The organism is Heyndrickxia vini (assembly GCF_016772275.1).
Taxonomy (GTDB): domain Bacteria; phylum Bacillota; class Bacilli; order Bacillales; family Bacillaceae_C; genus Heyndrickxia; species Heyndrickxia vini.
On record NZ_CP065425.1, the window covers coordinates 3,286,516 to 3,344,186 of the forward strand.

A 57,671-nucleotide genomic window follows, 5' to 3' on the forward strand; every position below is an offset into this window, starting at 1 on the left:
AAATTGTAAAATTGCATATCAGATGATTCATGGACATAAGCGTTTTCATTGATAAAATCTATACAAATAATAAAATATAACCATTTTACTTAAGGAAATCGGCGACTTACACTAATGGGGTAGACAAAACCCTTTTGAGAAATTCGGCATTTAGAATTTCCAATTGAAAGGAAGTAATAACATGAACGCAAAAAAAATTAAAGAAAGCCGTATCGTTAATACTGCACAAGTATTATCATGCGATTTAAATAATTATAATACGCTATTCGGTGGAATTTTAATGAAAAAACTTGATGATGCAGCAACATTGTCTGCTCGTCGACATTCAAGAGTAAAAGAATGTGTCACTGCATCAACAGATTCAATCGATTTCTTATGTCCAATTCATCAAACAGACTCCGTGTGTGTCGAGTCATTTGTTACCTATACCGGCAGAACTTCCATGGAGATATTTTGTAAAGTGATTGCTGAAGACATTATGACTGGTGATCGTCGTATTGCAGCAACGGCCTTTTTAACATTTGTTGCTTTAGATGAAAATAAACGCCCAGTGGAAATACCTGGCGTTATTCCTGAAACAGAGGAAGAAAAATTTCTCTACAACACTGGGAAAGAAAGAGCAGAGATGCGTAAATTAAGAAGACAAAAAAGTAAAGAACTAGCTGGATACATTAACCTTGAGAAACCTTGGGACAAATAAGGGGAGAGACATTATGCTAACACTTTCAAGTTTGGAAGAGATTCAAGCAGCAAAAGAAAGTCTTGGAAAATTGCAAACAACATATCCAAGCCTTTTTGATAAATTAGTGCATGTTGTTAATTTAACAAGAGCATTTCAATTTAAATACCACTATATGGGATGCATAGTTATGGATGAAGATCCAAGCTATTATTCCCCCAATTTTGTACAAGGATCAGTTATCCGCTTGTACAAAAAAGAAGTACAACTATTAAAAGATGACGAGAATTTTCATATCGTCGAACAAATATTTGCCGATTATAAACGAATTGGCTATGCCAAAATCAGCCTACTCATTCAAGGCTCATCACCCGAATCATTAATGGGTGCCCCCGTAATACAATAATCATCCCCCAAAAAATAAAAACCAATCACCATTTACTTTAACTCTACACACTGGTGATTGGTTTTTGTTTTGATGTCTTTTTGGTGCCTGGCACCCCCTGTGGACATTTGTCCACGAACGGTGCCAGGCACCGTTAAAATTTTTTGATGGGGATTGGACTCGAGTTGAAGGATGCCGGGGAATCGATTTGGTCACGGTCATCGACAAAGCTTTGAGGGTTGATGAATGTAGAATCGTCCCCATTATTTACCCCATAGCCTTGCGTTTTTTTGTCCGAGTTATTCCAATCCGCTAGTAAATTTTGGCCAACATTCACGGCGGATGCATTTTCAAAAGAATTAATTTTTAACATAAAAATATTTATATTGATGGAAGCTCCCTTCATTTTATAACCTCCTTTTTACAGAATATATTATCCCTATCTGCCTTTTATGTAATAAAACATATACTTAGTCTGTGATTTCCCTCATTTATCGGTAATGAAAAAACTATTTTACTAATAGGATATATAGATGTCACATTTATCATTTACTATAGTGTACTTGCTTAGGATCATGCATGTTAGGGGGGAGAAAAGTGGATCTGGAAAAGCTAAAACAATGGATGGAAATCTCACAAAAATATCAAAACGGCAACTTTTGGGATATGATATTTGATCAGACTCCTTTTGAACCTCTAATGAAAGAATCGTCATATGGACCTCAAGAACAAAAATCACATACAAGGAATTCTTCTTTTCCCATCGTTGATATTTATCAAACAGATACACAAATAATTGTGTTACTCGAATTACCAGGATATCGAAAAGAAGATGTTTCACTTTCCCTCTCTGGTAATAAATTAGTTGTGAAAGGGTCATCCCATTTACCAATTGCAAACGCAATAACCATTCAGAATGAACGGAGATACGGAGATTTTGAAAGATTAATAGAACTTCCAGAACCAACTAAAAGTAAAGATATCCATGCTCGATTTGAAAATGGACTTCTAATCGTTACATATATGAGAAAATACACAAATGAAGAAGATATACCTATTACGTAAATTATTCAAAACACGAAGCCCGCTCCCTTCTCTTTTGTCTTACAACTATTTGTTTGTATCAACGTGATTTTTTTAACTATTTTTATTTATAGTTAAAATATTTTTTAACGTATTGGCTGTTCGTCATCATTCTTAAAAAAGTGTGGGGAAAATTATTATGTCTATTAAAGGATTTTTCAATCAAAAAGAAAATAATGATGACATTCAAAGTCTTAAATTAAACATCAATGAACTGAGGAAACAGGTAGAGAACATCAATACATATGAGCCTCAGTTGAAAAGATTGATTAAACTTGAGCCTGCTATTTTGAAATTAACTGATCAAAAGAAAAGAGCATCATCCAGCACTCAAACGAAGGACCATAATAAATTAAATGAGCAAACATTAAAACGACTGGAGATAGATATTTATTCAAAAGTTGCCAAGTTTATCTCCAATAAATTAAGTCCCCTTCAACAAAATTTAATCGATATGGAAACTCGATTAGGATTGATGGAAAAGGAAAACATTCTCCTGAAAGAAATAATAAAAAAACAATATGAACAAATGAATGAATTCGAAAATAGAATTGTCCGAATAGAAGAAAGCACAAAACCGATTGGGCCTGAACCGACTCAAACAACATCCGATCAACCAAACCCCGATCAACAGCCAATCATTATCCAAAAAGTAAACATTGAAAAGATCCTTTTGGACAAATATGAACAAACCAACAATTTTGGACAACTAGGAATTAAAGAAATTAGTGGACAATTGAACATCGGCGCTACCTATGGAAAAGGCATCATCCCTGCAGAACTGGTCGAAAATCTTAAAGAAGATTTAGATGGAATTAAGAAATCACAGGCATCCCCGCCAACTGAAGAAGAATCAAGCAGCGAAAACATCGATGAAACGCAAACCCAAACCCAAGAAAAACAACCCAACACCAACAAACATAAACCAACACACCACCAATACGACCAAAATCAAAACTTCGATGACATCCCCATCGAATAAAGTGTCAGGCACCATTTATACATAATTCGTAATTTTTATACCCTTTTTTGCATAAATGGTGCCTGACACTTTTGGGAAGATGGTTGTTTAAGGGGGGTGACAGGTGCCTTTGGTTTTCTATATAATATAGGTCAGATGTTTGTTGTAGTGGGAAAGGGGAAGATGTGTTATGGCTCGTCAACGTATTATTGATGAACGATTGCTAATGAAGGCGACGGAGGAACTTTTATTAGAAAAAGGGTATGATGGATTTCATTTTAAACTTCTTTCTGAGCGTTTAGGTGTCGGAAGAAGCACAATATATGAGTATTATGCTAATAAAGATGAATTAATTGCCTCATATATGGAAGATTTAATGACAATCATTATTGATAAATGCTCCAAGTTAGATATCGTTCACTCTCCTATCCAACAATTAAAAGGATTGCTTGAAATTTTCATCACTTATTCTCAAATTCATCAATTCATCCAATATATTCCTCAGCTTAGACGAATTGAAACGAATGAAATGAAAGTGCACATGGAAAAATTGGATCAAGACCATCGAAAACTTTTTTCACTTATTGTGGATATTATTAAAAATGCCCAAAAGGAAAAATATGTAAGAGCCGATTTACCTCCAGAATTAATTACAAGTATTTTCTTCAACTCTATTCAGATACCTAAATCACTTGAAACAGACCAAAAGGATTGGACTGAAAAGCTTTTTTCAATTATTTATGAAGGGATAGAAAAACGTTGAATTTTATTTGACACGTGTGTCGGAATGTGAAATAATAATTTCGCAATTGCAATTAATATTTTACAACAATCCGACACGTGTGTCATTTTATTTAGCTAAACATATTTTTTTGAACATTTCCGACACATGTGTCAAAAAAAGGAGAAGAAATTTTAATGAGTAAATTTTTGCAGTCCATCACTACCTTTTCCAGTGACAAAAAAGGTTCGAAAATTATCGTCCTATTGTGGATTGTCCTTGCTTTTCTTTTAGCAAGTGTGGCTCCAGGTGCAAAGGAATATTCCACCAATAAAAATGGCTCTGATTTACCGAATGATGCGAAATCAGTTATTGCAGATAAAAAACTTAAACAATATTTCAAAAATGATAGCGGCCTTCCAGCGTTATTAGTATTCAAACAAAAGAATGGGATCACTAATAAAAGTAAAAAAGAAATTGGCCATCTTATCGATTCCATATCAATTTCGAAAAACTATCCAAATGTAAAAGATGTTATTCCATACAGCACACTCCCATCAGCTGTTCAGGATTCTCTTCTTTCAAAGGATAAAGACACATTAGTCGCTCCCGTTATGTTAAAAGATAATATTGAAATGCATACAATAAACGATACAATAAGGCAATTTAAAAAAGAAGGAAAAAAAGAGTTATCTAAACAGCTTAAGCTGTATGTAACAGGTCCGGCGGGAATTGCATCTGACACACTGGAACTCTTCTCAAATGCGGATTTTGTTTTATTGTTTTCAACCGTAGGTATTATTTTAATTCTCTTAATTTTTATCTATCGCTCCCCTCTTCTTGCCCTTATCCCGCTTATTATTTCAGGGATAGTTTACGAAGTGGTTGATAAAGTGATAGGGCTAGCAGGAAAACAAGGAATGAGAATCGAATCTCAATCATTATCGATAATGATGATTCTTCTTTTTGCAGCAATTACCGATTATTCATTGTTTGTTTTTTCACGCTATCGTGAGGAGCTTAAAGTAAATTTAGATAAATATTCAAGTATGAAGAAAGCTATGAAAAGCGTTGGAGAACCAATTTTCTTTAGTGCAGGAACAGTCCTTGCTGCAATGCTTATTTTATTTACAGCTGTTTATAAACCATATCAAAACTTTGCGCCTGTATTCTCCATTGCAATGGCGATTATATTAATTGCTGGTATTACATTAGTTCCTGCTTTTTTCACTCTATTTGGAAGAAAAGCGTTTTGGCCTTCTATCCCTAAATATGGGGAAAAGAAAAATAATCAAAAAGGAATATGGTCAAAAGTAGCCAATTTCGTTACGAAGAAGCCACTAGTTTCGGGGGGAATTGTCCTCATACTATTAGTTGTCTCCGCACTTAATATGACAACTATCAAGTATTCTTTTAATCTCATTAAATCTTTCCCGGAGGATCTTGAATCAAGGGTTGGTTTTGAAATACTAGAGGATTCTTTTACAAAAGGGGATTTAGCCCCAACAGACATCCTTCTCACTATTGATAAAAAAGGGGATATAACGCAAGAAAAGGTAAATACTTTACTAAGTGAACTCGGAAAACAAAAGGAAGTAGATAAAGTCACCATTGGATCTGAAATGGATCAAAGAAAAAGTTCACCGGAAGATTATTTCTTAGAAAAAAATGCAATAAAATTAAAACTAACATTTAAAAATAATCCATATGAAATAGATTCATTAGATGCGTTAGACCATTTAAGAGATACGGAAAAAAACCTATTAAATAAAAGTAACCTATCTGCAAAGAGTTCCCATCTTTATTTTGCGGGTGAAACAGCGAAGCAGGCCGATGTTCGTAATCTAAATGATCGTGATACATCCTTAACAGTAGTATTAATTACGGCTTTAATACTCATATTGTTAATCGTACAAACACGTTCGGTCGTCGCACCCATTTATATGATTGCTACAATATTAATCTCGTATACTTCAGCAATGGGAATTAGTCAATTTATTTTTGACCATTTCCTTGACATGCATGCAATGAGCTATCGAATTCCTCTATACGCCTTCGTCTTTCTAGTAGCACTAGGGGTAGATTATAACATCATGCTAATGTCACGTATTAAAGAAGAGCTGAAAACTTACGATTTAAAAACAGCCGTCCAACGTGGGGTTACACTCACTGGAGGAGTAATTTCATCTGCCGGATTAATTCTAGCTGCTACTTTCGGCGTATTAATGACTCAACCAATTCTTGAGCTATTTATGTTTGGCTTTGTTGTCGCTATCGGCGTTTTAATTGATACGTTTATCGTCCGTGGCATACTTGTTCCAGCAATTGTTCTACTAATTGGGAAGTGGAACTTCTGGCCAAGAAAATTGAATACCAAAAAAATTGAAAAAGGATGATTTACTATGGATCGCACAAAATTATTGCTTAGAATGTCAGCGTTATATGGTGTTATTGGCGCAGTCCTTGGTTCACATATGGCGGCATCAAATGCCTATGCATTTCGCCCAGTGCATGCTCATATCTTGGTTGTCGGTTGGTTATCCTTATTTGCCTTTGCGATTTATTATCGTGTTTTCAGCATTCCAAAAAAGTCAGTTCTAGCTACCATTCATATTTGGACAGCAATTGTTGGATCTTTTGGCTTAACCGTCGGAATGTGGCTCTACAATATGAAGCCAATTAAAGGAATAGAAACATTTAATCTGCTATTCTTTATTATTGGAGGATCTCTCTTAATTATTTGTTTCATTGTTTTTTTATTAATGACTTTCATACAAGGACGACATCTCGGAGAAGAAAAATAAAAATGAGAGGAATTGCAGGCATCCTAAGTGCCTGATTCCTCTCATTTTTTGCCCTTTTACCAATGTTTTTGAAAAACTCGGATTTCACTTCCCAAAAGGAATTTATTAAAATTAAATTTATTTTAGCTTTCACTCCAACAATTTTGCAAAGTCCGAAATAGTCGTTGAATTTTTTACATAAATTCGCGGTAAAAGATAATTCTCATCGGCTAGCCCTTTTTCAATGAACGCTCCTGGTGTGGTTGTAAGTCCAAAGGAATAGTATTTTTTCGTATCCTCGACAACGCGTTTATTATAATTTCCATATGGATATGCCAGTGCAATCACCGGTTTCCTTGTAATTTGTTCAATTTTTTCCTTGGAATCTTTTAATTCATAGTCGATATTTTTAGCTTTCGTTAAATCTGGATGGGTTGCTGTATGCGATTGAACTGAGAACATGCCCGAGTTACTCATCATTACTAAATCCTTTTTTGATAACCGGTTCGAGCGGCCGATAAAATCTGAAATAACAAAAAGTGTCCCTGAAGGTTTAAACTGATTACTTTTTACTTTTTGAAAAATCTTGTACGCATTTAAATTATTTTTATATCCGTCATCAAATGTAATAAATACGGGCTTTTTAACATAGTTTATATCTTTCCATCTTTCAAAGGTTAATAATGTATAACCATTATTCTTTAAGTAGATCATTTGCCTTTCAAGGTTTTCAGGTGTTACATACAATTCCTTTGAACCAGTGCCTGCATATTCATCAATTGAATGATAAATCAAAATTGGTACTTTCTGTTTGCCTAGCACCCCTATTGGAAACCCAAAAACACAAAGGATGATGGCTAATAGCATCACCTTTCGCATAAACTTGCACCCCTTTTTTAAAAAAATATCGTTTATAGTATCCCTAACATCATTCTTTTTATGAGAAAGATATACCTTAATTTCCGTAAATTTACCTCTTAGTCTTTCTTCAGCAATATTTCCATTACATAGTAAATAGATTATACTTATGACAATACGAATTTAGGAGGTACACGATGGAAAACGATCGTTCTGAACAAATGGAAACACAAAAAAAGAAAATTAGCTTACAGGAAGCGATGAAACAACAGCTACAAAATAAAAAGGGTCATACAAATTCCGGAAATTCAAATAAAAATACCCTTCCCACAACAAAAAAAATGAAAAGCCAGCAAACGAAAAAAACAAATAACCAAAGAAGAAGAACGGGAGTATAATGAACGGACAAAATCGAAAAGACATTATACCAGGTACCCAGGTCCGCATTGTTCTAAAAAAAGATCAACGAACCGGAAATTTGACCGCCGGAACTGTCCAAGATATTCTTACAAATTCAAGTTTTCATCCACATGGAATCAAAGTAAGACTTACAGACGGGCATGTTGGCAGAGTAAAGGAAATTATGGTAGGTCCTCATTAATTAAATGATGATGGACTTGCCTTTTTTTTACCTTTTTCAAAATCAATGCTGCTAAGAAAAGCGCAAGCGACTTGCTCATCGACGTAAAAACTGGAAGGACTTTGACTGAGATAAAGGAAACAGATGAGCCTGTAAGGCGAATCGATGTTGACTTATCGTAGGGAGAAGTCCTGAAGTTTTCTAGTCGATAGGCGCTGGAGCTAGACAATGCAGTTATTTATTAGGAATATTAACTCTATAAAATTTATATTTTCTTACCTTTGTAAAAAAAAGATGTCCTTTCATTAAAATAGTCTTGTATAAATAAGGCGGCGGCGAAAATATCATTTTTTACACCTTTCCCCTATCAAATAACTATAATAAATTGAAGTTAATTTCTCTATTTCCCTAGAAAGGATGGGTGTATTTGAAAACAACCGAATTATTTGATCTAACGAATAAAACGGCTATTATTACAGGCGGCAGCAGTGGCCTCGGCTCACAAATGGCCCTTGCTCTTGCAGAAGCCGGTGCAAATATTGTCATATGTTCACGCAATATCCAAGCATGCCAAGAAATGAGTGACTTATTAAATCAACAAGGATACCATTCCATTGCCCTCAAATGTGACATTACAAATCAAGAGGACATCGATTACGTTGTTGATGAAACAATAAAAAACTTCGGTACAATCGATATTTTAATTAATAATAGCGGAACGTCTTGGATTGCCCCTGTACTTGATATACCAGCAGACAAATGGGACAAAGTCATGAATGTAAATCTAAAAGGCATGTTCTTCTTTTCACAGGCAGTTGCAAAAATCATGAAAGATCAAGGTGGCGGAAAAATTATTAACATATCTTCTGTTACTGGTCTTTTTGGAACAAATCCGGCTTTTCTTGATTCCGTCGCTTACAATACGAGTAAAGGTGCTGTCGTTTCTCTAACAAAGGACTTAGCCGTTAAACTCGCTCAATATAATATCCAAGTAAATGCAATCGCACCAGGTTTTTTCCCTACTAAAATAACAAAAGCATTAGACAAAGCAACCACTATCATATTAAGTAAAATTCCTGCAAAACGTTTTGGGACCGACCAAGATTTAAAAGGCTCCGCACTCTTCCTATCATCCAAAGCATCTGACTATATCACCGGACAACTATTGGTAGTTGATGGTGGATTGACTACAAATCTATAAAGTAGAAAGGAGTTACAACAATGTCCGATAAACAATCATTAGATATTTATCGTCTGATCAAAAGGAACGGATTTCTCCTCGAAACAAAAATTAATCAAGCAATCCAATCACAGCTTAATCATGAGGCAATCATCAGACAGTTCGGTACACATAGTAAAGTTTCGGCAGCAGTTATACGTAAACTTCAAAATTCAATCGAATCTATCTCAATTCCTTTCAATTTTCCTACTAAAAATGATGTAGCCAATGCGACAAAAATTACTATCCAAACCGAAGAAAAAGTAGACCTAATCGATGAAAAAGTAAATACAATCTTACAATCATTAGAGGAACTTAAACAATTAGCCTCAGAAGGTGTAGAGCAACATGAATAAATACATCCACAAGGCTAAAAAAGAAGTGCAAAGATGGTCCGGCTTCAGCAAAACGCTGACCACTCCTGTCAGCTACTCAGGCGTATCGCGTGAAGCCATTTGGAAGAAAAATAAAGCAACGTTATGGTATTACGAACCACCTGTCAAAAACTATACGATCCCTATTCTACTTGTCTATTCCATAGTTAACCAACCAGATATATTAGATTTAGATCCAGAAAACAGTTTAATTCAAGCATTTATCGATGATGGCTTTGAGGTTTATTTGCTTGATTTTGGTACCCCAGGATATGAAGATAAAGACTTAACCCTCAATGACTATGTAACAAAGTACATTGAAAAAGGGGTCGGAAGAGTTCTTACTCACTCCGGAGCGGATGAAATTTCAGTGATGGGCTTCTGTCTTGGCGGAACTTTGGCTGCTATGCATGCGAGTATCACCGATCAACCAATCAAAAACTTAATTCTTTCCTTAACGCCAATCGATTTTCACGTTTTTCCTTACTTTAATCAGTGGAAAAAACCGTTGACAGAAAAAAATACGAATTTTGACCCAATTTTCGATTCAATCGGTCTTATCCCCTCACCATTTATTGAAGGCGGCATAAGGCTAATCACCTCCCCAGTCTATTTCTCCCCATACTTATCACTATTAAATCGGGCATATGATGACCAATATACAATGAAATGGAGCAGAATGAATGATTGGACCAAAAGCCATATCCCACTTTCAGGTGCGGCGCTGAAACAATTGTTTAACGATTTTGTACGAGACAATAAATTAATCAACGGAAATCTAGTCATTGATGAAAAAGATGCTAATTTATCTAATATTAATGCCAACCTATTAGTTATTGGATCGCAGTTTGACAAACTAGTTCCTCCAGAACAAATACGTCCAGTTATGGATTTAGTATCAAGTAAAGACAAAACTTTTCACATGTTAAAGATGGGCCATGCAAGCTTACCAATCGACGGGAAACTCCCTCCCTACCTAAGCGAATGGCTATCTCTTCGTTCTCATTCAACCGAATAGACAAAATAAAGGAGGTATTCGCATGATTTACAATCTTGAAGAAATTCAGCCTCTCAAAAACCATTGTGAACTAATTGGCTACCTAGGCTTCGCCGGAATAATCTTCACTATATTTTGCTAAGTAAGAAAGGATGTTAGGTAAACCTAGCATCCTTTTTATTTTGGTTCCTTCTAAAAGATTGCTGCTTTACTTTGAACACAAAATAATATTGAAAACGCGGAGTGGATTGGAGCGGAAGGAGCTTGACTCCTGCAGGACATAGAGGAAAGGTCGAGACCCCACAGGCGCGAAAAGCGCTGAGGAGGCTCGACTTCCTCCCTGCGGAAAGCAAGCTCCTGTAGCGTAAAGGAACGGACCACTGTTTATTTACAAAACAGCCTTTATTTAAGAAAAAATTAAGAATGACAACTCATAATGTAATTATTCCAAAAGATGAATCTAAAACAAACCTATTCTATGGAAAATTAAATAAGGAAAATCGAAAGGAGAAAATAGAGTGAAAAAGTGGATCATCACAATCATTATTGCAGTTATTGTTATTGGAGGTGCAAGCTGGTATTTCCTCCAAAATAAAAAGAATCAACAACCGGTTATGGCAGCTACCTCGACAGCAACTGTTCAAAAAGGAAAACTAGATGTAAAAGTGAGTGGCTCAGGCTCCATCTCTTCATCAAGTAGCCAAGATGTTAAAGCAACAGAAATGGATGAAATTGACGAAGTTCTCGTTTCAAAAAATGATACCGTAACTAAAGGAGACGAGCTCATCACCTTTACAGATGGAAGTGATCCGATAGTTGCACCGATTACTGGTACCATTACATCACTTGATGTAGCAAGTGGGGATAAAACATCAGATGGACAAGTTATTGCACATATTACAAATTATAAAAAACTTGAAACAACGATAAAAATTGATGAATTAGATATTTCTGATATTAAAGTTGGTCAAAGCGCGGAAATTACTGCGAGTGCCTTTCCTGATGAAACATTTAAAGGAAAAGTAACGAATGTTGCCAAAGAAGGAGAAGCAACAAATGGTGTGTCGACTTTTGATGTCACAGTAAATATTAACGAACCAAAAAAACTAAAGGTTGGCATGTCAACAGAGGCCAATATTTTAACAGCAAGTAAAGGAAATGCTCTTTACATACCTGTTGAAGCTGTTCACTCAAATGGTGATAAAAAATATGTCGTGATTCCACAAACCGATAACCAGGATCAGGAACATTCCTCTTCCTCACGAGTGGAAATTAAAACAGGAATCCACAATGACACATATATAGAAGTAACAAATGGTCTCAGCAAAGGACAGCAAGTGGAACTACCTGCTATCGTGAAAAGTTCCTCCACAACGAACGAAAAAATGCGTGGCATGGGTGAAGGCGGCATGATGAATGGGAATTTCCCTGGGATGAATCAAAATGGTGGTACTGGACCTATGAACCGTAATAATGGAAACGGAGGCGGAAGACCATAATGACCAACACATTGATTTCCATCGAGAACATGGTGAAATCCTATACGATTGGTGGAGAGACGGTAACTGCTCTCCATCGGGTTTCCCTCCAAATTGAAACAGGAGAATTTTTAGCCATCATCGGTCCATCTGGATCCGGCAAATCAACATTAATGAATATGATCGGTTGTCTCGATAAACCCGATTCTGGAAACTACCTTTTAGAAGGCAATAAGGTAAACAACATGAATGATAATCAATTAGCGAAAATCCGCAATAAAAAAATTGGGTTCATCTTTCAAAATTTTAATCTACTGCCCAAGCTTTCCGCTATTCAAAATGTTGAGTTACCCCTTTTATACTCAGGAATGAATCAATCTGAAAGAAGAAAAATTGCAGAAAGCTGTTTAGAAAAAGTAGGTTTATTAGAAAGGGCAAACCATTTACCAACCCAGCTCTCAGGTGGACAACAGCAACGGGTAGCGATTGCCCGTGCTCTTGTGTGCAACCCTCCTATTCTTTTAGCTGACGAACCTACGGGTGCTTTGGATAGTAAGACGAGTAAAGAAATCATGGGAGTGATCAAACAATTAAATGAACAAGGACGCACAATCATTGTCATTACCCATGACCTATCGATTGCTAATCAAGCAAAGCGAGTTGTCCAAATTAATGATGGCAAACTAACCGAAAAGGGAGGAAAAGAACGTGAAGTTTCTTCCGTCTATTAAATTAGCACTAAAAAATATCCAGACAAGTAAATTGCGTTCCTTCCTAACCATGCTAGGAATCATTATCGGTGTTGCTTCCGTTATCACCCTTGTTTCCATCGGACAATCCTCAACACAATCCGTAACCAATGAGATTAATAATCTCGGAACAAATTTATTAACTGTCAATGTATTGGATACGGATAATGGAGAATTAAAAGACACAGATGTTGAGGCGTTCAAAAAATTAAATGGCGTGAAAGATGCCGCTCCCCTTGTCTCAGGGAGAGTAATGGCGAAAAACGGACAAACGACCACACAGGTAAGTGTAACTGGGACTACTTCCTCCTACTTAACAATTAAAGATTTATCTTTAACAAACGGAAGATTTTTAGCAGATATTGATAACGAATACCGCCAAAAGGTCGCTGTACTCGGGTCAGAAACGGCCCAAACATTATTTGGCGTGGATAATCCAATTGATAAAACGGTCCAACTGAATGGAACTTCGTATAAAATTATTGGTGTGTTAGCATCGAAAGGAACGTCCATTGGACAAAGTGGTGATAACATTATTATTACACCACTTAGTACTGCTGAACGACTTTTACAAACTCTCACCATTCAATCCGTTGTTGTCCAGGCAAAAAGTGAAGAGCAATTAAATTTTGTTGAGTTTGCATTAGAACGATCACTTAATTCAATTTTCCATAATAATACTGATAGCTTTAGCGTCACAAATCAACAAGATTTAATGGAAACAATGAGCTCCGTTTCAAAAACGATGACGATGCTGCTTGCTGGTATTGCCAGTATCTCATTATTAGTTGGTGGAATTGGGATCATGAATATTATGTTCGTATCGGTCTCCGAACGAACAAAGGAAATCGGTATTCGCAAAGCGATTGGAGCGAAACGAAAGGACATTTTAACTCAGTTTCTCATCGAATCTATTGTGCTAAGCGGTTTAGGTGGATTAATCGGAGTAGGTTTAGGGTTCTCCACTGTAAAAATATATTCAATGATTACTAGCTCTACACCAAGTTACTCATTATCCATTGCAGCGATTCCATTTCTATTTTCACTTGTTGTAGGCATCGTTTTCGGAGTATTCCCGGCTAACAAAGCGTCGAAGCTACATCCGATTCATGCGCTACGATATGAATAAAGCAATAAAGGGTCTGCTACTTACACGATTAAGGGTAGACCCTTCCTCTATTTTCAAAATGGACATTCCCTTGATATGATAGAAGCGAAGGAGAGATACGTGTGAGACTATTAATTGTTGAAGACAATGTCGATTTACTCGACTCAATGAAACAAATATTACAAAATGATTTTGAAATAGAAACGGCTACAGATGGTGAAGAAGGTTTGTTTTTAGCAATGCAAAATATCTATGATGTCATTTTGCTTGATGTGATGCTTCCAGAAATAGATGGATTTGAACTATTAAAGCGACTTCGTAATGAACGAATCATGACGCCGATCCTTTTTGTCACGGCAAAAGATGCATTAGAAGATCGAGTAACAGGGTTAGAAATGGGCGGCGATGATTATTTAGTCAAGCCATTTCAAGCACCCGAACTTATTGCCCGGATTCGTGCATTACTTAGACGAAGCGGAAATTTAACAATTGATCATACAATCCGCTATCGAGGAATCGAGCTTTTTGGCAAGGAACAAGAAATAAAAATCGATGAACACCCCGTGAAATTGACAATTACACAATATGAATTACTTGAGTATCTTATCCAAAATAGCGGAAAAATTGTAACGAAGGAGCAAATTTACGACCGAATTTGGGGATTTGATTCCGATACAACGGTCGCTATTGTGGAAGTATATATACATCATTTACGGAAAAAGCTTGAAAGTTTCGGGTACCATAAAGATATTCAAAATGTTCGTGGCATCGGGTATATATTAAAAAATCCAATGGAGTAACCTATGTTCAGAAAAACTCGTATTCAATTAACAATCGTAAACTCAATCGTTTTTATTATTTTAATTACCGGATTAGGCTTCATTATTTATAACTTTGTTAGCTCTTATATTTATAAAGATGTCGATCATTCATTACAAAATGCAATGAATGATTTGGAAAAAGGGAAATTACCACGTGTTACCGGTCCCCGATTAGGTATGGGTGGACCGCAATCCGTTACACTTCTTATTTGGGACAAACAGCAAAATTTAATCAACGGTAATGATCTATTAAATCCAGAATTTATTGAGGAACACAAGGCAACATTTATACAAAAGCAAGCAAATAAATTAGAAGATCTTGAAGTAAAAGGATCCTATTACCGCGCCATTTCTGTAAAGGTTCAGTTAAAAGATCAGCAAGTGTTCCTTGAATTTATTCGAAGTACAGAAATTGAGCATCATGTCATGGAACGATTATTAACGATCATGATTGTTGGCTGTCTTATTGGGAGCTTATTAGCTATTATTGCTGGCTTTTATCTTGCTGAAAGGGCGTTGCTTCCAATAAAAAACGCTTGGAATAAGCAACAGCAATTTGTTTCGGATGCATCCCATGAACTGCGAACACCACTTGCAGTCATTCAAGCCAAAAGTGAGATTTTATTACGAGAACCAGATGCGAAGATTGAAGAAAAAGCAGCGGATATTTCGATTGTTTTAAAAGAATGCCGTCGCTTAACGAAACTCGTAGCAAATTTATTGACACTTGCCCGTTCGGATTCCAATGAAATCGAAATGGAGAAAAAGGAATTCTTTTTAGATGAACTTTTACATGACATCGTCGAGCATTATTCCGAAGTAGCTTTATTTCAAGGAAAACAACTTACCCTCGACTCCTCCCCACCAATTTCTTTTTTCGGTGATAAGGATCGCATCCATCAGCTAATCGTCATTTTATTAGATAATGCGATGAAATATACAAATGAAAACGGGGTTATTAAATTATCCTCTTATGAAACAAAGAACATGATTGGAATTGTTGTGGAGGATAATGGAATCGGTATGAAGGAAGAAGATGTGTCGAAGGTTTTTGACCGTTTCTACCAAGTTGATAAAGCGCGTTCCAAATCAACTAGTTTAGGTTTAGGGCTTTCCATTGCCAAATGGATCGTTGATAAGCATGCGGGCAAAATAAAAGTCGAAAGTAATTTAGGTGAAGGCAGCCGCTTCGAGATTCAATTTTCCAAACGAGAAACGCTTAAAATACAAAAAGGAAAAACCTACTAGATTGGTTTTTCCTTTTTAATTTATCGTTCAACCGAAGGCACAGTCTTCTGTTTTCTTTTTTTATTCGCTCTTGCAATGATGATTGCCAAAACGATACCTGTAATAGACAAAATAAGCATACCTATTGCTGCAATGAGACCAACTATTCCATTGTGCAGGCTTCGAATATTCATACTTAATGAATTTATGCTTCGATTCTCTCCAAATTCACCATTTCCTTGCCTAAATGGTTTATTAGGAACTGTGGTCGATCCATTTTGTGCAGCAGTATTTCCTTCTGTGGTTGATTCTTGTTGCTCATTCATCATCCCTTGTTGTGGTGGAAATTGCCGCTCTCCTCTACCTTGCTCTTGGAAATACAAATAAATTCCAGTAACTGATTCTATTAATAGAAAGATTGACACAATAATTCCTACCCAAAAATGAAGTCTTCTCACCTTTTTCATCCCAAATCTCCTCTCCAAAATGAACTATTGTTTTTATTGGACAAGTTGATTATGCGGGATTTCGCTTAAATTTCGCTTAAAATTTACGACTATAATCTTACGTAAAACTAAGACTCTAGTCCGTTAAAAAACGACTATATTTCTATAAAATTAAGTACGATAATGAAAGGGGGATTGGAATGACGAAAGATACACCAACAAATACAAATCAAATTGGAAGAATGATTTTCCTCATACTCTCAATACTATTTATTATGTGTTTGCTCACCCAAGTATTTTTTGCGGGTCTAGCTATTTTTATCAATCCATCGAATTGGGCAAACCATACAAACTTTATCCATTTCTTTGAATGGCTTCCGCTATTAATGCTGATTACTAGTTTTGTAGGGAAATTGCCTGTCGGAATGCGTTGGCAAAGTGCCGGACTATTCGTTTTAATTTTTCTTATGTATTTCACCGCACACAGTAATACAATCGTACCAATCAAATATTCAGCTGCTGCACATCCTGTCATAGCAATGGTGCTGTTTATCCTTTCAGTAAATGTTACACAACGAGCGGCTCAAATGCTCAGACACAAATAACAATTAGTTTATCTTTAGGGCATTACCTTCATTAGATGATGCTCTATTTTTCATATTCTTCATCAAATGACCATTAAATTCTTGTAGATTGGAAGCGGAAAGTAAGATAAAATGGAAACGATTATATGTTTTATGTGAATAGAGAAATTAATAGTTTAATGATAGGAGAATAAACTTATGTCTTTTTCGGAAATTAACATTGATGTTTTTCGATCAATAAATAATGTGGGAAAAGAAATACCTGCCACCCAACCGGTTGCGGTTTTTGTGGCTGAATACATGCTGTATTTTTTAATTTTAGCACTTCTCGTTCATTGGTTTACTAGAAGACCAAAGAATCGAATGATGGTGATTCAAGCAGTGGTTGCTACTGCAATTGCAGAGGTTCTTGGCAAAATAGCCGGTAAACTGTACTCCCACCATCAACCTTTTGCTGAATTACCACATGTGAATAAATTAGTCGAACATGCCATTGATAATTCATTCCCGAGTGATCACTCAATTATCTTCTTTTCCATTTGTTTCTCCTTTTTTCTTGTTCGGAAAAAGGAATGGTGGCTATGGATTGTTCTTGCCATTCTTGTCGCCATTTCGCGTGTGATGGTCGGAGTTCACTATCCAGTTGACGTTGCTACTGGAGCACTTTTGGGTATTATTTCGGCACTTATCGTTTATTGGATTGTTCCAAAACTAGCTTTCATTAAGCAATTGCTTCGCATGTATGAAAAAGTAGAAAATCGAGTTCTTCCGTCGAAAAACAAAACGGAGAACTACTGATTATATTTATAAAGAAAAAAGATGACGAAACGTTTCGCCATCTTTTTCTTTATTTATTCAGAATCCCATGCTTTTGCAAATATTGCTTCGCAACCTGTTCAGCTGATTGTCCATCGACATTTACTAAATAATTCATTTCCTGCATCTCATCCTCGGTGATCTTCCCTGCTAGCTTATTTAATATTTCTCTCAACTCCGGATATTTTTTTAATGTTTCCTTTCTTAATAATGGAGCTCCTTGATAGGGTGGAAAAAGATGTTTATCGTCCTGTAAAATTTTCATATTATATTGCTTTAATTCGCTGTCTGTCGAATAAGCATCTAATAATTGAATATCCCCTTGTTTCAGCGCATTATAGCGCAATTTAGGCTCCATCGTTTGCATATGTGGGAATTCAATTCCATACTTCTTGATGATTCCTTTGTAGCCATCTTCCCGATCAGAGAATTCTAAGGTGAAGCCAACTTTTACACGATTTTGTACCTTTGTTAAGTCTGAGATCGTTTGTAAGTTATTGTTTTTTGCATAATCAGTTGGAACTGCAAGTGCATATGTATTACCATACTTCATTGGCTTTAACATGATCATCTTATATTTCGCAAGCATTCCATTTTCAGCTTGCTCATACACATCAGCTGCATCCGTACTTACAGCCTCTTCTTTTAAAAAAGTAGAAATGGCTGTTCCCGTAAATTCGGGATAAATATCGATATCACCTGATTTTAATGCATTAAAAACCATTGATGTTTTCCCTAAACCGGGTTTTAATTCCACCGTTAAATCTGTGTCTTCTTCAATCAATAATTTATACATATTAATTAATATCTCGGGTTCCGCGGCAAGTTTTCCGGCAATAACAAGCTTTTCCCCTTTATTTCCGCCTATTTGCGGGATAACGATGATAAGCAGTACAGCTACAATAGCAATGCCGCCAATTTGCATCGTTCGCTTGAAAGGATAGCGTTCAATCATACGTAGGACGACATCAAAAATAATCGCTAATAACGCAGCGGGAACGGCACCTAAAATAATGAGATAATGATCATTGCGATCGATACCAAGAAGGATAATATCTCCTAATCCGCCCGCGCCAATCAATGCTGCAAGGGTAGCCGTTCCGACGATTAGAACCGTTGCTGTTCGAATTCCTGCCATTATAACAGGAAAAGCTAGTGGCAGCTCCACCTTAACTAATCGTTTTCGATTATTCATTCCCATTGCATGTGCCGCCTCAATTAATGAGGCATCCACTTCCTTAATGCCTGTATACGTATTTCGTAATATCGGTAATAACGCATATACAACAAGGGCAATAATCGCTGGTACTGTCCCGATGCCAACTAACGGAATTAATAATCCCAATAATGCCAAGGAAGGGATGGTTTGAAAGATGGCCGCAATGCCCATGACCGCTTCCGCAATTTTTCTGTGCTTTGTAATGTAGATGCCTACGGGTATTCCAATCAATATCGCAATTAGGAGTGCAATAAACGAAATTTGCAGATGTTCTAAAAAGGCTTGGAATAGTTGTCCTTTTCGCTGTTCAAATACTTGGATTAACCGATCCATTCGTTATGCCCTCCCTTCTTCTTGGCTGGCTAAATATTGGATAACAGTATGGCTAGTTACAGTGCCGATTATTTTGTTATCGTGTTCAACAGCGATTTCACCATCACTGGCTAAGATGGATAGTAGAGCAGAAAGTTTTTCCCCTGTCGAAATAGTTTTCAACGAATAAGACGGAGTTGGATTGGGGATAATCCACTGAAGCAAACTCTCAACGAGCTCCTCTTCCCATTCACGTTTATCATTTTGTGTTTTTAAAAAACGTCGCACAAATTCATTTGCTGGATGATTGATAATTTGTTCAGGTGTATCAATTTGAACAACCTGACCTTCCTTCATGATGCATATTCTATCCCCCAGTTTAAATGCTTCATGGATGTCATGTGTAACGAAAATGATTGTTTTATGTATTTGTTTTTTCATCGATAATAAATCATCTTGTAGTTGTTGCCGACTTAACGGGTCTAATGCACTGAAGGGTTCGTCCATTAAAATAATATCCGGATCGGCTGCCAGCGCCCGAATGACACCGACCCGTTGCTGTTGCCCACCTGAAAGTTCATCCGGTTTACGTTCTCGGAATTTCTCTGGCTCTAAGCCGACCATCGTTAATAACTCATTAATCCGTTTGTTAATATCGGATTTTTTCCATTTCTTTAGCTCTGGAACCGTTGCAATATTTTCTGCAATCGTCATATGTGGAAAGAGGGCAATTTGTTGGAGAACATAACCAATATTCCATCGGAGGGAATGGATGTCATAGTCACCTACATTTTTATCTTGGATATAAATGTTTCCTTGTGACAACTCAATTAAACGATTAATCATTTTCAATGTCGTCGTTTTTCCACAGCCACTTGGACCGATTAGGACAAAAAACTCCCCCTTATTGATCGAGAAATGCAAATTGTCGACAGCTTTTGTTCCATCAGGGTACTCCTTTGATACGTGTTCAAATCGAATCATTTTTTATCTCCTTTAATTTGATCTTCTTGGGTTCTATGTTGATTGGAGTGTAAATCAATAGGTAGTAAAAAGGCTGTTTACCTAGTTTTGTAAACAGCCTTTTTTATTCTTTCTAGCACGATGCTACGTTTGCCTTAACAAAATATTCCTTAAACATGCCGTCTTTTATTTCTAAACAATTTAATTGATGTCCATATACACAGGCACCATCAATACCTATTTTTTTATTACCATAATATACATCAGCCTTTTCATGCAAGTAAATTGCTGGTGTATGACCATGAATAATCGTCCGGGAAAAGGAATGATTTACTTGAAGAAACGGATCCCGTATCCATATCAATTCGTGATTACTCGTTTTTTTCCAATCATCATGTTCCGGATTGATTCCTGCATGAACAAAAATGAACTCATTTGTTTCATAAAAATATGGGAGGTTTTCGATGAACGAAACAATTTCTTTATGTGTTTCTTCGATTTTTTGCGCCCATTCTTGATATGTTGAGTCCTCTTCTGCAGGATGATTACAGCTCTCATCCAAGAAGGATTGTATGGTTTCTAATGCTCCATTTCGAAAATATCTTTCCTTTTCACCAATCGGATCTGCTAACCAATTACAAAACATTTGATCATGATTACCTTTTATTGCTACGGCCCCATGCTTCTCTACTAATTCTTTCACGAAATAAATGACTTCTTTGCTGTTTTTTCCTCTATCCATGTAATCGCCTAAAAGTATCAATTGATCTACACTAGAATCGTATTTTGCTAGTGATAATAATTCCTTAAACTCATGAAAACAACCATGGATGTCACTAATGACAAGAATTCTATTTTTATTCATACGATACCCCTTTTCTTCTCTAAATAGTACAACTTTTCACATTTATTTTCTATTATCTTGTTTTTGTAAAGCTCTTTTTGCAAACTTTGTTGCTATTAGTCAGTATGAAAGTGATTTCCGCTCCAATCAGCCCTTCATAACGGAATTGTAAGTCGAAAAAATTGCAAAAAAAATTCAATAGATTGTTGCATCTAACAAATATGAAAACGCAGAGTGGATTGGAGCGGAAGGAGCTTGACTCCTGCGGGATATAGAGGAAAGGTCGAGACCCCGCAAGCGCGGAGCGCTGAGGAGGCTCGACTTCCTCCCCGCGGAAAGCAAGTGCCTGGAGCGGAAAGGAACGGTCAACGTCATTGATGTAATAATCGCTCCAACAATTAAAAAGTTCATATTCAGTTCATAAAGATTTTATATACTGCAAATACTCAACAAGGAAAGGAAAGATATGATGGAAAACATTTTAAAAAATGAAAACCAACTTGTAACAAATAAAAGCAATAGAATTCTCGTTATGGTTGGGTTAATTATCGGGTTAATTTTTTCGGAATTAGATGAAACCGTAGTGAATACGGCGATGCCTACGATTATTCGTGATCTTGGCGGATTATCTATGTATGGATGGGTTGCCGGGGTTTATATGCTGGCATTATCAGCATTTATGCCGATTTTAGGAAAGCTGGCGGATTTAGTCGGACGAAAAAAGATTTATTTAGCTTCGATGGCTTTTTTTATCGGAGGATCGATTGTTTGCGGACTATCCCAATCGATGACCATGTTATTGATTGGACGTGGCATTCAAGGATTAGGGGCTGGTGGATTGATGCCACTTGCGATGACCATCTCAAGTGATCTTTTTCCAGTTGAACAACGGGCGAAGGTTCAAGGGTTTATGGGACCAATTATGTTCATTCCAATGTTATTAGGTCCGTTAATGGGTGGATTTTTCGTCGATCAAGTAAGCTGGCATTGGATTTTCTTTGTGAATATTCCAGTCGGAGTACTTGCAGCGGTTCTTTTAGCAAGTGGATTAAAGGAAGGAAACGAAAAGAAAAAAGTAATTATTGATTGGGCAGGTGCAATCTTGTTAGTATCTGCAATTATTTCGTTATTGATCACTCCTGTACTAATTGAAAATGAAGGATATACATGGGGCTCACCATTCATAATTGGTTTGCTTTGCCTAGGTGTATTGCTGCTTGGTATTTTTATTTGGGTGGAAACAAAGGTGAAGGAACCAATTGTGCCGCTTCACTTATTTAAAAATCGAAATATTTTAGTGTTATCAGTGATTGTATTTGCAGTAGGAATTGGGCTTATGGGATCTTTCTCTTCCTTCCCATATTTCGCACAAAATGTGTTAGGACTCTCACCGACGGAAGCTGGATATTTAACCCTGCCGATGATGGTAGGAGCAATTATCTCAGCGATGATTTCAGGATTTTTAATTACAAAGGTTCGTTATCGTGAATTATTCGGAATTGCCTTTATTATGCCGATTATTGGGTTCTATTTATTTTCACATATGTCGATTCACACGACGATTATCCAAATTATTATTTTCTTTGTCATTACAGGGCTTGGCTTAGGGGTCATGTTTGGCGGAGATAATTTAATCGTTCAAGAATCCGTTGAAAAAGAGCATAAAGGGATTGCTTTGGCGACTGTACCATTATTTCAATCAATCGGTGCAACAATCGGAGTAAGTATATTTGGGACAATGCTATCGTCAACCCTTACATCAAAAGTAGGCGAGTTAGGATCAAAACTGCCTAAAAGCATGGCTGAAAATATGAGTGGATTGGTTGCGGGTGGTATTCCGAAAGGGCTCTCTCCTGAACTCTACACAAAAATAAAAACACTTTTTGTTGAATCATTCCAACATATTTATATGTATTCATTCATAATTGCTAACATCGCATTTGTCTTATGCTGGTTTTTGAAAAAAGAAGTTCTTTCATCAAAATCAGAAGAAGAGGTGTAAGTGTCTTAAAGGGCACTTACACCCTTTTCTATTTCCGCATATATATTCTTTAATTCTGATAAACTTTGTAAATTTGATAGAAGGACGATAAAATCCTTTCCGTCTTTTGAAATGCTATTAATTCCCGACCATCCAGGGATATGTCCATGTATGGAATAGTTTTTTTGATGAATATACCAACCATATCCATACCTATTTTTCGTAGGTGTAAATAGTTTTCTTACGCTGCTTCGGTCAATGAGCTTTCCAGTTATTAACGCATGATCAAATTTATATAGATCGTACGCAGTGGAATAGCTATCGCCACTGCCAAATAGTTGAGAAAAATCTAATCTAGTTGGGGAATAGATGAAATTAAATCTCTTCTGATAACCGATGGAAAGGGACGAGTCTTTTTTGGCAGCATCCCCAAATCCGGATTGTTCCATCCCTAAAGGTTTAAAAATGAACTTCGTGATGTACTCATGAAGTGACATTCCAGATGCCTTTTCAATAATGAGCCCAAGAAGTGAATAGTTCGAATCCGTATATTCCCATGTTTCACCAGGTTTTGAATGAATAGTTAAGGCATGGCGGGAAATATCTTTCATTAATTCATGCTTCGTAAGTTTCCCCCCTTTTTCATTCCGGCGAGAAATTCCAGATGTTTGCGAAAGCAAATGCTTAATTTTTATTTCAGTCGCATGCGGGAATTTAGGGAAGTATTTTGCTAAACGATCCTCCCTAGTTAGTTTTCCCTGTTCTTCTAACTGCATAATTGCCGTGGAAACAAACGCTTTTGTCAGTGAAGCAATATAATACTGTGTATTTGGTTCATTAATAATTTTTTTGGCACGATGACTTAAACCGTAACTTTTGTGTAACACCATTTTACCATCTTTCACAATCAAAGCTGTTCCACTAAAATGAGAGCTTTTTAAATAAAGATCAATGGGATAAAAGGTAGCAGGTGTAGAAAGCACCTTCCCGTTAGAATGATGAATCCCACTATCCATTAGGCTATTTGTATGACATAGTAATCCAATCATTAGAAAAACCATAAAGGAAACAGAAAAATTTATTAATCTTTTCTTCTTTCTTTTATCGTGTTTTCTTCGCGATGTTTGCATTTTTATCTCCTTTTGGTGAGCAGTAACGATATTTTAACCAATTTATAGGAGATAATACTGAGAGTATTTCTAGATAAAAGAGATAAATTTATATTCCCTTCAGAAAAAAAGAAGGATTAGTATCATGAAACTGGATAAATAAGATATAATTTATAAAGTCATTATCTTTAACTTATGTAGGAGGAATTATGTCTAAAAAGAAAATTGTTTTTACAGGTGGGGGAACAGCAGGTCACGTGACACCTAACATTGCCATCATTAAGGAAATGGACCGTTCTAAATGGGATATTCATTATATAGGATCAAAAAAGGGAATTGAAAAAGAGTTAATCACTCAAATAAACATACCTTATTACGGAATTTCTAGCGGAAAGCTAAGAAGATATATTGATTTCGAGAATGTAAAAGATATTTTTAGAGTACTTAAAGGTTGCATGCAAGCAAGAAGAATTTTAAAGAAACTGAAACCTACGATTATTTTTTCAAAAGGCGGCTTCGTATCTGTGCCCGTCATAATGGCGGCAAAGTCATTAAAGATCCCGATCTTTATTCATGAAAGTGATATGACGCCCGGTTTGGCTAATAAAATTTCGCAACGTTTTGCGACGAAGATCTTCACCTCGTTTGCGGAAACGAAAAAATACTTTCCTGAACAAAAAACAATGGTTATTGGTTCTCCGATTCGAAAGGAAATTTTAAATGGCTCCTGGGAAAAAGGAAGATCCTTTCTCAATTTCAATACGTATCAACCAATTTTAACGATTATGGGCGGCAGCTTAGGTTCGAAAAAAGTGAATGAAGCTGTCAGGTCGTCGTTAAAACAGCTCACTGGAAAGTATCAAATCGTACATCTATGCGGAAAGGGGAATATCGATGATAAGCTTTTGAATATTCCCGGGTATAAACAATTTGAATATATCAATGAGGAATTACCAGACATCTTAGCAGCGACCGATATTGTTATCACAAGAGGCGGATCGAATGCGATTTTTGAATTTTTAGCTTTAAAAATCCCGATGGTTATCATCCCATTAACGAAACAGCAAAGCCGAGGCGATCAAATTTTGAATGCTAAAGCATTCGAAGATAAAGGATATTCATTGACAATAGAGGAAGAAAATTTAACGAACGATTCATTAATAAGCGGCTTGGATTTTGTCATGAGCAAAAAGGAAAATTACCAAACCGCCATGTCCTCATCAGAACAAGGAAATGCTCTCCAAGTACTAGTGGACGAAATAAATAAATATCTTTAAATCAAAATAAGGTGTCAGGCACCGTCTGTGGACATTTGTCCACAAGAGGTGCCTGACACCTTATTGGTTATTGTTTCCAGTGGTTTTCCATTGCTCGGTCCATATATACCCAGCCTTTCCACGCGATGTGGATGGTGTCTTTGAGGAAATATGGATCATATTCATGTACTGAGTAGTCAGCAATTGGAAATCCTGCGGCTTCTACTTGCTTTTTAATCTTTTTGTAAAAAGAAGTTCTTCCTTCCTTAGGGAAACCAGTGTAGTCGTACCATTTACCATTAACAGGAAGTGTCACAAAAAGCGGCTTTGCACCTTTTTCTTTTAAAAGATCCAATACCATTTGAAAATCTTTATATTCTACGGATTCAGCAAATGATGTATCTTTTTTATAATTTTTAAGCTCATTTATTTTTGGTGCAATCTTCTTTTTATAATATTTATCCGATATATGAAATGGATTATTCTTTGATTGTTTGCGGCCATATTTTTCAGCTGAGCGCATCAATTTATCCCATGACTTATTTTTAACAAGTTGAGGGTTTTGATGTCTTTTCCTTTGATGACCTCCATACAACGAATAATACAAATCCTTTTTCTGTAATAGCCGCCAATTCAAATAGGCAATTGGCTTAGCACAGTCAGCTTTGAATCGTAATGATTTACTATTACTTATCTCCGCTTTATATAATGTCGATAAGATTTGATCCCGATTCACCGTATTAAATTTCAACAATCGAGCCATCGCCATTCTTTTCAGTTTTGAATCAATACTATGATTGAAAACTAAATCATAAGCTTGTAGTCTCGAGTAATTAGGAGAAAAATGAGCATCATCTATTCCTTCTTCGTGAAACCATTGCGGTGAAATGATAAATACCAGCTTTTTCCCTTTTAATTGATCCGCCTGGGAGGCAAAATTCATGAAATGAATCAGCGATTGCATTCCGCCCCTCCCGTATAAAAATGGGGTAAATCCTTTTTGATTAGCTGCAAAATAATTTGATGGATGAAATGGATCAAATCGAGCCAATTCCGACGAACCGTAAATAGGGAAAGAATTCTTTTCTTCGAGGATTTTCTTTTGCACGTAATCCCCTTGAAACATTAAAGGATTTAGTTCCGTTGCAGCACTCTGTACTTTTTTATCCGAAATAAATGATTTAAGCCAATTATTTGGAAAAAAGACAAAAACTAAAAATAGTACTACTGCAATAATGATCGGAACAAATGCATATTTTTTCATTCCATTTCAGCCAATTTCTCAGCAATATTATTCGGAGTATTCCACTCCTCACGTGTAAATTCTGTAATTGGAACAGTAATTCCAAGTCGACTTTCGATTTCAACTAGTAAATTAATCGTTCCAAAAGAATCCAATAGTCCCTCTTCAAAAAGATCAATATCTGGATTTTCCTTAACAATATCCTCTTGGCAAACCTCTACTAAAATATTAAATAATTCTTGTTTATCCATTGTTCATTCTCCTTTAGCGAAATAACTGTCCTGAAAAAATATAAAACCCGAAACATATAAAATGGAATGTAATAATTACTGATACAACATGTGTAACGTTATTTTTTGGCCAAAATTTTGTTTTCCGATTCCAACGATCAAAAAAGTCAAAACTGACCATTAAAAACGCGTGATACAATCCGTATATAATATATTGAGGTGCAATCCCATGCCATAGCCCCATGATGAGGAATAATAATAGATACCCTAAATTAGAAACAGTATAACGGTTTTTAATCCACTTCTTCTTGGTCATCCATAAAACAAAGCGCATGTACACATAATCTCTAAACCAAAATGATAACGTTATGTGCCAACGATTCCAAAAATCTTTTATGTTTCGACTGATGAAAGGGAGATTAAAGTTTTCAGGTGTCTTAATTCCCATCAAATAACTTACACCTATTGCAAACGCACTGTACCCTGCAAAGTCAAAGAACAGATACATACTATACGAATACATGTACAAAAGGTTTCCTAAAAATGGGTGCGTTTCAACAAATGGTCCTGCAGTTAAATAAACGATTACATTATGATGAATTAAGTAAGCAATAATAAATTTATATAAAAAGCCTCTGAAGATTTTATTAATACCTAAATAAAGTAGTTCACGATACTGTTCTTTCGAAGGAACATTTTTTCGATCCTTTTCAAAACGTCGATAGCGGTCAATTGGACCGGATGATATTGTTGGAAAGAATAGTAAAAAGTATAAAAAGTCAAGTATTGGCAGATCACTTTTAATTAGTCCGTCTCTTATTTCAATAATCATTTGAACAGCTTTAAAGGTTAAATAAGAGATACCTAGAAAGCCAAATATGTGAGATAACCCCAAAAGCGGGAAAACCTTTACTAGTACTAATGGCAAAATAGAAGCGAAAAAGGCAAGACAAAAAATGAAAGTATTATTTTTTTGTTTGCGGTAAATCGCATATCCCTTAACAAGGATCACTTGCCAAATTGTAAACAGTACAAGTGAGACTGCACCCAATGTACTATTTGAAAAAATGACAGCTAACAATATGATCGTTATTACCAAATTATAAGCTTTTGATACTTTCCCATTTAATCCCAATATAATTGTTGGTAGTAATAGAATGGCTACAATAAAGAAAAAGAGGAAAGATTCATAAGGAATCATGTCATTACCTCAGAAGACAATTTCTTACGGTCAATTTTGCCATTAGCCGTCATCGGTAACTGATCGCAATAAATGAATTTCCTCGGAATCATATAAGTTGGCAATAATTGAGCAAGTTCCTTTTTAATCGCGCTCGTTAATTGATACTCTTTTACAAATGAATGCTCGCTTGGCACGACATAAGCTGACAAGTAATCAATTTTATCCTCTCGATAAATCGGACTCACTACACAACTTTTAATATATTGCGATTTTACAAGATTACATTCTATTTCCTCTAATTCCATTCGATATCCATGTACTTTCACCTGAAAATCTAAACGTCCCTGGTAATATAGCATGCCATTTTTTATAAGTCCTACATCACCCGTACGATAAGCTCTCATGCCATTTTTTATAAAAAATACTCGATCCGTAATTTCTTTTTCACCAAGATAACCTTTACTTACAGATGGACCGACAATGATCATTTCTCCTTTTTCACCTTCAGGAAGTTGATTGCCTTCCTCATCGACTATAAGGATTTGTGAATCACTTTTACACTTACCAATCGGCAAAACAGAATGTGAATCCACGATTTCATTTGTGACTTCCACCATCGAAATCGCCACCGTCGCTTCCGTAGGCCCGTAAAGATTAAAGACTTTTGCCTGTGGAAAACGTATTTTTAACTGACGTGCAGTTTCTGTTGTTAATACTTCCCCACAAAATAGGAACACTTTCAATTTCGGAAGCATTTCTTGATTGAAAGTTGATTCCATTAAACACATTTGTGCAAATGATGGTGTAGATGTCCAAACCTCAATATTAGAATACTTCAATTCATCAAATAGAACTTTCGGATTTGCAATCATTTCTTTCGTTACTGCAAACAAGGTCCCACCAGTACTAAGAGCGGGATAAAGATCCATAACTGACAAATCAAACGAAAATGGTGCTTGATTCATAAAAACTCCACTATTTTCGATTGAAAAGTCTGAAACCATCCAGTCGACATAGCTTTGTAAATTATTCGCAGTTATTTGAACACCCTTTGGATTTCCCGTGCTGCCGGATGTATAAATAATATAAAAGCTGTCTTCTTCCTTCACCCACTTACCTTCTATAGAGGGCATCATTTGTTGCATCAAAATCTCATCCAACTGCGTGTTTTTTATATATTTTATCGGATACTCTAAAAGAGTTTCTTCCGCAAAATCTTCAGTTGCGATAAAAAATTCAGCTTTTGAGCTTTCAATTATTTTTTTTATTCTTTCAGTAGGTATCGATTGATCAACAGGAATATACGGATGGCCTGCCTTTACACTTCCTAAGAAAGAAACAATCATTTCAGGTGCCATATGTCCAAACACAATAATCGGCGATTTACTTTGATTCGAATACTCCTCTATATACCTTGCCAAATTGCTAGATTGCTCCCATAAATCGCGATAAGTAATTGACACTTCACGATTGATAAAAGCAGTGCGCTCTGGGTATTCAATTGAAACCTGTTGTATTGATTTTAGTAATTCCATATATCCCCCATCCATTCATTAATACTAAAACTCGGCATATATAAATGGTCCGGCACTCATATCATGAAAACCATATATTAAAACGAGCAATATTAAAATGAGCAAATAGTAAAGAGTACGTACACTTTGATTGACAATAAATCGATCAAAAAACTTTTTTATTTTTTCCAAAAAAAGCAACCCTTCCCATTTATCTTCTTCTTTGTGATAATAATTAAATTTATCACACTTCTTAAACATTTTTGTAAAAATTTTGTAGAACCAATTCATTATATAACATTAATAAGACTTAATAAACAGGAAAAAAGTTTCAATATAAATAGAAAAAAATAAACTAATTTAGAAAAGAGTAAAAGCCTTGCTTAGCCCTGACTAGCAAATGTTTTCTGGCAAAAAAGGCCGCTCATTGACTTTTATGCCGAAGAATATTTGTCCTCAAGAGCTGCAAGACAAAGCGGAACATGAATCCTATAAAATTTATGCTTTCTCATCTTATTAAAAAAGGTGTCAGACACTCGCTATGGACAAATGTCCACAAGCGGTGCCTGACACCCTTGTTCGTATCACTTAATTATGCATTTATTGCTTCTTTAGAAATCGCTTCTTCTACTGTTACATATTTGTAACCAAGATCATTTGCTACCGCTTCAAATGTTACATGTCCGTTCGCTACGTTGACACCCGCTTTAATGGCTGGGTTGTCATTCACTGCTTTAACTACACCTTTTGATGCAATTTGAACTGCGTAAGGAATGGTTACATTTGTTAAAGCAATAGTAGATGTACGTGGAACCGCTCCAGGCATATTAGCTACTGCATAATGAACAACACCATGCTTAACATAAGTAGGGTCATCATGAGTTGTAATATGATCAACTGTTTCGAAGTTTCCACCTTGGTCGATTGCAACGTCTACGATAACGGAGCCAGGTTGCATAGATTTAACCATTTCTTCTGTCACTAATTTAGGAGCTTTTGCACCAGGAATTAGTACTGAGCCAATAACCAAATCAGATTCTTTAACAGCTTCAGCAATATTATATGGATTTGACATTAAAGTTTGAACACTTGTACCAAAAATGTCTTCTAATTGGCGTAAACGATCTGGATTTAAATCGATGATTGTTACATCTGCACCAAGACCAACAGCGATTTTCGCAGCGTTTGTTCCAACCATTCCACCGCCAATAATCGTTACTTTTCCGCGTTTCACTCCAGGCACTCCACTTAGTAGAATTCCTTTTCCGCCTTGTGTTTTTTCAAGGAATTGCGCACCGATTTGGGATGCCATTCTACCTGCAACTTCACTCATTGGTGAAAGAAGTGGCAATGTACGATTTACTGTAACTGTTTCATAAGCAATAGCAATCACTTCACTATCTACTAATGCTTTTGTTAATTCAGGTTCTGCAGCTAAGTGAAGGTAAGTAAATAATAGTAACCCTTTACGGAAATAACCATACTCAGATGCAAGTGGTTCTTTAACTTTCATGATCATATCTGCTTTTGCCCATACATCTGAAGCGCTTTCAATGATTTCCGCACCAGCTTGTTTATATTCTTCGTTCGTAAAACCACTGCCTAATCCAGCATTTGTTTCAATAATTACTTTATGTCCAGCATTTAATAAGTGAACGACACCAGCAGGAGTCATTGCCACACGATTTTCATTATTTTTAATTTCCTTAGGAACACCGATAATCATCTATAAACATCTCCTTAAAGATAAGTCAGTAATGCGCTTACAATGCTATTATATTCCTCTTTCTAACATATTGCTTTATGAATAATATAAAAAATAAGAGTGGGGATTTGTGAAAAATCACAAATCCTTACTCTTCATGTCCTCCATTTTTAAATCCAGAAATAACGTTAGCTTTTGATTCGGATCTTTTAAATCTATTTCTGCAATTTCAACAATTCGTTTTAGTCGGTAATTTAATGTGTTTGTATGAACATGCAGCACCTTTGCAGCATCGTGAACATTATTATCACATTCCAAATACGTCTTTAGCGTTAGTAAAAGATTCGATTGATGTTTTCGATCATATGCTCTTAATTGTTCAATTGTATAATTTTTATATTGTTCCCGAGCTCTAATGTGAGAGAGCTCCTCGATAAATTGATAGATCCCTAATTCTTGATAACAAATGGTTTTTGCTAATTCAGTTGAGAAATGTGTTTTCAATTCCAAAACTTTTAAGGCTTCCGTATAGCTTTTATTAATTTGTAATGGAGAATTATAAAATAATCCTGACGAACCTTTTACTTGTTCGATTTGTAATCGTTCTTTTATTTTATCAATAAACTGCTGGATAAATTGTTTTGTATTTTTAATAGAAGTATTTTCGTTTTCGTAACGAAGCAGAAGAATGAGCTGATTTTGATCAAACACTCGACATATCACTTTTGCATGTTGTAATGTTTCTATTAAATAGTAGGAATGCTTCTCTATTTGCTGATTGACTTCCTGATCAAAATCGATAATAGCAATCACTAACGCGCCATCCAAATTCATCCTAAATTTTTCGGCCTGTCGTTTGATTTCATTTAGCTTTTGGAAGTGTCCTGTTAGAAGTTTCCAAAAGAATTCATTATAATCCTCTTCCACTTTCCTTTTCTTTATTTGATGTTGGAGAAGTTGATTTTTCACTAATTTTGCCGCTTCCTTAAGGAGTTGTATCTTCTCCTCACCGAAATTCTCATGATCAGTTTGAGCCCATATAAAGCCAAGAACTTCCTTATTTTTTCTTACCGAAACAGCGATACGGTTTCCGAGTCCGACTTTCTCAATTGCGGGTATGATAATTGGCTCGTCACTTTCGAATAGTTTAGGCATTACACCGTTTTTCCAAAGCGTATGAATCACATTATCAGGGACTTTTCTTCTTATAATAGTAGCGATTCTTGCGGGATCAACATTTTCTTCATGCGTACTATACGCGATGATTCGATGATTTGAATCTTCTATTGTAATAGGACATTGCAAAATCTCTCCAATACGATCCGCCAACCCTTCGAGAGAATCAAAGTTATCTTTAAAATTTTGAGAATGGCTCACTTCAAACTTCCCTTTCACAATATAAATATAATTAATTTTACCATATTCAGTTCCCCTTTTGTGGAATTACACAAATTGAAATATTACTTTTTTGCTTTTCACACAACTTTATCCTCTTTTATTTTATGATATACTAAAAAAACTTCCTAATTCTTTAATGAAAACGTTTACAAGGTAGTAGTCAAAATAAAATTATTGTAGTAAACTAATTTCATAGTAATATTGGTGAAGATTGGCTATTCTCTTTTGTAAAATGATTTTTCAGAATAAATAGAACTATTAATCTTTTGGGAAGGCTTAATTAAAAATAGTATTGCACAATATTTTTGATTGCCTAAAGAACTAAACAAAGGAATAAAATATTTCTCTTATTTTATCCAAAGAATTAGTCAATTTCTCTAATTTAAGGGGTGGAACAAATGAACAACCAAGAACTTCAGCGTGGCCTTGAAGAAAGACATATTACATTAATGTCATTAGGGGCCTGTATCGGGGTAGGATTATTTCTCGGCTCCGCCAAAACAATTGAACTAGCAGGACCAGCAATATTGATTGCCTATGTTGTCGCGGGTGCGATTATGTTTGTTATTATGCGCGCACTTGGCGAAATGGCCATTCAAAACCCGGTAGCCGGATCTTTTAGTCGTTATGCAAAAGATTATCTTGGACCACTTGCCGGTTACATTACTGGATGGAACTATTGGTTTTTATGGGTTGTTACATGTATGGCTGAAATTACAGCAGTAGGTGTATATATGCATTTATGGTTCCCAGATGTTCCTAATTGGATTTGGGCATTAGCTGCACTTGTAATAATGACATTTGTTAACTTAATCACTGTTAAAGCTTATGGAGAATTTGAATTTTGGTTTGCTTTAATTAAAATTGTTGCAATTATTGCGATGATCATTATTGGTCTATTAATTATTATATTCGGTTTTGGAAATGGTGGTATCGCCACAGGTATCAGCAATCTATGGAAACATGGTGGTTTTGCTCCAAATGGAATGAAAGGCATTTTGCTATCAATGCAAATGGTCATGTTTGCATATCTCGGCATTGAAATGCTTGGGGTAACTGCAGGTGAAGCGAAGAATCCTGAAAAAACCATATCAAAGGCAGTAAATACGGTATTCTGGCGCATCCTTATTTTCTATGTTGGTGCATTATTTGTCATCATGTCAATTTATCCATGGAATGAAATTGGTACGGCAGGTAGTCCATTTGTTATGACATTTGAAAAGATCGGGATTCGTCAAGCAGCAGGAATCATCAACTTTGTTGTACTTACAGCCGCACTTTCAAGTTGTAATAGCGGGATTTTTAGTACAGGCCGTATGCTATTTAACTTAGCTGAACAAAATCAAGCACCGGCATCTTTGAAAAAAGTAAATAAAGGCGGAGTACCATCCTTGGCGATTATCCTTTCAGCCGCTGCTTTATTAGTCGGTGTTATTCTAAATTATTTAGTGCCGGAAAAAGTATTTGCTTGGGTTACAAGTATCTCTACATTTGGTGCTGTATGGACATGGGCAATGATCTTACTATCCCAACTTAAATTTAGAAAAAACATGTCCCCGGAAGAACGTGCGAAAATCAAATTTAAAGCACCATTCTGGCCATATGGGAACTACATTGCACTAGCCTTTCTAGTAGTCGTCATCATATTAATGGGATTCTCAAAAGATACAAGTATCGCCTTAATCGTCGGACCATTATGGCTACTCCTACTAGTAGCCGTCTATTACGGAAAAGGCATCAACAAACAAACAAAGAAAAACTCATAATTGCCACCATCTTGTTAAATACTGAACAAAGTGTCAGGCACCGTTTTGGTGCTTGGCATTTTTTTTGCATCATTCCAATTCAGAAATATTAGATAAACTATTGAAATACGGTATGGTTCAACCGATAATAAGACTAATAAAGACAATTTAATACATTACTAGACAAATAGAATATTTAAAGATATAGGGGGCTAGTTTACATGAAGAAAATGGGGAAAGCTCTTGTACTTTCTACAAGTATATTGATGGCTACACCATTACTGCCAATGACTTCACTTACGGCAATTAAAGCAGAAGCGAGCACCGCCACCATTAAAATGAAGAAGACAGCTTTTCAAACGAAGGATCGTTTAAATCTCCGAAGTGGCTCTAGCACGAAGGACAAAATACTTCTCACAATTCCAAAAGGAAAAATCGTTCAAGCAACTGAAAAAAAAGGCAGCTGGTATAAAGTATCTTATACATATAAGTCCAAAAACAAAAACACCACGAAAACAGGATGGGTCAGCTCCTCTTTTTTAAAAGAATATGATCAATATCAAAAGATAAGCAAAACCTACTATTTTACTAATAAAGCAACAAAATTCTATACGAAACCTAATACAAAGAATAAAGCAACCTACACCGTTGCGGCACAAAATGGATTTGCCTCTACGCAAAAAGCGATAAATAGTCTTGGAGAAACATGGTATCGAATTTCATACAAAGGAAAAACACTATATGTGAACAGTAAGGATGTATCAAAAAAATCCTTTACATCATTTTCGCAAACAAAGTATAAAGCGAATAAAAATGCTTATTTATATCAATCCTATGGAAATGCACAAAAAAAGTTAATAGCAATACCTAAAGGAACCATTGTCCAATCAAAAAAAAGAATCGGAGATTGGTATAGCATTTCCTATAAAGGAAAAAACGGATATATCTTTATCAGTGATTTCACTAAGTATTCCAAAATCACCTATAATACGTCTAAAACAGATATAAACTACTATATTACGAACCAACCAACGAAACTCTATTCAACTCCTGATACGAACGGAGCGGCAACCTATACCGTTGCAGCGAATTACGGATTTTCCTCCAATGAAGAAGTAACGAATAGTTTAGGGGAAACGATGTATAAAATCACGTACAACGAGGAAACACTATACATCAATAGTCAGGACGTCACGAAAGCTACAGCAGATTCAATTAATAAAACAGATTACAAGGCAACAAAAGACACATATCTTTATCAATCCTTTGGTATAAATCAAAATAAATTAGTCAAAATTCCAAAAGGAACCATCATTACAACCTCTGAAAGATGGGGAGATTGGTATAGTACTAGTTATAAAGGATTAACAGGCTATGTTTTCATTAAGGACTTTTCAAAATACTCAAAGATTAAGGAACAAAAAATAGACGATACTACTTATGTCACAACAGATGCGTTAAATATAAGAAAATCATACGATGCTTCATCAACGATCCTAACCACCATTCCAAAATCAAAAATTGTTATTGCAAGCTATAAAGTTTCAAATGGGTGGTTTAAAATCCAATACGGAAAAACGATTGGCTATGTGAATGGAAAATATTTAACTCAAGTCCGGACAGGCGACCCGATAACCAATCATACAGGCTATCAATTTATCGACTTAAGAACGAAGTCTTCCGTAACCGCCGCACAAATTAATAACTATATTGAAAAATATGTTAAGTTAACTGGAAAGAAAAGTATTCTCACAGGCAAAGGTCAAGTCTTTATTAATGCTGGGAATAAATATGGAGTGAATTCACTTTATCTCGCTGCCCATGCGATCCATGAAAGCGCATATGGTACATCACTTCTCTCATTAGGAAAAAATAATTTATTTGGCTTTGGGGCCTATGATGCCACTCCATTTATTGCTGCCAATAAATTTAATAGTGTAGATGAATGTATTAACTATATCGCGCAAGAAATGAAGGCAACTTATTTAAATCCGAATAACTGGAAATACAGTGGTGCATATTTAGGGTTCAGTACGAAAGACATGAACAACAAAAGAATTGATGCAAATAGCGGCGGAATGAACTTCTGGTACGCAAGTGATCCATATTGGGGAAAAACGATTGCTAAACATATGCAAAATATTTTGCCTTTTGATTCTGCTTACTATAAAAAAGCATCCGTAAATACAAAAGTGTTTTCTCAACCAACGAAACCCGAAGGAAGTGATATCTTCCCTGCTGACATCCAAGCTGCTACTAATAATGTATTAGATTTCTATAGCGAAAGAGACACGGCAAGCAAAAAGAAAACATTCAAAAAAGGAACGGAATTTACACTACTAGAAAAAACAAATGATTTTTGGGTAAAAGTAAAAATCGGTAAAACAACATATTGGACAAACTCCATTAAATTTGATAATTACAAAAAATATATCTCAGTGAAAAATTTAGGAAGAGTCACTACATCTGATTTAAATGTACGTAGCACAACTTCTACAAGCAACAGCAAAAATATTATTCATGTACTAAAACAAAATGAATTTGTCCAAATTATTTTAACGAAAGACGGGAAACCGACGATGGACAAAGCAAAAGGTTGGTACAAAATAAAATTAGACAACGGAAAAACCGGCTGGATAAGCTCCTACTACATTACACAAGAATTGAAATAATCAATAAAAGTGTCAGGCACCGGGTGCCTGACACCTTTTTTCATTATTTTTCCAAACCTGAATTCGTTTCACCCCAAGCTTCGACATTTTTCAATCCTTTTATATTCGAAGCTTTGAAAACCGGATCTTTGCCTTCAGCTTTTTGACGCCGATAATCAGCTAGGGCGGAGAAGGCAATTTTCCCTAATAATGCAATCGCAATGAGGTTAATAATAGCCATTAGCGCCATAAATAAGTCTGCTAAACTCCAAACAAACTTCAATGAAGCAAGAGAACCAAATGCAACCATGCCGACAACAGCAATTCGATATATATTTAACCAAACTTTGCTATTTTTGATAAAGTCTATATTTGATTCACCATAATAATAATTTCCTACAATTGAACTAAAAGCAAATAACAAGACAATAATCGCGACGAATATTCCCGCCCATGACCCAAGGCTTGTTTCCAGCGCATTTTGCGTTAAGATAATCCCATCTTGTTCTTTTGATGTATATTGACCCGATAATAAAATGATAAATGCAGTACTGCTGCAAATAAGCAGTGTGTCCACAAATACGCCAAGCGATTGAATTAATCCTTGTTTTACAGGGTGGCTGACTTCAGCAGTAGCAGCGGCATTCGGGGCACTCCCCATCCCAGCTTCATTTGAAAATAACCCGCGTTTAATTCCATTCAGCATTGCCGCTCCAATAGCACCACCTGCCACTTCTTTGATCCCAAATGCACTTTCAAAAATTAATTTAAACACATGCGGAATCTCGGTAATATTCGTTACCATAATAAATAAAGCGATGAGAATGTAAGCTCCCGCCATAAATGGAACCATCAATTCAGCTACTTTTGCTATTCTCTTAATCCCCCCAAAAATAATAATTGCTGTAATAATTGTTAAGACAATAGCAATAAGCGACTTATTAATCCCAAATGATTGGTTAAAGGCACTCGTAATAGTATTTGCTTGTACAGAATTAAAAGCAAGTCCAAATGTAATCGAAATTAAAACGGCGAATATTATCCCCATCCATCGAGCATTTAATGCTTTATGCATATAGTAAGCTGGACCGCCGCGAAAGGTATCTCCATCTTTCACTTTATAAATTTGCGCTAGCGTACTTTCTACAAATGCAGACGCGGAACCGATTAATGCAATTAACCACATCCAAAACACTGCACCAGGACCCCCCGTGGTAATTGCTATAGCAACACCGGCAAGATTGCCCGTTCCTACCCTTGAAGCCGTACTAATACAAAAAGCTTGAAAGGAAGAAACACCTTTTTTATCTCCTTTCGCACCTTCGCCTAATAGTCGAATCATTTCGCCTATCATTCTAAATTGAACAAACTTTGTACGAAAAGTAAAATAAAGTCCTAATCCAATTAGCATAATAATTAAAATATAAGACCAAAGAACCGTATTCGTACCGCTTACTAAACTTTCAAATACTTTCATTCACCCGTCACCTTCTTCTCTCAGCTGTAATTTTCAAACCAACATTCTTAATTTATCAAAATTAAACCTATTCAACAATGAATTTAAGGATAGAAGACTGAATCCCATGAATTTAGGAAAGCAGCATGCATATTCTTATTTAACCTTAAAAGAAGGATTCAAACATAAAAAAAGAGCCTATCTATTTAGGCACTATGTTGAGACCAATATTAATTTGTAGAAATCGGATTCACGTAAATAGCTTGGGAGTAATTTAATTTAACACATCCTTCTAAGTCCGTTTCTTTTAGTAATCCAAGATTTAACGCCGACTTGATCTTCACTTCGTCAGGTTTTTTCTGAATTAGATCCGTCAATTTTAATTCTTCCAACCTTTTTACCGTTTCGTCCTGTTCAAATTTCTCCAATGTTCTAATTTGTCTCTGTAATTTATACCCGCTGATATTTAGCTCACCTTTTACATTTTTCCCAACAGCAATATCAAAGTATTGATTAAACGCCTTTTTTAACTTTTCTAATTCCTTTTCAACCTCTTTTTTCTTTTGATTCAGTTCATCATACTGCACAATCATCTCTTTAGTAATGAAATAATCAACATTATTATTCAATTTAATCCCTCCACTCTCAATAGTTCATCATATTGTGAAAGGCGTACATATATTCCTATATTTCAATTAGTTTTTTTGCAAATGTATGTTAAAATAAAGATGTGAAATAAAATCACTTATAAGAAAGAAGGCACTTATTATGAAGGTAAAAGACTTCATGATCCGGGATGTAATCACAGTTAATGAAAACGATTCTATAAAACATTTACTGAATACGTTAGTTGATAACAAAATTGGCGGTGCACCTATAGTGGACTCTGATGGTAAACTAGTCGGAATGATAAGTGATGGAGATGTATTAAGAAGCATTCAATTAAAAGACAAAGTGGTTTATGATTACTTTAGCTTGATGGCTTACACATTTGAAAAAGGAAACCTCGAAAAAGTGTTGGCGTCTATGAAAGATCAGCCCTTAAAGAAAATAGCTAAGAAGCACGGAACTGTAACTTTGAAAGAAAATGATGATATGGAAACAGCTTTAAAACTTTTGGCAAAACACCATTTCAAAAAAATTCCGGTTACCGATGCAAATCATAAAGTTGTCGGCGTCATCAGCCGCGGAGACATTATTCGAACAATCCAAAAAAACATACTTCAAATATTATAAATTAACAGCATGGGAGCCCCCATGCTGTTTCATTTTAAAATGGCTTCAAAATCATCAAAGCAATGATGATAAGAAAAATAATATTTTCAAGGTTTTCATATCGAAACAATTCTTTTGACAACCGCTTATACTCCTCCGGTATTTCCTCACCTTCATACGAAACTAATAATTCCTTAATCGGTTTTGACCTTGGAGATAAGACAAATGGCCCCATTGCTAGACCAATTAGAAAGAGAAGCAAACTTGTTATATACCATCCCATATGGAATAGATATGGATTAAGCATCCCCATTAACAATCCGGTTATTAGTAAAAGTGTGCCGCCAATCATCACTAATATATGTAAATCTCTTCTAATCACAAATGAATGTCTCACTTGAGTCATAGTATCTGCCGGCTTTGCAATCCTAGTCAAAATAAACCCAGGTCCCATGCCTAAAATGGCAGAGAAAATATGTATAAAAACAAGTATCTTATAAATTAACACAATCAATCCTCCATCATTCAACGTTCATATTTATTATATACGATTCCATCTTCCATCTCGGTGACAATTTGGTTGAAATTAAGGAGAAGCAACTCTATGTAGATGCCCGAACGATTTCCAAGCGAAAAAAAGGAGAATACCTATCTCCCTTTATTCACTATCAGTTGAATTTACCATAATTGCGGCGACTTGCTGCAATCGACTGTAAAAAACCCCCCCTGCTGGATGTTTGTCTAATCCTACCTCTTCAAACGCTTCCCCCATACACCGCAACCAACATTCAGCACGCTTTGGTGTTATTTCAAAAGGAAGATGACGACGTCTCATCGCAGGAGGGCCGAATTCCTGGCTATAAAGGGCAGGTCCACCAAGAAACTGTGTTAAAAACAACCGTTGTTTCCGCATAATTTCACCCATATCCCCTTGAAACAACGGGCTTAAATCGGGATCATCATACACCTTAGGATAAAAAGCATTTACAAGTTCATCTATAATATCTCCACCAATTTGATCATACAGCGTTTGCAAACGAGATTCTGACATCTTTCCTACCTCCCTACTTCATCTTTTTATAATAAAAATAATTATAATAGCTATTTCAATAATACTATATTGAAAAAATTAAATCAGTGAAGTATATCACATTCTTCCTAGTTATTGTCAAAACTATCATTACACTGGTCCCCCAGCTTGGATTACAAGTGACTGCTGAAGGAATCGAAACGAAAGAACAATTGGATTTTCTATCTAATCTCTCAGCACACTAGGCACAAAGCCCTCTTTTCACTCTGTAAAACATTTTCTATACTAATTTAGAGAAAGGCGAAAATTTCCAAAACAAGATAGGAGATGGGGATTTGAATAAAAAATCATTATTTTTCTTCTTCCTACTTTGCGGTATCATCGTTACGGGTTGCCAACAGAACGAGAAAACAAGTACGAAGAAGGAACCAACAAAGACTGTTGAGGAAGCTAAGGACAAGGGGGAAATACCGGAAATACCATTTAGCATGATTGCAGAAGAAATTGAAAAGGAGCCGGCGGGCAACTTATTTGAAAAATATAATAGGACAAAAGAGTTGGCGCCTAATGAAGAATACACTCCTACGGTTGACCAAGCAATCAATGAATACATAAGTTCCATCAAAAAGGTCGAAACGAAAGAATGGAACGCACAAAAATGGGCACAATCACTCATCACAAATTTCCGAACACAATATAGCGATACCATTCAACCGATGAAAGATTTTGAAGTAAAATATGATAAATTGACATTACCTGATGGTCGTTTATTACAAGACGTAAATGAGGAAGAATTAAATAAAGGTCCGGATAAGGTAAATATTGCGATTCTTCTTGATGCAAGTGGAAGTATGAAGGCAAATGTTCCGGGTGGAAACAAAATGAAGTTAGCCAAAGCAAGCTTGAAAAGCTTTTCGGAAAGCCTTCCGAAAAACACCGATGTATCATTATCCGTATTTGGACATAAAGGAACTGGTGCCGACAAAGATAAAAAATTATCATGTAGTAGTGTTGAAACCGTTTATCCTTTAAAAAGCTATTCGAAAGAGACATTTTCTAAAGCATTAAATCAATTTAACGCAAGTGGTTGGACTCCACTCGCGGCAGCTATTCAAAAAGCGGAAAAACAATTGCTGCAGGCAAGTGATGAACACACGAAAAACTTTATCTATATTGTAAGTGATGGAATTGAAACGTGCGGCGGGAATCCCGTGAACGCAGCGAAGGAAGCAAAGAAAGCGAAGATGGACGTACAAATTAACATTATCGGATTTGATGTTGATAATGAGGCCGATCGCCAACTAAAAGAAGTAGCAAAAGCCGGTGGTGGCGAGTACACATCTGTAAAAAATAAACAGCAATTAGACGATGAAATTACAAAATCTTGGAAAGAAAGCATGGGAAAAACGACATGGAGATTTTGGGTTGCAGGCAATCATAATAACATAAATTGGGATTCAGTCGGTATGTCCAATCAACTAAGAAAGCTTTATAATAATCAGATTACCTCCCGTAACCGTGAGCTTGATCGTATGAATAAAGCATTAAACCAATTACTTGAAGATAAAATAATCGATTACGACACAAAATCTTCCACCTACGATTTGCTATTTAAACGTCATGAGGCAATAAAAAACTACGCAGACTCGATTCAAAATGATAAAAACACTGAAATTTTCGATACGGCAGACAGATTAAAAATAATAATTGATCGGATTACAAAAGACTTAGATTTATAAATACTATATCAAAACAAACCAAGGATCGACTTTAAAATGATCCTTGGTTTTCTTTCCCTATTTGTGAAACTATTTTTCGGTCATCTGCATACGGTGGCTGCTCAAGCCATTTTTTCTTAATGAGTAATTTTCCAAATCCCCCAAAAAGTATTAGATCATCAAAAATAGCTTTCTCACAATGAAACGCGATGTCAGCTCTAATACTTGTTACCACTGCACTTCCATAATACGAAATGGCCGCCGCAATTAAAAATCCAGAATGAAACAGAATTAATTTATCCGAAAAAGGGGAAACGTTTGATTTTACCACCTCGGGTTCTAGTGAACGCGGAGAATGCAAATTTTCTTTAAGCAGTAAATTCGAGAAAACCCCAATATGCTTATTTTTTCCATTTATACAATTATCAATAAAATGGTTGATTTCTTTATCTTTACATACTTGATTAAAAGCAAAAAAACAAGCTTTTGCCATTAAACTTTTTTGTAAATTAAAAAAGATATTCCCACTCTCAATTGAATTCATTCTTCTACGTTCACCAAACACATCTGTCAGATATGTTAAATTATTAATGAATGAAACATTGCTTGGTGGTCAAATTTGGGGATACTTGGAGTGCTACAACGTTACCCATTCAACATGTTCAAGCTGTGGGTAAAGAATTGTATTTTACTAAATTTCTATTCTCAGCAAGTTATGCCGGTGGTGGCTGCGGTGGGGGAACTGCCGATATATTAGAACTTTATAAACGGAGCCAAACGGGTAAAGTAACGAAAGTCATGACTGATAAATTGTCCTCATTTACGAAAAATCCATTTGCGGTGAATGGAGGATATATCTATTACGCAAAGGTACAAAATCAAGCCATTGGTAATTATGCAGTAATAAAATATTCTTTAAAAACAAAGAAAAAAACAACCATCTATAAAGGTGCGGATAATTTCTGGTTCAAAGGTAAATATATTTATTTCGTAAAAAAGGATAAATTATATCGCATGGATTTGAATGGAAAAGGTGTTAAATCAATTCCACTAAAAGTAAAGCTATTTACTGGCGGGTATTGTGGTGACGGGAATTATTACGCTTCTAATAACGGCATAATCGTTACTGATTGGAATGCGGGAGCCAATGTAAATTATTACTATGATTTCTCAAAAAACACAATAACCAAACTAGCTCCTAAGTTTAGTGGAGATGTTCCAGCAATATTAGATGTTGATTTAAACAAAAAGCGCTTCCTTGGTACAGCATGGGATGGGTCAAACGATACGTTAGGATTATATGATTTTAAAGGGAAGCTATTAAAAAAAATAATGAAAATCGATTACTGGAAAGATGGCTTCAAACTTTATTCGATGGACGCCAAAAAGGGAGAATTACTCTACATCCAAGACTCAAAATTAAAACAAATTAAATTTTAAGAGGGATAGTGGACTAAACAGTCCACTGTCCCTCTTATTGCAAGGAAATTGTTCAATCAAATATTTACTTTGATAACGAGGGAGGAAACACGATGAATGCTTATGTACTTTTGATTGTAGCCATTGTAAGTGAAGTATTTGGCAGTTCTATGTTGAAAGCCGCAAATGGATTTAAGAACATTATTCCTTCTATTGGGGTTGTTGCCGGATATGGGGTGGCGTTCTTTAGTTTATCAATCGCGCTTAACACACTTTCGCTCGGAATTGCCTATGCCATATGGGCGGGTTTAGGTACTGCACTTACAGCATTAGTAGGAGTGTTAATATATAAAGAAAAGTTTAATGGTAAAAAATTATTAGGTTTAACATTAATTATTGGTGGGGTTATTTTTTTAAATTACGGAGGAGCTCATTGAATATATGAAAGGAGAATACATATGAAGTCTTATATTTTTTTAGCAATTTCTATTATTGGAGAGGTTTTTGCTACTGCCATGCTCAAGATGTCCGAAGGGTTTACAAATTTACTTCCATCTCTAGCAGTGATTATTGGTTATGGACTTTCCTTTTATTTCATATCCCTAGCACTCAAAACGATACCGCTTAGTTTAGCTTATGCCATTTGGTCCGGAGTAGGAACAGCACTAACAGCTCTCATTGGGATATTTATATGGGATGAGCTATTTAGCACACTTAAGTTGGCTGGAATCCTATTAATTATTGGCGGCGTTGTATTACTGAATTTTTCTAGATGCAAAAGGAAGGGGAAAGGAACCTGCAAACTAAGAGACAATGGACCATACAGTCCACTGCCCCTCTTAAGCTATTTTTTCCTTTCTTTGCAGAAGTACTGCTCCAATGACAATTAATCCTTTAAATGCTTCTCTTAAGAAAGGCGGTACACCAAATAAATTTAATAGATTGTTCATAACAGCAATGATCAACATTCCAAAAACAGTTCCCATAATGATACCGCGTCCGCCCATCAAACTCGTTCCGCCGACTACTGCTGCTGCAATAGCGTCCATTTCCATTCCCCGACCCGCATTTGCAAAATCCATAGATCCAATACGGGTAACTTGAATGATAGCTGCTACAGAAACGAGTACGCCCATTAGCGCATATACACGCACTTTTACCTTGTCTACATTGACACCGGAAAGCATGGCCGATCGTTCATTCGATCCTACAGCAATGATTTGTCTTCCAAAAACAGTTCGTTTAGACACATAGTAAAGAATGTAGATAATTATTGCCCAATAAATAATTGGCATAATCATATAATTGCCAATTGAGAAGTTTGAGATTTGAAGGAACTCCTTCGGTACAATCGGATTATACCCTTGCATGTATTGCTGTGTAACACTTCGGAAAATCATCATCGCACCTAATGTTGTAATAAATGGGGGTGTCTTTCCTTTGGTGATTGTCACACCTATCAACATACCTAATAAATAGCCGAATACTAATACTAAGAGAATGGTAATTGCAAATGCAGGTATTCCCGAGATTCCTAGATTACCTAAAATACCACGTGCACCAGTATCTAGAAGGATCATTGAAAAAGCACCTGTAGCTACCAAAGTCGATCCTACTGATAAATCAATTCCAGCCGTCATAATGACTAAAGTCATGCCTAATGCGATGATTCCAATCCCTGCATTGTTCCTAAGGATATTAATCCAATTGTTTAACCACGAATGAAACCAGCTGCCGAAAGAATCATAATCAAAACCTAAAACTAGTGTTTGCAGGATTACCATAATTAAGAACGCTATGGCCGTGCTAAAGAGCGGATTATTTGTCCATTTATCCTTCAACCATTCAAAAAAGTGTTTATTTCTTTCTGCCACCATATTCATCCTCTCATCCCCCTCTCTTTACTTAAGATAGATGTCCACCCGTCGCAAGATTCATAATCGTATGTTCTTTCATTGATCTTCCCGTAACCTCACCTTGAATCACCCCATGGTACATGACAAGTGCCCGATCACATATACGGATAATTTCCTGCCCTTCACTTGAAAGTACAACAATGGCAATGTTTTCTTCTGCAAGTTTCAAAATGATATCATAAATATCTTCCTTCGCCCCTACGTCGACCCCTTGGGTAGGGTTGTCTAATATAAGCAGTTTAGGTCCGGCCGAAAGCCATTTGGCTAAAACAACCTTTTGCTGATTCCCTCCGGAAAGACTAGTAATGCTCTCTGTTATCTTCCCCATCTTAATTCTTAAGGCTGATCGTTGTTTTTCGAAGTTTGCTGCAAGTTTTTTAGTCTGTATAACCCCTCTTTTTGAAAATTTGGGCCATGTGGATATGGAGGCGTTTTCAAAGATATTCATATCCTTAATGATTCCATTTTCTTTCCTATTCGCAGGAAGATAAGCAATCCCTTCATTGATTGCCTGTGTTGTATTAGTAATCTTCACTTCTTTTCCATGTAAGAAAATTTTACCGGAAGTGACTTTTTCCGCTCCAAAAATAGACTGAAAGAGTTCGCTTCGTCCGTCTCCTAGAAGACCAGTAACTCCAAGAATTTCACCCGCTTTTATCGAAAAGCTAATATTTCGAAATGTATGGCGATATGTAAGTCCCTCTACACGCAAAACTTCCTTTCCTAGCGTTTTCTCTCGTAAAAGTGGTTCCGTTCTCACATCATGCCCCACCATGAAACGGGCTAGATCATCAGTAGTTACTTCATCAACCTTTCCTTCATTCACTAGTTGACCATCCCGGAGTACGATGTACCTTTCGCAAACTTGCATGATTTCATTAAGTTTATGGGAAATAAAAATAATCCCGACATTATTGTCTTTCAACGTTTTCATCATCGTAAAAACTCGTTCAATTTCCTGATACGTTAACGAGGTGGTAGGCTCATCCATAATGATAATTGATGCTTTCATCATCATTGCCCGGCATATCTCAACAATTTGTTTATAGGAAGCATCTATATCACGAACCATCGTTTTAGGATTTAGCTTTACATTCATTTGTCTAAACACTTCTTCTGTTTCTTGAATCATTCTTTCGAGGTCAAGTCTTCCTCGCTTACTTTTTAGTTCTCTACCAAGAAACATGTTTTCATATATCGGCAAATCATTGATAAGATTAAGTTCCTGATGAATGAAGGCAATACCAGCCTCTTGAGAATGTGCTGGCGTGTTAAACTCTACTTTTTTCTCATCAATGAAGATTGCCCCTGCATCCATTTGATGAACGCCACCCAGTATGTTCATTAATGTTGACTTTCCCGCTCCATTTTCACCCAATAAAGCGCAAATTTCGCCGCCTTTTAATGTGAAAGACACATCTTTCAACACATTATTGCTCCCAAAAGACTTTCTAATATTTTTCATCTCAATATTCATAACATCACCTTCAATCTTTGTTAAAAGAGAGGCTATAGCTATGCCATAACCCCTCATATGGATCGTGCACGTATGGGTATGATTTTCTGCCTTTTCCTTCTCGCATCTTCATTTTTAACATGTTTCGTAGATTAGTATGGTGAATTCTCATCAAGAAAGTCTTTATAATTGTCTTTGTCGACAATCGTTGTAGGGATAATTGTTTCCTTCGAAACCTCTTCACCATTTAGAAGTTTAAGGGCTACGTCAACGGCGTCTTTTACCATCGCAGGGCTGTAAAGGGCTGATTCGATCCAAAGATTTTTATTTTCCGGCATCATCTTAAAGTATTCCTGCATTCCGCCTCCACCAGTAACAACCTTAATATCTTTTCTTCCTGCTTCTTTAATGGCTTGCAGGACGCCGACGGACGTTTCGTCATCCATTGAATAAACGGCATCTATCTTTGCGTTCTTTGTTAAAATATCAGCAAAATCCTTTAATCCATCTTCTCTTGTAAATTTTGTTGCATACGTAAGAATCTTCATATCAGGTGCAATTTCAGAAAGCGTTTTAACAAATCCCTCTTTTCTCAGTTCGGAAACAGATCCTGATGAAGGTACCTCAAGAACAGCTACATTCCCTTCCTTGCCGACTTTGTCTACAATATACTTTGCACCTTGGATTCCCATATCCTTGTTGTCGCCGGCAACCCGATAGACGCCATCGACATCGATTTTAATATCAAAATTTACAATCTTGATTCCTGCATCGAGTGCCTGTTGTATTGGTACTTCCATTCCTTCCCATTGTGGGAAAGCGACTATTGCTTCTGCTCCCCATGTTTTTAAATCATCTAATTGGGAAGTCATTTCTTCGGCATTATTACTTGTTTGAATTTTGTACTCGATCTTGTCGGAGAGTTCTTTTGCACGAGCTTCAGCATTGTAGGCAACCGCAGCAACCCAGCCATGTGTAACAGCCGGTGCTAGAATACCAATCTTGTGTTTTTTCGTATCCTTTGTGCCCTTGTCATCTTTATCATCACTTGCGCTTTTAGAATTGCATGCACTTAGTAGTGGCACAATCATTAAAACGAGCAACAACATTACAGATACTGCCTTTTTCATGAAGATATCCCCCTTTAGTATTAATCTATTATGATACCTAATGAAACCTATAACTGAACTTCTCGTTTTGTTATCAATGATTTTTCTATAGCATGTAATAGTTTTAAGGTATATAAAACGTCTTCTAAAGGGACTATGCGGTTCTTTTGGTTGTTTTCTATACAGTCCACAAAATAGGATAATTCATTTTGGAATGCATCGCCTTTTTCTATTTTGATTGGCGTCTTTTTCTGATTGGAATAATATATAAACTGATGATTACTTTCATTAATATTTTCAATATTATCGCCGGCATTTACATTTAGCTCTAATGTGCTTTCACTCGTTTGTGCTCTAAATGACATTGTAAATGGATATCCTATTGGCATTCTTTGTGAAGCTTCTACAAATGCTTTACTTTTATTCTTAAATAAAATGGTCGTCATGATATGGTCCCACGCACCATATTTGTTTTTATTTCCAACAGCGTACACTGTATCAACCTCACCAAGTAGATAATAGAGGAAATCGATATCATGTATGTGGAGATCATACAATGCTCCACCGCTTATTTCAGGGTGCTGAAACCAGCTGCTCCAATTAGGAGCCTGACCTAATCGTTTGGCATGGATAATCTCTATATCTTTTAATCTGTCATTTTCGCTAAACGATTTAATTACCTTATATTCCGGCCAGAATCGTAGGACATGCCCAACAAATAGCCTTACATTATTTTTATTCACAGCATCAATTATTCGATTGGCTGATTCTATCGATAATGTTAATGGTTTTTCACAAATGATACTTTTTCCGGCATTTGCTGCTCGTAAAATATATTCTTCATGTAAATAGGTTGGTAGGCATATATCGATGATGTCTATGTCTTTATCATTTAATAATTCTTCATAAGCAGTAACAAAAGAACCGTTATAAATGATCTCCCGATCTATTACTTTATTACTCGTACATATAGACGTTACCTGACAATGATCAATTTTCCCGTACGCTTCCAAATGAGTTTTGCCGATAAAACCTAAACCAACAAGGCCGATGTTCTTCATCCCTACCTCCATGTATCGATTATTTCTAAAAGATAGTAGTAAGAACGTTTGACACACTCGAACGGTTGTAACATGACACCCCTCCCTCAGGTGTAATTGATTACATGGTGAATCAATGACTTTATTACAACTGAAATAATCATTGTTTACATATAGTATGTAATCCGTTACAAAAATAGTATAAAAATCCTTTGAAAGTTCATTACTTTTTGACTAGGCTCTATTCCTTACATGCTAGTATTTTCTCAATTACTTTCAGTGTGGCAAGAGCATGGCTGCCTGTTACGGGTGGTTCTTTATCATGAATAATGGAATCAATGAAGGCATCGATGACACCACTCTTAGTTTGATGATCATTTGTTTGAATGTTCCCTAACTCATACTTGATCACTTCTCCATCCTTCGTTTCGATAATTAGCTGATTTACTGAATGGTGATAGATTTTGATAATCCCCTTCTGACAGTAAATGGTCGTTGAATTATCTTCTGAACCATAGTAGGTCCATGAAAACGAGGCGGTTCCTAATCGACCTTTTTTCGTCTTTAATGCACATACGACATTGTCGCAAACTTCAATTGGTTGTCCGTTTTCATCGACTTTGTCCAGTGCACCGAGAAAAGCATGAACATCTTCCACTTCATCGTCCAATAAGTAATGAATTAAATCGATTTTATGAATTCCTAGATCACCTGCTACGCCAGAGTGGGAGCGGTTTTTCTTAAAAAACCATGTGGCATTCGATTTATTCACTCCCCAGCTTTCTGGTCCTTGGTGACCAAATGCCGTTTTAAAAGTTAGTACCTCACCTAATTCCTTTTTTTCGATAATTTCCTTCGCTTTTTGATGGGCTTTCGCAAATCGTTGATTATGATCAACCATTAATTTCTTACCGGATTTCCGCTGGGCTTCCAGAATAATTTCTGCACATTCGACATTGATCGCTAGTGGCTTTTCACAAAGAACATGCTTCCCGTTTAACAAAGCATTAGAGGAATATATATGATGGGCATCGTTGGAAGAACAATCACTAATCGCTGTAATCGTTGGATCTTTGTACAGTTCCCCTACCGTTTTGACTGCACGCCCAGTAAATTCCTTTGCAAGCGCCTCTGCCCTATCTGGATTACGATCAAAGAAAACAATTTCATCCACATGTGGATTGGCTTTATACTCAGGTGCATGACGAAATTTTGTTATTGAACCACATCCTATGATGCCAACTTTTATTCCCAAGGATGATGCCCTCCTACGAAAAAATTCACATTTTTACTATCCCATTGTTGATTCGCGAATGATTAATTCATGATCCAAAACAATGCTTTCCACTTTGTTTCCTTTAATCCGATTTATTAACATGTTTGCTGCGGTACATCCCATTTTATACATCGGCTGAGCAATCGTCGTAAGGGTTGGATTTGTCATATTGGAGAAGCTGATTTTATCAAAACCTACGACAGCGATATCGCCAGGTACTTTCAAACCACTTACATTTATTTCCTTCAGCGCCCCAATGGCTAATGTATCGGAAACGGCAAAAACAGCTGATGGTTTTTCCCGTAATTGCAGAAGCATTCTCATTGCATGGACACCATTTTCAAAATCAAGCTGTTCACAGTTGTACATCCATTCATTACGAAACGGAAGATGAAACTCGTTTAATGCCCGCTCATATCCCTTTCTGCGCTGGCGGGTGTAAAGGTATTTTTCATCAGAATTAATGAGCGCAATGTTTTCATTTCCTAATTTAATCAAATGTTTCACTGCGTGGTAGGCAGCCAATTCGTTATCAATCGTAACGTACGGAATTGTCCCGTCTTCGTCGTACTCACTGCATTGAATAACTGGATGACTTTCAGCTAATTCATTTAGTTTTTGCATATTAACAGTTGGATCCATTGATATAAGACCATCGGCAAGTTTATTTTTTACCATGTTAAAATAAATATTTTCTCTTTGCGGGTTTGAATCCGTTTCGCAAAGAAGGAAATTGTAATTATTTATGATTGCAATATTTTCAATGCCTTTAATAATTTCTGTGTAAAAGGGATTTGAAATACTAGGAATCAAAACGAGTAAAAGACGACTTTCGGAGTTTCTTAGATTTCTTCCTAACATGCTCGGTTCATAGTTAAGTTCTTTTATTGCATTTTCAACCTTAAGCCTCGTTTTTGGCCTTACGGATGCCCTGTTATTAAGCACCCTGGATACCGTTGCAACGGAAACACCTGCTTTTTGCGCTACTTGTTGGATATTTGCCATGAGGCTTTCCCACTTTCGTCTTTTGATAATCACTTGTAATCGATTACATTAGTAATTCATATTATGAAATGAGATGAATTATTCACTAATAATAAATTCATTCAGTTCCTAATGGTGATTCGTTCATATTAGAAGGGTGTAATGGATTACATTTTTTCTAATCCCCCCCAGATCTGTCGGCGATAAGTGGTGGACATAACGTAAAATGGGCCAGTTTTTTACATTTAATTTTCTATTATGGGTACTTTAAATGATAAGCTTACGAAAACACAATGAGGTGATAGTTTGACTAAATTAAAACTTACATCTTCCGAAATTGGAACACTGTGGGGAGAGTATATCAATGGTACAATGACAGATGTGGTTAATAGATACATGGTTACAATCATTGAGGATGAGTCAATAAAGGCTATTTTTCACGATGCGATTAAGACGTTCGGTAAACAAAAGGAACAAATCGTAGCTTTCATTAAGGATGAGGGGTTTCCAGTTCCTATTGGATTTACTGACTCCGACATGTTTCATGATAAAGAAAGATTATTCACAGATATATTTAGTCTAAATTACTTACATATAATGACATTGCATGGATTGTTAGGCCACAACACTTCATTAGCAGTTTCTGTTAGAAAAGACTTAAGAGATTTTTACGATTCTTGTGAAAACGAAGCAAAAAGAATGTATCATCAAACAATTGAGTTATTGCTTGAAAAGGGAAGTTTCCAAAGGGACCCGTTATTTTATCCTGCTAAGAATCCTGAGTACGTTTCTAGCAAAGATTTTTCGGATGGTTTTTTCGGAAAAGGAAGACGTTTAGCTGCTACAGAGATTATCAGTATTTCTTTAAACCTTAAAAAAAGTATTATGGCTAAAACTCTTTCGATAGCATTCAGTCAAGTCGCCCAAACGAAAGAAGTAAGAAAGTTTCTCACGGATTCTGAGGTAACCGCTGATGGTCAAATAAAAACATTTGCAAAAATCATGCAAGCGGATAACCTACCAGTTCCGAAATCTTGGGAAACAGAAGTGACAACTTCTACGGATTCTCCGTTCTCCGATAAGTTAATGTTGTATCATATCGGGTTCCTTTTCCAAGCTGCACAAAATTACCATGGAGCGGGTCTTGCTTCAGCTATGCGAACAGACCTTGTTGCCGCTTACGAGAGTACCATTTTAAAAAATCTATTGGTAACGAAGAAATGGTTTAATATCATGGTGCAAAATAAATGGTTAGAACAACCACCACTTGCACCTAATAGAAAAGAAATTGCAAAAGAAAAGTAGTAAAGACGGATTTTGTCCTGCCAGGCTCACATATTATTTGATATTCATGTAAAACTAGTGGGATTTAATTTTCAATCAGCTATCTAAACTTCCCCCTGATTGTATAACTGTAACATTCAGGGAGAAGTTTATTTTAATTTATTTACCTACAAACAACAATTTTGGACCACCTGCGATTATTGACTGTTTACTTTTTACTGTGATGACTACTTTTCCACCCGCTGGCACTGTTATTGTTCGATCTACCCACTGAGCCAACCCACTCGTTATTACTGCTTTTTTCTTATCATATACGACATAATTATAGTCGGCTTTAAGATCTCCTACTATTTTTACAGCACCTGTTTGCTTACTCGTATTGATAAGCTGATAGGTTTTCCCTTTAGTGATTGTGGATCTAACGAACGCTGGTGTTTTACTTACTTTTCCTTGAAACAAGTTCTTTGGACCGCCTGCTTTTATCGACGCCTTGCTTTGCACGGTAATGACTACTTTTCCACCTGCTGGTACGGTTATTGTTCGATCTACCCACTGGACGATCTGGCTTGTTACTACTGCTTTTTTCTTGTCGTATACAACATAATCATAGTCGGCTTTAAGATCTCCTACTATTTTTACAGCGCCAGTTTGCTTACTCGTATTGATAAACTCATAGCTTTTTCCTTTAGCAATTGTGCTTCTGACAAACGCTGGTGTTTTACTTACTTTTCCTTGAAACAAGTTCTTTGAACCGCCTGCTTTTATCGACGTCTTGCTTTGTACGGTAATGACCACTTTGCCACCTGCTGGCACTGTTATTGTTCGATCTACCCACTGCACGATCTGGCTTGTTACTACTGCTTTTTTCTTATCGTATACGACATAATCGTAGTCGGATTTAAGATCTCCTACTATTTTTACAGTGCCGGTTTGCTTACTCGTGTTTACCAGCTCATAGCTTTTTCCTTTAGTAATTGTGCTTCTGACAAACGCTGGTGTTTTACTTGCTTTTCCTTGAAACAAGTTCTTTGGACCGCCTGCTTTTATTGACGTCTTGCTTTGTACGGTAATGACCACTTTGCCACCTGCTGGCACTGTTATTGTTCGATCTACCCACTGCACGATCTGACTTGTTACTACTGCTTTTTTCTTGTCGTATACGACATAATCATAGTCAGCTTTAAGATTTCCTACTATTTTTACAGCGCCGGTTTGCTTACTCGTGTTTACCAGCTCATAGCTTTTTCCTTTAGTAATTGTGCTTCTGACAAACGCTGGTGTTTTACTTGCTTTTCCTTGGAACACGTTCTTTGGACCGCCTGCTTTTATTGACGTCTTGCTTTGTACGGTAATGACTGCCTTTCCACCTGCTGGTACTGTTATTGTTCGATCCACCCATTGCACAATCTGGCTTGTTACTACTGCTTTTTTCTTATCGTATACAACATAATCATAGTCAGCTTTAAGATTTCCTACTATTTTTATAGAACCTGTTTTCTTACTTTTATTAAAAAATTCATAACTAGTTCCTTTAGAAATTGTTTTCGAAGTAAACGCGCCACTGGTAGTCGAATTCACTTTGTGCATTGAAGCGTAACTATTGTTGAAAGAAAAAAATATACAAAAAAGCGCTACTAGTAAAATAGAAAACTTACGGATACTTTTCATAATCATCATCTCCAAAAAGTAATTTATTATACAATTTTAAGTAGATAGCAAACTAGTTTTCTCTTAGTTTATCGCACCAGACTCCCTCCTTGTATTACCTATATAGGAAAATAATAGCATAATTATATCCTAACAGAAATGATACGAAGGGATTAGTTGAACTTTGACTTGGCACCAAAACTATCATTGTCATTATTCTAGACAATCATTCCCGCAATAGTTGTTTCTTACTCCAACTTCTTCTCAAAACAATTACATTCATGAACCCTCTTAAATTGTTCCTTTATCTTTTCCTTTTCTTTACCTACATAATGAGCGAAGGTTTGAACAGGATATAAATCCGATTGCTCTGATTTTATTACCCCATTCAACTCCGTTTCACCATTAATAAACACGTGTAAATACGAATCTACTTTTGAAAATTGGTTGTTTTTATACCAATTATTTACCCATTCGTCATCCCTCGTCCATGCCTCAAGACGATTTAACCCCTTTTCTTTCGCTATTTTTTCCGCTTTAGATAACAGTTGACTTCCAATTCCTCTTCTCCGATAATCAGGATGAACCGCTATATGCCAAATCATTCCGCCCAATCCATTTCCCCTTGAGCAGACAGTTCTCTCTTCTACTTCATATTCAATATCTATTAAACCGATAACCTGATGATCTTCTACAGCTACTAGTTCAATAGCCGGATTTTCATATTGTTCTTTTTCTCTTAAAACATTGTCATAATAAGCACTATCCAAAAACGATAATACCCTACAACGGGTCCATCCAATTTCATCTTCAAAACGATAAGCTCTAATTTCCATATTTTCCTCCCACTCGTTTCTCATTTTCATAAACACGCTTGGTCTGCAGGTGTACCGCAGTTTCTATCGGTTCGCTTTTTCCCCTCTAGGTACGATGGCTTTTCCTTTTCTCACTCTATCGTTCCGCTTTCGGCTATTCCGATACCATAGATGCTGAGGGGGCTTCGCTTTCGGTTCGCTTTTTCTCCTCTAGGTACGATGGCTTTTCCTTTTCTCACTAAATCGTTCCTCTTTCGGCTATTCCGATACCATAGATGCTATGGAAGCTTCACTTTCGGTTCGCTTTTTCTCCTGTAGGTACGATAGCTTTTCCTTTTCTCACTCTATCGTTCCTCTTTCGGCTATTCCGATACCATAGATGCTGAGGGGGCTTCACTATCGGTTCGCTTTTTCCCCTCTAGGTACGATGGCTTTTCCTTTTCTCACTCTATCGTCCCGCTTTCGGTTATTCCGATACCATAGACGCGTAGGGGGTTTTGCTACCGTCCCGCTTCCAACTCACAATAAGTTATTCACCAGCCCCTTATGCACCACCATGTATTTTCACAAATCGATACTTCATATCCCTCCAATAATATATAGAAAAGACGCTCTTTTGAGAGCGTCTTTTCAAACCGAACATATGTTCTTTTTGTAAGTTCTTTAAATATAAAAGTAAGTTCCCTTAATTTTCATACTATTATTATAAATTAAATAAATATATAAGTCTATATTTATTTAAAATGTTATTTTATATTTTAATAACCAGCTGGGAAATCGTGTTAATCATTTAGGTGCCTCTATTTTAAGTAAGGAGGATACCCATTATATGAGTAATGGAATATAGAAGCAGAATGTTCTTATTTAGTAATTAAGGGAGAGGATATGGTGAGTTCTGTTAATGTAAAACAAAGGGAAGACACTTTAACATTCTTGCAACTTTTTAAAAAGTCACCTCATTTTGCAGCCTTGTTATTTGGACAGATTTTTTCATATTTAGGAAGCTCGATTACAAATGTAATCATGCCTATTGTGGTTTTGCAGGAAACAAAATCGGCAGCAATGATGGGGACAGTCATGGCGGTTTATATGGTTCCGTTTATTTTGCTCCTGCCATTTTCAGGCGTTCTCGTTGATAAAATGAATAAAGTAAAAATAATGCTATTTGTTGATTTGGTGCGCTTCGCTTTGATACTTACTTTAGCCACTATTTCGTTTTTGAATCAGTTAAGTATGACGATATTATTTATTATCATGTTTTTAATGGGCATCATGGAAAGCCTTTTCCAGCCAGCACACTCAGGCGTAAGGGCAAAAATTTTCACAAAAGAGATTCGCAATGCAGCAAATTCTCTCACACAAGTAATGATGCAAGGATTGAAATTATTTGGACCGATCATCGGTGGTGTTATTGTTTCATCATTTTCAGCAGCATGGGGATTCGGAATAGATGCTGCTACTTACATCATTTCATTTCTTTTTTTGTTATCACTAAGAAGGTTAAGTTTTCAAAGTAACACTATCAATACCTCCCCTAAACGTTCAATAAAACAAGATTTACTTGAGGGAATCGAAGTGATCAGGCAACAGTCATGGCTGTGGATAACCATTCTTGCCTTTTCGGTGATAAATATTTTTTGGGGTGGAATTATGAAGGTTTTGCTCCCCTGGTTAATCAATGTCCATTATCAGTTCGATCCTACCGTGTTCGGACTCGTTATTTCCGCTTCCGGTGCTGGAGGAATTGTTTGTGGAATTATATTCGGTTTGCGAAAACAATGGAATAAACGAGGGATTTTAACCTATATAAGTGTGGCATTAAGCGGTTTATCACTTTTGTTATTACCAGCCGTAGCGAGTATTCCTTTCATCATGTTTTTGATGTTTTTGAACGGTGCCTGCAATATGTTTTTCGGCCTTATTTGGGAAACAAGTCTCCAAGAACTTGTGCCTGAAGAAAAATTCGGCAGAGTTGCAAGTTTAGATATGCTAGGTTCCTTTGCTTTATTGCCGGTTGGTTATCTTTTAACTGGCTGGGCAGCAGAAGGAATTGGCGAAATTACGACACTCCTCACTTTTAGTTC

The 57,671-nt window shown here is 36.2% G+C and carries 56 protein-coding genes and 1 pseudogene (1 of these 57 running past the window's edge); 30 read left to right on the forward strand and 27 right to left on the reverse strand.

What is annotated here, in order from left to right:
• The first annotated feature begins 181 nt into the window (after positions 1-181).
• Entirely contained in the window at positions 182-700 is a 519-nt protein-coding gene (locus tag I5776_RS16445; RefSeq protein WP_202777423.1) for an acyl-CoA thioesterase, read from the forward strand.
• A gap of 13 nt (positions 701-713) precedes the next feature.
• Positions 714-1,085, forward strand: coding sequence for a hypothetical protein (locus I5776_RS16450; protein ID WP_246483820.1), 372 nt, complete (start codon positions 714-716; stop codon positions 1,083-1,085).
• A 133-nt stretch (positions 1,086-1,218) separates the two neighbouring features.
• Here the strand turns inward: I5776_RS16450 and I5776_RS16455 are convergent, their stop codons facing one another.
• Positions 1,219-1,470 carry a hypothetical protein gene (locus I5776_RS16455; protein ID WP_202777424.1) on the reverse strand — a complete coding sequence of 84 codons (252 nt, stop codon included), beginning with the start codon at positions 1,468-1,470 and terminating at the stop codon, positions 1,219-1,221.
• Between the two features lie 191 nt (positions 1,471-1,661).
• Here I5776_RS16455 and I5776_RS16460 point away from each other — a divergent pair, with 191 nt between their 5' ends.
• The 5 genes from I5776_RS16460 (at position 1,662) to I5776_RS16480 (ending at position 6,633) form a co-directional block, all read left to right on the forward strand.
• Positions 1,662-2,129: an Hsp20/alpha crystallin family protein gene (locus tag I5776_RS16460; protein ID WP_202777425.1), complete on the forward strand. Its 468-nt coding sequence runs from the start codon at positions 1,662-1,664 to the stop codon at positions 2,127-2,129.
• 157 nt (positions 2,130-2,286) lie between these two features.
• The gene (locus I5776_RS16465; RefSeq protein ID WP_202777426.1) at positions 2,287-3,129 is read left to right on the forward strand and encodes a hypothetical protein; all 843 of its coding nucleotides are present in this window, start codon (positions 2,287-2,289) and stop codon (positions 3,127-3,129) included.
• A gap of 169 nt (positions 3,130-3,298) precedes the next feature.
• Positions 3,299-3,871 carry a TetR/AcrR family transcriptional regulator gene (locus I5776_RS16470; protein ID WP_202777427.1) on the forward strand — a complete coding sequence of 191 codons (573 nt, stop codon included), beginning with the start codon at positions 3,299-3,301 and terminating at the stop codon, positions 3,869-3,871.
• A 155-nt stretch (positions 3,872-4,026) separates the two neighbouring features.
• Positions 4,027-6,225 (forward strand): MMPL family transporter, encoded by a 2,199-nt coding sequence (locus I5776_RS16475; protein ID WP_202777428.1) that lies wholly within the window; start codon positions 4,027-4,029, stop codon positions 6,223-6,225.
• Positions 6,226-6,231: 6 nt separating this feature from the next.
• A complete protein-coding gene (locus I5776_RS16480; protein WP_202777429.1) occupies positions 6,232-6,633 on the forward strand; it encodes a hypothetical protein in 402 nt (133 codons plus the stop codon).
• Between the two features lie 129 nt (positions 6,634-6,762).
• On the opposite strand, the gene I5776_RS16485 is transcribed toward I5776_RS16480, so the two are convergent.
• Positions 6,763-7,491, reverse strand: a complete 729-nt coding sequence (locus I5776_RS16485) for a polysaccharide deacetylase family protein (protein WP_202777430.1) — start codon at positions 7,489-7,491, stop codon at positions 6,763-6,765.
• Positions 7,492-7,667: 176 nt separating this feature from the next.
• On the opposite strand from I5776_RS16485, the gene I5776_RS16490 reads away from it, so the two are divergent.
• From I5776_RS16490 to I5776_RS16535, 10 genes are all read left to right on the forward strand, one after another.
• The gene (locus I5776_RS16490; protein WP_202780897.1) at positions 7,668-7,868 is read left to right on the forward strand and encodes a hypothetical protein; all 201 of its coding nucleotides are present in this window, start codon (positions 7,668-7,670) and stop codon (positions 7,866-7,868) included.
• Positions 7,868-8,071, forward strand: coding sequence for a YwbE family protein (locus I5776_RS16495; protein ID WP_202777431.1), 204 nt, complete (start codon positions 7,868-7,870; stop codon positions 8,069-8,071). The genes I5776_RS16490 and I5776_RS16495 overlap by 1 nt, the downstream gene beginning before the upstream one ends.
• Before the next feature lie 406 nt (positions 8,072-8,477).
• Positions 8,478-9,251 (forward strand): SDR family oxidoreductase, encoded by a 774-nt coding sequence (locus tag I5776_RS16500; RefSeq protein ID WP_202777432.1) that lies wholly within the window; start codon positions 8,478-8,480, stop codon positions 9,249-9,251.
• A 20-nt stretch (positions 9,252-9,271) separates the two neighbouring features.
• Positions 9,272-9,625: a hypothetical protein gene (locus tag I5776_RS16505; protein WP_202777433.1), complete on the forward strand. Its 354-nt coding sequence runs from the start codon at positions 9,272-9,274 to the stop codon at positions 9,623-9,625.
• The gene (locus tag I5776_RS16510) at positions 9,618-10,661 is read left to right on the forward strand and encodes an alpha/beta fold hydrolase (protein WP_202777434.1); all 1,044 of its coding nucleotides are present in this window, start codon (positions 9,618-9,620) and stop codon (positions 10,659-10,661) included. The genes I5776_RS16505 and I5776_RS16510 overlap by 8 nt, the downstream gene beginning before the upstream one ends.
• Before the next feature lie 497 nt (positions 10,662-11,158).
• Positions 11,159-12,139, forward strand: coding sequence for an efflux RND transporter periplasmic adaptor subunit (locus tag I5776_RS16515; protein ID WP_202777435.1), 981 nt, complete (start codon positions 11,159-11,161; stop codon positions 12,137-12,139).
• Entirely contained in the window at positions 12,139-12,849 is a 711-nt protein-coding gene (locus I5776_RS16520; protein ID WP_281397254.1) for an ABC transporter ATP-binding protein, read from the forward strand. Before I5776_RS16515 ends, I5776_RS16520 begins: the two co-directional genes overlap by 1 nt.
• Positions 12,827-13,996, forward strand: a complete 1,170-nt coding sequence (locus tag I5776_RS16525; RefSeq protein WP_246483821.1) for an ABC transporter permease — start codon at positions 12,827-12,829, stop codon at positions 13,994-13,996. The genes I5776_RS16520 and I5776_RS16525 overlap by 23 nt, the downstream gene beginning before the upstream one ends.
• Before the next feature lie 101 nt (positions 13,997-14,097).
• Positions 14,098-14,775 carry a response regulator transcription factor gene (locus tag I5776_RS16530; protein WP_202777436.1) on the forward strand — a complete coding sequence of 226 codons (678 nt, stop codon included), beginning with the start codon at positions 14,098-14,100 and terminating at the stop codon, positions 14,773-14,775.
• Positions 14,776-14,778: 3 nt separating this feature from the next.
• Positions 14,779-16,044 carry a sensor histidine kinase gene (locus I5776_RS16535; protein WP_202777437.1) on the forward strand — a complete coding sequence of 422 codons (1,266 nt, stop codon included), beginning with the start codon at positions 14,779-14,781 and terminating at the stop codon, positions 16,042-16,044.
• A 20-nt stretch (positions 16,045-16,064) separates the two neighbouring features.
• On the opposite strand, the gene I5776_RS16540 is transcribed toward I5776_RS16535, so the two are convergent.
• Positions 16,065-16,490 carry a PepSY-associated TM helix domain-containing protein gene (locus I5776_RS16540; protein WP_202777438.1) on the reverse strand — a complete coding sequence of 142 codons (426 nt, stop codon included), beginning with the start codon at positions 16,488-16,490 and terminating at the stop codon, positions 16,065-16,067.
• A 179-nt stretch (positions 16,491-16,669) separates the two neighbouring features.
• On the opposite strand from I5776_RS16540, the gene I5776_RS16545 reads away from it, so the two are divergent.
• Both I5776_RS16545 and I5776_RS16550 read left to right on the forward strand, forming a co-directional pair.
• On the forward strand, positions 16,670-17,074 hold the full coding sequence (locus tag I5776_RS16545) for a DUF6220 domain-containing protein (RefSeq protein WP_202777439.1): 405 nt from the start codon (positions 16,670-16,672) through the stop codon (positions 17,072-17,074).
• A 177-nt stretch (positions 17,075-17,251) separates the two neighbouring features.
• A complete protein-coding gene (locus I5776_RS16550) occupies positions 17,252-17,851 on the forward strand; it encodes an undecaprenyl-diphosphatase (protein ID WP_202777440.1) in 600 nt (199 codons plus the stop codon).
• A 49-nt stretch (positions 17,852-17,900) separates the two neighbouring features.
• Here I5776_RS16550 and I5776_RS16555 read toward each other — a convergent pair whose 3' ends face one another.
• From I5776_RS16555 to I5776_RS16565, 3 genes are all read right to left on the reverse strand, one after another.
• Positions 17,901-19,421, reverse strand: a complete 1,521-nt coding sequence (locus tag I5776_RS16555; RefSeq protein ID WP_202777441.1) for an ABC transporter permease/substrate-binding protein — start codon at positions 19,419-19,421, stop codon at positions 17,901-17,903.
• A gap of 3 nt (positions 19,422-19,424) precedes the next feature.
• Positions 19,425-20,384, reverse strand: coding sequence for an ABC transporter ATP-binding protein (locus tag I5776_RS16560; protein ID WP_202777442.1), 960 nt, complete (start codon positions 20,382-20,384; stop codon positions 19,425-19,427).
• Positions 20,385-20,496: 112 nt separating this feature from the next.
• Complete coding sequence (locus I5776_RS16565; protein ID WP_202777443.1) at positions 20,497-21,228, reverse strand: metallophosphoesterase family protein; 732 nt, start codon at positions 21,226-21,228, stop codon at positions 20,497-20,499.
• Between the two features lie 448 nt (positions 21,229-21,676).
• Here I5776_RS16565 and I5776_RS16570 point away from each other — a divergent pair, with 448 nt between their 5' ends.
• Complete coding sequence (locus I5776_RS16570) at positions 21,677-23,209, forward strand: MDR family MFS transporter (protein ID WP_202777444.1); 1,533 nt, start codon at positions 21,677-21,679, stop codon at positions 23,207-23,209.
• A gap of 5 nt (positions 23,210-23,214) precedes the next feature.
• Here the strand turns inward: I5776_RS16570 and I5776_RS16575 are convergent, their stop codons facing one another.
• On the reverse strand, positions 23,215-24,318 hold the full coding sequence (locus I5776_RS16575) for a serine hydrolase domain-containing protein (RefSeq protein ID WP_202777445.1): 1,104 nt from the start codon (positions 24,316-24,318) through the stop codon (positions 23,215-23,217).
• A gap of 188 nt (positions 24,319-24,506) precedes the next feature.
• Here I5776_RS16575 and I5776_RS16580 point away from each other — a divergent pair, with 188 nt between their 5' ends.
• Positions 24,507-25,574: an undecaprenyldiphospho-muramoylpentapeptide beta-N-acetylglucosaminyltransferase gene (locus I5776_RS16580; protein WP_202777446.1), complete on the forward strand. Its 1,068-nt coding sequence runs from the start codon at positions 24,507-24,509 to the stop codon at positions 25,572-25,574.
• A 67-nt stretch (positions 25,575-25,641) separates the two neighbouring features.
• Here the strand turns inward: I5776_RS16580 and dltD are convergent, their stop codons facing one another.
• The 7 genes from dltD to I5776_RS16615 all read right to left on the reverse strand — a co-directional run bounded on the left by dltD (position 25,642) and on the right by I5776_RS16615 (position 32,823).
• A complete protein-coding gene (dltD, locus tag I5776_RS16585; RefSeq protein ID WP_202777447.1) occupies positions 25,642-26,817 on the reverse strand; it encodes a D-alanyl-lipoteichoic acid biosynthesis protein DltD in 1,176 nt (391 codons plus the stop codon).
• Positions 26,814-27,047 carry a D-alanine--poly(phosphoribitol) ligase subunit 2 gene (gene dltC / locus I5776_RS16590; protein ID WP_202777448.1) on the reverse strand — a complete coding sequence of 78 codons (234 nt, stop codon included), beginning with the start codon at positions 27,045-27,047 and terminating at the stop codon, positions 26,814-26,816. The genes dltD and dltC overlap by 4 nt, the downstream gene beginning before the upstream one ends.
• Before the next feature lie 13 nt (positions 27,048-27,060).
• On the reverse strand, positions 27,061-28,227 hold the full coding sequence (gene dltB, locus I5776_RS16595; protein WP_202777449.1) for a D-alanyl-lipoteichoic acid biosynthesis protein DltB: 1,167 nt from the start codon (positions 28,225-28,227) through the stop codon (positions 27,061-27,063).
• A complete protein-coding gene (dltA, locus tag I5776_RS16600; protein WP_202777450.1) occupies positions 28,224-29,744 on the reverse strand; it encodes a D-alanine--poly(phosphoribitol) ligase subunit DltA in 1,521 nt (506 codons plus the stop codon). Before dltA ends, dltB begins: the two co-directional genes overlap by 4 nt.
• Positions 29,745-29,768: 24 nt before the next feature.
• The gene (gene dltX, locus I5776_RS21735; RefSeq protein WP_343066398.1) at positions 29,769-30,014 is read right to left on the reverse strand and encodes a teichoic acid D-Ala incorporation-associated protein DltX; all 246 of its coding nucleotides are present in this window, start codon (positions 30,012-30,014) and stop codon (positions 29,769-29,771) included.
• Positions 30,015-30,315: 301 nt separating this feature from the next.
• Positions 30,316-31,449 (reverse strand): alanine dehydrogenase, encoded by a 1,134-nt coding sequence (gene ald / locus I5776_RS16610; protein ID WP_202777452.1) that lies wholly within the window; start codon positions 31,447-31,449, stop codon positions 30,316-30,318.
• A gap of 117 nt (positions 31,450-31,566) precedes the next feature.
• Entirely contained in the window at positions 31,567-32,823 is a 1,257-nt protein-coding gene (locus I5776_RS16615) for a PucR family transcriptional regulator (protein ID WP_246483822.1), read from the reverse strand.
• A 401-nt stretch (positions 32,824-33,224) separates the two neighbouring features.
• On the opposite strand from I5776_RS16615, the gene I5776_RS16620 reads away from it, so the two are divergent.
• Together I5776_RS16620 and I5776_RS16625 are read left to right on the forward strand one after the other, a co-directional pair.
• Positions 33,225-34,592: an amino acid permease gene (locus I5776_RS16620; RefSeq protein WP_202777453.1), complete on the forward strand. Its 1,368-nt coding sequence runs from the start codon at positions 33,225-33,227 to the stop codon at positions 34,590-34,592.
• 200 nt (positions 34,593-34,792) lie between these two features.
• Positions 34,793-37,243, forward strand: a complete 2,451-nt coding sequence (locus I5776_RS16625; RefSeq protein ID WP_202777454.1) for an SH3 domain-containing protein — start codon at positions 34,793-34,795, stop codon at positions 37,241-37,243.
• Positions 37,244-37,286: 43 nt separating this feature from the next.
• Here the strand turns inward: I5776_RS16625 and I5776_RS16630 are convergent, their stop codons facing one another.
• Both I5776_RS16630 and I5776_RS16635 read right to left on the reverse strand, forming a co-directional pair.
• The gene (locus tag I5776_RS16630) at positions 37,287-38,699 is read right to left on the reverse strand and encodes an alanine/glycine:cation symporter family protein (protein ID WP_202777455.1); all 1,413 of its coding nucleotides are present in this window, start codon (positions 38,697-38,699) and stop codon (positions 37,287-37,289) included.
• A 209-nt stretch (positions 38,700-38,908) separates the two neighbouring features.
• Positions 38,909-39,307, reverse strand: coding sequence for a hypothetical protein (locus I5776_RS16635; protein ID WP_246483823.1), 399 nt, complete (start codon positions 39,305-39,307; stop codon positions 38,909-38,911).
• A gap of 139 nt (positions 39,308-39,446) precedes the next feature.
• On the opposite strand from I5776_RS16635, the gene I5776_RS16640 reads away from it, so the two are divergent.
• Entirely contained in the window at positions 39,447-39,914 is a 468-nt protein-coding gene (locus tag I5776_RS16640; protein ID WP_202777456.1) for a CBS domain-containing protein, read from the forward strand.
• 34 nt (positions 39,915-39,948) lie between these two features.
• Here the strand turns inward: I5776_RS16640 and I5776_RS16645 are convergent, their stop codons facing one another.
• Positions 39,949-40,404 carry a DUF2269 family protein gene (locus tag I5776_RS16645; protein ID WP_202780836.1) on the reverse strand — a complete coding sequence of 152 codons (456 nt, stop codon included), beginning with the start codon at positions 40,402-40,404 and terminating at the stop codon, positions 39,949-39,951.
• A gap of 147 nt (positions 40,405-40,551) precedes the next feature.
• Positions 40,552-40,944 carry a globin domain-containing protein gene (locus tag I5776_RS16650; RefSeq protein WP_202777457.1) on the reverse strand — a complete coding sequence of 131 codons (393 nt, stop codon included), beginning with the start codon at positions 40,942-40,944 and terminating at the stop codon, positions 40,552-40,554.
• A 314-nt stretch (positions 40,945-41,258) separates the two neighbouring features.
• On the opposite strand from I5776_RS16650, the gene I5776_RS16655 reads away from it, so the two are divergent.
• Positions 41,259-42,662: a vWA domain-containing protein gene (locus I5776_RS16655; RefSeq protein WP_202777458.1), complete on the forward strand. Its 1,404-nt coding sequence runs from the start codon at positions 41,259-41,261 to the stop codon at positions 42,660-42,662.
• Between the two features lie 31 nt (positions 42,663-42,693).
• Here I5776_RS16655 and I5776_RS16660 read toward each other — a convergent pair whose 3' ends face one another.
• Entirely contained in the window at positions 42,694-43,185 is a 492-nt protein-coding gene (locus I5776_RS16660; protein ID WP_202777459.1) for a DUF3231 family protein, read from the reverse strand.
• A 65-nt stretch (positions 43,186-43,250) separates the two neighbouring features.
• Between I5776_RS16660 and I5776_RS16665 the strand changes: the two genes are divergently transcribed.
• The 3 genes and pseudogenes from I5776_RS16665 to I5776_RS16675 all read left to right on the forward strand — a co-directional run.
• Complete coding sequence (locus tag I5776_RS16665) at positions 43,251-44,081, forward strand: hypothetical protein (protein ID WP_202777460.1); 831 nt, start codon at positions 43,251-43,253, stop codon at positions 44,079-44,081.
• 92 nt (positions 44,082-44,173) lie between these two features.
• Positions 44,174-44,497 (forward strand): DMT family transporter, encoded by a 324-nt coding sequence (locus tag I5776_RS16670; RefSeq protein WP_202777461.1) that lies wholly within the window; start codon positions 44,174-44,176, stop codon positions 44,495-44,497.
• A 21-nt stretch (positions 44,498-44,518) separates the two neighbouring features.
• Positions 44,519-44,830 (forward strand): annotated as a pseudogene (locus I5776_RS16675) (DMT family transporter); the annotation flags it as partial.
• 69 nt (positions 44,831-44,899) lie between these two features.
• Here the strand turns inward: I5776_RS16675 and I5776_RS16680 are convergent.
• From I5776_RS16680 to I5776_RS16705, 6 genes are all read right to left on the reverse strand, one after another.
• A complete protein-coding gene (locus tag I5776_RS16680; RefSeq protein ID WP_202777463.1) occupies positions 44,900-45,943 on the reverse strand; it encodes an ABC transporter permease in 1,044 nt (347 codons plus the stop codon).
• A 22-nt stretch (positions 45,944-45,965) separates the two neighbouring features.
• Complete coding sequence (locus I5776_RS16685) at positions 45,966-47,453, reverse strand: sugar ABC transporter ATP-binding protein (RefSeq protein ID WP_202777464.1); 1,488 nt, start codon at positions 47,451-47,453, stop codon at positions 45,966-45,968.
• A 131-nt stretch (positions 47,454-47,584) separates the two neighbouring features.
• Entirely contained in the window at positions 47,585-48,562 is a 978-nt protein-coding gene (locus I5776_RS16690) for an ABC transporter substrate-binding protein (RefSeq protein WP_202777465.1), read from the reverse strand.
• A 47-nt stretch (positions 48,563-48,609) separates the two neighbouring features.
• Positions 48,610-49,602 carry a Gfo/Idh/MocA family protein gene (locus I5776_RS16695; protein ID WP_202777466.1) on the reverse strand — a complete coding sequence of 331 codons (993 nt, stop codon included), beginning with the start codon at positions 49,600-49,602 and terminating at the stop codon, positions 48,610-48,612.
• A 220-nt stretch (positions 49,603-49,822) separates the two neighbouring features.
• Positions 49,823-50,836: a Gfo/Idh/MocA family protein gene (locus I5776_RS16700; protein ID WP_202777467.1), complete on the reverse strand. Its 1,014-nt coding sequence runs from the start codon at positions 50,834-50,836 to the stop codon at positions 49,823-49,825.
• A 36-nt stretch (positions 50,837-50,872) separates the two neighbouring features.
• Positions 50,873-51,862 carry a LacI family DNA-binding transcriptional regulator gene (locus tag I5776_RS16705; protein ID WP_202777468.1) on the reverse strand — a complete coding sequence of 330 codons (990 nt, stop codon included), beginning with the start codon at positions 51,860-51,862 and terminating at the stop codon, positions 50,873-50,875.
• 285 nt (positions 51,863-52,147) lie between these two features.
• On the opposite strand from I5776_RS16705, the gene I5776_RS16710 reads away from it, so the two are divergent.
• A complete protein-coding gene (locus I5776_RS16710) occupies positions 52,148-53,146 on the forward strand; it encodes a DUF3231 family protein (protein WP_246483824.1) in 999 nt (332 codons plus the stop codon).
• A gap of 138 nt (positions 53,147-53,284) precedes the next feature.
• Here I5776_RS16710 and I5776_RS16715 read toward each other — a convergent pair whose 3' ends face one another.
• The gene (locus I5776_RS16715; RefSeq protein WP_202777469.1) at positions 53,285-54,793 is read right to left on the reverse strand and encodes a hypothetical protein; all 1,509 of its coding nucleotides are present in this window, start codon (positions 54,791-54,793) and stop codon (positions 53,285-53,287) included.
• A gap of 227 nt (positions 54,794-55,020) precedes the next feature.
• Positions 55,021-55,608, reverse strand: coding sequence for a GNAT family N-acetyltransferase (locus tag I5776_RS16720; RefSeq protein WP_246483825.1), 588 nt, complete (start codon positions 55,606-55,608; stop codon positions 55,021-55,023).
• Positions 55,609-56,472: 864 nt separating this feature from the next.
• On the opposite strand from I5776_RS16720, the gene I5776_RS16725 reads away from it, so the two are divergent.
• On the forward strand, positions 56,473-57,671 hold the 5' portion of the coding sequence (locus I5776_RS16725; protein ID WP_425490288.1) for an MFS transporter. Its footprint extends 61 nt past the window's final position; 1,199 of the gene's 1,260 nt are visible here — the first part of the coding sequence; the start codon lies at positions 56,473-56,475; the stop codon falls past the right edge of the window.

Bases quoted from the DNA above. Each gene is read 5' to 3' on its own strand.
- I5776_RS16445 (WP_202777423.1), top strand. From the start codon at position 182: ATGAACGCAAAAAAAATTAAAGAAAGCCGTATCGTTAATACTGCACAA.
- I5776_RS16450 (WP_246483820.1), top strand. From the start codon at position 714: ATGCTAACACTTTCAAGTTTGGAAGAGATTCAAGCAGCAAAAGAAAGT.
- I5776_RS16455 (WP_202777424.1), bottom strand. From the start codon at position 1,470: ATGAAGGGAGCTTCCATCAATATAAATATTTTTATGTTAAAAATTAAT.
- I5776_RS16465 (WP_202777426.1), top strand. From the start codon at position 2,287: ATGTCTATTAAAGGATTTTTCAATCAAAAAGAAAATAATGATGACATT.
- I5776_RS16470 (WP_202777427.1), top strand. From the start codon at position 3,299: ATGGCTCGTCAACGTATTATTGATGAACGATTGCTAATGAAGGCGACG.
- I5776_RS16475 (WP_202777428.1), top strand. From the start codon at position 4,027: ATGAGTAAATTTTTGCAGTCCATCACTACCTTTTCCAGTGACAAAAAA.
- I5776_RS16480 (WP_202777429.1), top strand. From the start codon at position 6,232: ATGGATCGCACAAAATTATTGCTTAGAATGTCAGCGTTATATGGTGTT.
- I5776_RS16485 (WP_202777430.1), bottom strand. From the start codon at position 7,491: ATGCGAAAGGTGATGCTATTAGCCATCATCCTTTGTGTTTTTGGGTTT.
- I5776_RS16490 (WP_202780897.1), top strand. From the start codon at position 7,668: ATGGAAAACGATCGTTCTGAACAAATGGAAACACAAAAAAAGAAAATT.
- I5776_RS16495 (WP_202777431.1), top strand. From the start codon at position 7,868: ATGAACGGACAAAATCGAAAAGACATTATACCAGGTACCCAGGTCCGC.
- I5776_RS16505 (WP_202777433.1), top strand. From the start codon at position 9,272: ATGTCCGATAAACAATCATTAGATATTTATCGTCTGATCAAAAGGAAC.
- I5776_RS16510 (WP_202777434.1), top strand. From the start codon at position 9,618: ATGAATAAATACATCCACAAGGCTAAAAAAGAAGTGCAAAGATGGTCC.
- I5776_RS16520 (WP_281397254.1), top strand. From the start codon at position 12,139: ATGACCAACACATTGATTTCCATCGAGAACATGGTGAAATCCTATACG.
- I5776_RS16535 (WP_202777437.1), top strand. From the start codon at position 14,779: ATGTTCAGAAAAACTCGTATTCAATTAACAATCGTAAACTCAATCGTT.
- I5776_RS16540 (WP_202777438.1), bottom strand. From the start codon at position 16,490: ATGAAAAAGGTGAGAAGACTTCATTTTTGGGTAGGAATTATTGTGTCA.
- I5776_RS16545 (WP_202777439.1), top strand. From the start codon at position 16,670: ATGACGAAAGATACACCAACAAATACAAATCAAATTGGAAGAATGATT.
- I5776_RS16550 (WP_202777440.1), top strand. From the start codon at position 17,252: ATGTCTTTTTCGGAAATTAACATTGATGTTTTTCGATCAATAAATAAT.
- I5776_RS16555 (WP_202777441.1), bottom strand. From the start codon at position 19,421: ATGGATCGGTTAATCCAAGTATTTGAACAGCGAAAAGGACAACTATTC.
- I5776_RS16560 (WP_202777442.1), bottom strand. From the start codon at position 20,384: ATGATTCGATTTGAACACGTATCAAAGGAGTACCCTGATGGAACAAAA.
- I5776_RS16565 (WP_202777443.1), bottom strand. From the start codon at position 21,228: ATGAATAAAAATAGAATTCTTGTCATTAGTGACATCCATGGTTGTTTT.
- I5776_RS16570 (WP_202777444.1), top strand. From the start codon at position 21,677: ATGGAAAACATTTTAAAAAATGAAAACCAACTTGTAACAAATAAAAGC.
- I5776_RS16575 (WP_202777445.1), bottom strand. From the start codon at position 24,318: ATGCAAACATCGCGAAGAAAACACGATAAAAGAAAGAAGAAAAGATTA.
- I5776_RS16580 (WP_202777446.1), top strand. From the start codon at position 24,507: ATGTCTAAAAAGAAAATTGTTTTTACAGGTGGGGGAACAGCAGGTCAC.
- dltD (WP_202777447.1), bottom strand. From the start codon at position 26,817: ATGAAAAAATATGCATTTGTTCCGATCATTATTGCAGTAGTACTATTT.
- dltC (WP_202777448.1), bottom strand. From the start codon at position 27,047: ATGGATAAACAAGAATTATTTAATATTTTAGTAGAGGTTTGCCAAGAG.
- dltB (WP_202777449.1), bottom strand. From the start codon at position 28,227: ATGATTCCTTATGAATCTTTCCTCTTTTTCTTTATTGTAGCCATTCTA.
- dltA (WP_202777450.1), bottom strand. From the start codon at position 29,744: ATGGAATTACTAAAATCAATACAACAGGTTTCAATTGAATACCCAGAG.
- dltX (WP_343066398.1), bottom strand. From the start codon at position 30,014: ATGAATTGGTTCTACAAAATTTTTACAAAAATGTTTAAGAAGTGTGAT.
- ald (WP_202777452.1), bottom strand. From the start codon at position 31,449: ATGATTATCGGTGTTCCTAAGGAAATTAAAAATAATGAAAATCGTGTG.
- I5776_RS16620 (WP_202777453.1), top strand. From the start codon at position 33,225: ATGAACAACCAAGAACTTCAGCGTGGCCTTGAAGAAAGACATATTACA.
- I5776_RS16625 (WP_202777454.1), top strand. From the start codon at position 34,793: ATGAAGAAAATGGGGAAAGCTCTTGTACTTTCTACAAGTATATTGATG.
- I5776_RS16630 (WP_202777455.1), bottom strand. From the start codon at position 38,699: ATGAAAGTATTTGAAAGTTTAGTAAGCGGTACGAATACGGTTCTTTGG.
- I5776_RS16640 (WP_202777456.1), top strand. From the start codon at position 39,447: ATGAAGGTAAAAGACTTCATGATCCGGGATGTAATCACAGTTAATGAA.
- I5776_RS16650 (WP_202777457.1), bottom strand. From the start codon at position 40,944: ATGTCAGAATCTCGTTTGCAAACGCTGTATGATCAAATTGGTGGAGAT.
- I5776_RS16660 (WP_202777459.1), bottom strand. From the start codon at position 43,185: ATGAATTCAATTGAGAGTGGGAATATCTTTTTTAATTTACAAAAAAGT.
- I5776_RS16670 (WP_202777461.1), top strand. From the start codon at position 44,174: ATGAATGCTTATGTACTTTTGATTGTAGCCATTGTAAGTGAAGTATTT.
- I5776_RS16680 (WP_202777463.1), bottom strand. From the start codon at position 45,943: ATGAATATGGTGGCAGAAAGAAATAAACACTTTTTTGAATGGTTGAAG.
- I5776_RS16685 (WP_202777464.1), bottom strand. From the start codon at position 47,453: ATGAATATTGAGATGAAAAATATTAGAAAGTCTTTTGGGAGCAATAAT.
- I5776_RS16690 (WP_202777465.1), bottom strand. From the start codon at position 48,562: ATGAAAAAGGCAGTATCTGTAATGTTGTTGCTCGTTTTAATGATTGTG.
- I5776_RS16695 (WP_202777466.1), bottom strand. From the start codon at position 49,602: ATGAAGAACATCGGCCTTGTTGGTTTAGGTTTTATCGGCAAAACTCAT.
- I5776_RS16705 (WP_202777468.1), bottom strand. From the start codon at position 51,862: ATGGCAAATATCCAACAAGTAGCGCAAAAAGCAGGTGTTTCCGTTGCA.
- I5776_RS16715 (WP_202777469.1), bottom strand. From the start codon at position 54,793: ATGAAAAGTATCCGTAAGTTTTCTATTTTACTAGTAGCGCTTTTTTGT.
- I5776_RS16720 (WP_246483825.1), bottom strand. From the start codon at position 55,608: ATGGAAATTAGAGCTTATCGTTTTGAAGATGAAATTGGATGGACCCGT.